General features: G+C 41.2%; 29 protein-coding genes. 17 read left to right on the top strand and 12 right to left on the bottom strand.

Annotated elements, in window-relative coordinates:
- Nucleotides 1–105 precede the first annotated feature (105 nt).
- Nucleotides 106–615 carry a 2-amino-4-hydroxy-6-hydroxymethyldihydropteridine diphosphokinase gene (gene folK / locus G500_RS0119995; protein ID WP_027003829.1) on the bottom strand — a complete coding sequence of 170 codons (510 nt, stop codon included), beginning with the start codon at nucleotides 613–615 and terminating at the stop codon, nucleotides 106–108.
- A 194-nt stretch (nucleotides 616–809) separates the two neighbouring features.
- On the opposite strand from folK, the gene G500_RS25355 reads away from it, so the two are divergent.
- From G500_RS25355 to G500_RS0119980, 3 genes are all read left to right on the top strand, one after another.
- Nucleotides 810–5,459, top strand: a complete 4,650-nt coding sequence (locus G500_RS25355; protein ID WP_051203950.1) for a Calx-beta domain-containing protein — start codon at nucleotides 810–812, stop codon at nucleotides 5,457–5,459.
- Between the two features lie 196 nt (nucleotides 5,460–5,655).
- Nucleotides 5,656–6,558, top strand: a complete 903-nt coding sequence (locus G500_RS0119985; protein ID WP_161626168.1) for a hypothetical protein — start codon at nucleotides 5,656–5,658, stop codon at nucleotides 6,556–6,558.
- A 26-nt stretch (nucleotides 6,559–6,584) separates the two neighbouring features.
- Nucleotides 6,585–7,469, top strand: a complete 885-nt coding sequence (locus tag G500_RS0119980) for a hypothetical protein (protein ID WP_027003827.1) — start codon at nucleotides 6,585–6,587, stop codon at nucleotides 7,467–7,469.
- A 145-nt stretch (nucleotides 7,470–7,614) separates the two neighbouring features.
- Here the strand turns inward: G500_RS0119980 and ileS are convergent, their stop codons facing one another.
- From ileS to ligA, 3 genes are all read right to left on the bottom strand, one after another.
- The gene (gene ileS, locus G500_RS0119975; RefSeq protein ID WP_027003826.1) at nucleotides 7,615–11,058 is read right to left on the bottom strand and encodes an isoleucine--tRNA ligase; all 3,444 of its coding nucleotides are present in this window, start codon (nucleotides 11,056–11,058) and stop codon (nucleotides 7,615–7,617) included.
- A gap of 136 nt (nucleotides 11,059–11,194) precedes the next feature.
- A complete protein-coding gene (locus tag G500_RS0119970) occupies nucleotides 11,195–12,748 on the bottom strand; it encodes an ATP-binding protein (RefSeq protein WP_027003825.1) in 1,554 nt (517 codons plus the stop codon).
- A gap of 304 nt (nucleotides 12,749–13,052) precedes the next feature.
- Nucleotides 13,053–15,110 (bottom strand): NAD-dependent DNA ligase LigA, encoded by a 2,058-nt coding sequence (gene ligA / locus G500_RS0119965; RefSeq protein WP_027003824.1) that lies wholly within the window; start codon nucleotides 15,108–15,110, stop codon nucleotides 13,053–13,055.
- Between the two features lie 474 nt (nucleotides 15,111–15,584).
- Here ligA and G500_RS0119960 point away from each other — a divergent pair, with 474 nt between their 5' ends.
- From G500_RS0119960 to nusA, 3 genes are all read left to right on the top strand, one after another.
- A complete protein-coding gene (locus tag G500_RS0119960) occupies nucleotides 15,585–16,172 on the top strand; it encodes a nitroreductase family protein (protein ID WP_027003823.1) in 588 nt (195 codons plus the stop codon).
- A 260-nt stretch (nucleotides 16,173–16,432) separates the two neighbouring features.
- The gene (locus G500_RS24390) at nucleotides 16,433–16,957 is read left to right on the top strand and encodes a ribosome assembly cofactor RimP (protein WP_051203948.1); all 525 of its coding nucleotides are present in this window, start codon (nucleotides 16,433–16,435) and stop codon (nucleotides 16,955–16,957) included.
- A 77-nt stretch (nucleotides 16,958–17,034) separates the two neighbouring features.
- Nucleotides 17,035–18,282 (top strand): transcription termination factor NusA, encoded by a 1,248-nt coding sequence (gene nusA, locus G500_RS0119945; RefSeq protein WP_027003822.1) that lies wholly within the window; start codon nucleotides 17,035–17,037, stop codon nucleotides 18,280–18,282.
- 270 nt (nucleotides 18,283–18,552) lie between these two features.
- Here nusA and G500_RS25825 read toward each other — a convergent pair whose 3' ends face one another.
- Nucleotides 18,553–18,699: a hypothetical protein gene (locus tag G500_RS25825; protein WP_154657244.1), complete on the bottom strand. Its 147-nt coding sequence runs from the start codon at nucleotides 18,697–18,699 to the stop codon at nucleotides 18,553–18,555.
- Nucleotides 18,700–18,717: 18 nt separating this feature from the next.
- Here G500_RS25825 and G500_RS0119935 point away from each other — a divergent pair, with 18 nt between their 5' ends.
- The 4 genes from G500_RS0119935 (at nucleotide 18,718) to G500_RS0119920 (ending at nucleotide 22,365) form a co-directional block, all read left to right on the top strand.
- Entirely contained in the window at nucleotides 18,718–20,688 is a 1,971-nt protein-coding gene (locus G500_RS0119935) for a PAS domain-containing protein (RefSeq protein WP_027003821.1), read from the top strand.
- Nucleotides 20,689–20,850: 162 nt separating this feature from the next.
- Nucleotides 20,851–21,561 (top strand): hypothetical protein, encoded by a 711-nt coding sequence (locus tag G500_RS0119930; RefSeq protein WP_027003820.1) that lies wholly within the window; start codon nucleotides 20,851–20,853, stop codon nucleotides 21,559–21,561.
- Nucleotides 21,562–21,648: 87 nt separating this feature from the next.
- Nucleotides 21,649–22,050 carry a hypothetical protein gene (locus G500_RS0119925; protein WP_027003819.1) on the top strand — a complete coding sequence of 134 codons (402 nt, stop codon included), beginning with the start codon at nucleotides 21,649–21,651 and terminating at the stop codon, nucleotides 22,048–22,050.
- 63 nt (nucleotides 22,051–22,113) lie between these two features.
- A complete protein-coding gene (locus G500_RS0119920; RefSeq protein WP_161626167.1) occupies nucleotides 22,114–22,365 on the top strand; it encodes a hypothetical protein in 252 nt (83 codons plus the stop codon).
- 171 nt (nucleotides 22,366–22,536) lie between these two features.
- Here the strand turns inward: G500_RS0119920 and G500_RS0119915 are convergent, their stop codons facing one another.
- Nucleotides 22,537–23,445: a helix-turn-helix domain-containing protein gene (locus G500_RS0119915; protein ID WP_027003817.1), complete on the bottom strand. Its 909-nt coding sequence runs from the start codon at nucleotides 23,443–23,445 to the stop codon at nucleotides 22,537–22,539.
- A gap of 971 nt (nucleotides 23,446–24,416) precedes the next feature.
- Between G500_RS0119915 and G500_RS0119905 the strand changes: the two genes are divergently transcribed.
- Entirely contained in the window at nucleotides 24,417–25,568 is a 1,152-nt protein-coding gene (locus tag G500_RS0119905) for an acyl-CoA dehydrogenase family protein (protein ID WP_027003816.1), read from the top strand.
- 146 nt (nucleotides 25,569–25,714) lie between these two features.
- Entirely contained in the window at nucleotides 25,715–27,136 is a 1,422-nt protein-coding gene (gene rlmD, locus G500_RS0119900) for a 23S rRNA (uracil(1939)-C(5))-methyltransferase RlmD (protein WP_027003815.1), read from the top strand.
- 344 nt (nucleotides 27,137–27,480) lie between these two features.
- Here the strand turns inward: rlmD and aspS are convergent, their stop codons facing one another.
- A complete protein-coding gene (gene aspS / locus G500_RS24385; protein WP_086047984.1) occupies nucleotides 27,481–29,484 on the bottom strand; it encodes an aspartate--tRNA ligase in 2,004 nt (667 codons plus the stop codon).
- 147 nt (nucleotides 29,485–29,631) lie between these two features.
- A complete protein-coding gene (locus tag G500_RS0119885; protein ID WP_027003814.1) occupies nucleotides 29,632–29,826 on the bottom strand; it encodes a hypothetical protein in 195 nt (64 codons plus the stop codon).
- 96 nt (nucleotides 29,827–29,922) lie between these two features.
- On the opposite strand from G500_RS0119885, the gene G500_RS0119880 reads away from it, so the two are divergent.
- A complete protein-coding gene (locus tag G500_RS0119880; protein ID WP_027003813.1) occupies nucleotides 29,923–31,902 on the top strand; it encodes a PP2C family protein-serine/threonine phosphatase in 1,980 nt (659 codons plus the stop codon).
- 272 nt (nucleotides 31,903–32,174) lie between these two features.
- Here the strand turns inward: G500_RS0119880 and G500_RS0119875 are convergent, their stop codons facing one another.
- From G500_RS0119875 to G500_RS0119860, 3 genes are all read right to left on the bottom strand, one after another.
- Nucleotides 32,175–34,601 carry a TonB-dependent receptor gene (locus G500_RS0119875; RefSeq protein ID WP_027003812.1) on the bottom strand — a complete coding sequence of 809 codons (2,427 nt, stop codon included), beginning with the start codon at nucleotides 34,599–34,601 and terminating at the stop codon, nucleotides 32,175–32,177.
- Between the two features lie 317 nt (nucleotides 34,602–34,918).
- Entirely contained in the window at nucleotides 34,919–35,944 is a 1,026-nt protein-coding gene (locus G500_RS0119870) for a glycosyltransferase family 2 protein (protein WP_035758248.1), read from the bottom strand.
- Nucleotides 35,945–36,367: 423 nt separating this feature from the next.
- Nucleotides 36,368–36,682: an SCP2 sterol-binding domain-containing protein gene (locus G500_RS0119860; RefSeq protein WP_027003810.1), complete on the bottom strand. Its 315-nt coding sequence runs from the start codon at nucleotides 36,680–36,682 to the stop codon at nucleotides 36,368–36,370.
- Between the two features lie 223 nt (nucleotides 36,683–36,905).
- Between G500_RS0119860 and G500_RS0119855 the strand changes: the two genes are divergently transcribed.
- Complete coding sequence (locus tag G500_RS0119855) at nucleotides 36,906–37,973, top strand: hypothetical protein (RefSeq protein WP_027003809.1); 1,068 nt, start codon at nucleotides 36,906–36,908, stop codon at nucleotides 37,971–37,973.
- Nucleotides 37,974–38,075: 102 nt separating this feature from the next.
- On the opposite strand, the gene G500_RS0119850 is transcribed toward G500_RS0119855, so the two are convergent.
- The gene (locus G500_RS0119850) at nucleotides 38,076–39,059 is read right to left on the bottom strand and encodes a coiled-coil domain-containing protein (protein ID WP_154657243.1); all 984 of its coding nucleotides are present in this window, start codon (nucleotides 39,057–39,059) and stop codon (nucleotides 38,076–38,078) included.
- 576 nt (nucleotides 39,060–39,635) lie between these two features.
- Between G500_RS0119850 and G500_RS0119835 the strand changes: the two genes are divergently transcribed.
- The 3 genes from G500_RS0119835 to G500_RS26100 form a co-directional block, all read left to right on the top strand.
- Nucleotides 39,636–40,721 carry an ATP-binding protein gene (locus G500_RS0119835; protein ID WP_027003807.1) on the top strand — a complete coding sequence of 362 codons (1,086 nt, stop codon included), beginning with the start codon at nucleotides 39,636–39,638 and terminating at the stop codon, nucleotides 40,719–40,721.
- A complete protein-coding gene (locus G500_RS0119830) occupies nucleotides 40,718–41,443 on the top strand; it encodes a hypothetical protein (protein ID WP_027003806.1) in 726 nt (241 codons plus the stop codon). The genes G500_RS0119835 and G500_RS0119830 overlap by 4 nt, the downstream gene beginning before the upstream one ends.
- A gap of 50 nt (nucleotides 41,444–41,493) precedes the next feature.
- Nucleotides 41,494–42,497 (top strand): hypothetical protein (locus tag G500_RS26100; RefSeq protein ID WP_027003805.1); only part of this gene is annotated, 1,004 nt, incomplete at its 3' end.

Here is a 42,497-nt window from a genome sequence, read left to right as displayed (position 1 = left end):
ACATGGGAAATGGCTTTAAAAAATGCGAAAAAAAGGCTTCGAGTTAGGCTTGCAAGTTAGTAAATTTTTGGTGTTTTTTTAGATAAAAGAAAGGAAATTTTCCTATTATAGGTCTTCTATGATTTCCAAGATAGGGCGCAGCGGAAGTTTGTCGGTGCAAAGGGCAAGAAGCTCTTGCTGGCTAACGCGAAAGATAGGGTGCTGAAAATCAGGAGCTAACGCCACCATAGGGACTAAAGCAAAGCGTCTTTGGTGCAGTAAGGGGTGCGGAATTTGCAAATTTGGCTCGGATATTACATGGCTACCGAAATAGAGAATGTCGATGTCGATGGTGCGCCTATCCCATTTTCGGACGCGCTCTCTGCCAATTTTTGCCTCTATTTTCAACACGCTTTCGAGCAGGTTTTGCGGACTTAGTTCGGTTTGTAATACTAAAAGTTGATTGTAAAAAAGGGGCTGTTCTTCTAATCCCCAAGGTGCGGTTTCGTAAATGGCAGATTGGGCTTCTAAAAAGCCTACTTCCTTTTGCAAGAAAAAGCGTGCCGCTTCCAAATTTTGGCGTTTATCACCCAAATTGCTCCCTAAGAGCAAATAAACACGTGTTTTTGCAGTCATAAAGGGTAGAATTAACATAGACTTCTTTTCAAACCTACCTGATTTGAAGGGAAAGTCTTGTATTTTTGAAGTGCAAAGATGCAATATAGCCGCCAATAAATCCGCTATCTCACGCCTTTTTGTCAAACAAAATCCATTCAAGCGAGTATCCTAAGCGCGGAACGTCCTTCTTTTTTACTTCAAAAAATTGAATTATGAAAAAAAACTTACTTATCTTTTTGGCTTGCTTTTTCGCACTTGCTTGGCAGCAGGTTTGGGGGCAAGCAATTTTTGAAAATCCTATCACAGGCACAAATCCGAATACAAGTAACCCCTACACCACAGGGCAGACCGTCAATGCAAATCTAACCGTTTCGGGAATCGGCAGAGGTTCGGGCATCAGTGGAACTGGGGCAACTAACCGATACAATGCAAACGGTTGGGAGAGTGGCTCTTTGGCTACCGCTATTGCAAATAACGACTATTTCGAATTTACCCTTACGCCTAATGCAGGTTTTCAAATCAATTTCACAAGTTTTGTATATACAGCGCAAAGAAGTAATACCAACATTGCTAATTTTAGTTTCCGTTCAAGTCTTGATGGATTTGCAAGCAATATAGGGAGTCCTACTTTTAGTGGCACAACGATTGACCTATCAGCGGCACAATTTCAAGGCATTACCTCAGCCGTAACCTTTCGCCTGTATGCTTGGGGTACAAACAACGGTACTGGCACTTTTAGCATCAACGATTTTACTTTCAATGGTACTGTAACTTCGGCAGCCCCTTTGGATACAGAAGTGCGTTTTTCGGCTACTTCGAGCAGTGCGCTCGAAAATGCAGGGAGTTTTAATATTCCTGTTCAGATAAGCAATCCAAGTGCCTCTACCGCAACCAGCGTGCAGGTGGTTTTATTGAGTGGTGATGCAGCGCGTTTGAACAACTACACAACCCAAACGCTCACCTTCCCCGCAGGCTCTTCTGCCGTTCAGAATCTGACCCTAAGCCTAACGAATGACAATGCCTGTTTGGGCAATGAAAACTACCTTTTCGAGCTACAAAATGTCAGCGGCGGCACAAATGCAAGCGCGGTAAATCCTACCCAACACCAATTTACGCTGATAGAAGACGAAAATACCGCAACAACGCTCTTTTGGCAGGGCTTTGAAGGGGGCGGCACTTGGAACATCACCGCAGGGGCAGGCAACCTTTCCAACAACACAGGGGCGGCAGATGCCTTCCTACCCAATGCGCGTATTCGCACAGGAAAAGGCTCTTGGCAGGTGAGCAATGCCAATGCGAGTTTGGTTTTAGAAAACCTCAACACAACCGCTTATAGCGATATGCAAGTGGAGATTTTCCTTTCCAGCACCGCCACCAACGCCGCCAATGGTGCAGACGGCACAGATGAAGTTCGCGCCTTTGTTGCCCTCGACGGAGCGGCTTTTTCGGCTACCCCTGATATTAGACTGACAGGCTTTAACAACGGCAAATGGGATTATAGCCAAGCCACAGCCACTACCAGCGCAGGCACGCCTTTGGTACAAAACACCAACACGACCAAATACTCGAAATTGGTTATCCAAATTCCAAATGGCACTACTTCGCTTAGTTTGCGCATAGAAGCCCAAAACGACAACAACGACGAAATTTGGAACATAGATGACATCAGCCTACGCGGAAGTCTTTGCGCCCTGCCCGACGTTTTAAACCCTACCGCTACCGCCTTTTGTACCGACAATCTCGACCTTAGCTGGACGCTCCCTGCCGACTATGATGCCACTACCGACGAAGTTTTGGTATTTTTAAAAGCCGACGCGCCAATTCTTTTGGGTACAAATACACAGGATTATAGCGGCTACACCCCAAACCCCAACTTTACAGATGCCTCGCCTTTGGCAGCTACGCCCTACCCTTTCGACAATGCCGCCAAACTTGTCTATCGCGGAGATGGTACAAATGTCAATGTTTTTAATTTGATGGAAAACCGTTTTTATTATGCTCAAATTTTTCATGTCCGAAATAGCAACCAATATTCCTACGGTCTGCATCAAATTGCAAAAACGGCTGCCAATCCTGCTCCCATCAATAGCCTTAGCGCACAAGCCCAAAATGCAAGCGCAAGCCTTACTTGGCTCAATCCCGATGCCTGCTATGATGAAATTATGGCAGTAGTGGGCGTGAGCGGATTTAGCGCAACGCCCGTAGGTGATGGTGCAGGCTATACTGCCTCCGCCACTTATGGCAGCGGAACGGCAATCGGAGGCGGCTTTGTAGCCTTCAAATCGCCGACAGGAAACCGTTTAGACCTAAGCGGACTTAGCAATGGCACTACCTACTGCGCTAAGTTTTTTGTTCGAAAAGGCAGCACTTGGTCGCAAGAAAGGGAAGTTTGCTTTACACCCAACACAGGCAAAATTTTGTACCCCGGCGATATGGCTATTATCGGTTGGGACGCGCAAACATCAGGCGCAGACGACGAAATTCATTTGGTTACTTTGGTAGAACTCACGCCACAGACGCAATTTATTTGGTGCAATGCCACTTTTGAAAATGGAAACGCCGCCTTTTCGCGCAATATAGACTGGGAAACCAATACTTCTTTCGGTTGGGACGACATTCAAGTCCGTCAATTTACGTGGAATGGCGCAAGTAGCATACCCGCAGGAACGGTGATTTCTTTCGAATCGGTAGGCATCGGTTCAGGGATTGCCAATATTAGGCTCAATGGCGTGGCTACGGCTGCTTTTACTGTGGTAGGAAGTGGCAGCGGTGGCGCAAATATCAGCACCAGCAACGCAGACCAAATGTTTGTCATGCAAGGCACTTTCGACATTCCAAATGGTAGCTTTCAGGGTAATGTTCTTTTTGGCATGAGCAATGACGCTACTTGGGTCAATTTAAACCAAAACGCAGGCACTTCGCGCACTTCGCGCCTACACCCGCATATTCTTTGTTTGAATGTGGCTTATGGTAGCAATAGAGAAGTCGCCTTTTACAATACCACCGCCCTGCATACAGGCTCGCAATCAGAACTTTTGGCAAATATCGTCAATACAGGCAATTGGACAGCCACAGGCACTACCGTTGCGCCTACCTTGCAAAGCACAAATTTCAACGTAAGTGCAGCCGCCTCGCTTGGCACTTGGGTAGGAAATGGAGGAACAGCCTCGCGCGAAAACTGGTTTGAGTGTCAAAATTGGGAACATCGTTTTGTACCCGACCGAAGAATAGATGTAAGCATAAACAATCTGACCAACGACAACGCCGACATCGACGCTGCCTCTACTGCTGCACGCGAGTACGACCGCATCGCACGTTGTAAAAATCTGACCCTAAGCCAAAATCAGGTGATTTTAGATGCCAACGGCGGCAATGATTTGCTCCGCATCTATGGCAATTTCAACCTTTCAGGCGCAGGGCTGCTCAATATGAGCGACGGCAACAACGCCACCGAAGACGGCAAAATCCAACTCTTTGGAAATTGGACAAATGCAGTAGGAAAAACCGCCTTCGCAAAAGGAAACGGCAGCGTGGAGCTTATTGGGGCAAATCATCAAAACTTTACCACCGTTGCGGCTAACGCCGAAGAGGATTTTTATCGCCTTATTCTAAACAAAAACCCCCAAGCGCATCTCTTTTTGGCTTCCCAAATGCGCCTACAAATAGACCATGAGCTGGTTCTCACGCAGGGCGTTATCTTTACGGATAGCCTTTTTTGGGTTGTCTTTGATGAAAATGCCGTAGCCATCGGCGGTAGCAAACAAAGTTTTATCCATGGCGAGGCTCTTAAATTGACCAATAGCACCGATATTTTTCTGATGCCTTTGGGCAAGCTCATAGGCACAAGAGGGCGATACAATCCGCTCGAAATCGAGCCGCAAGGGGCAGCCGCCGCCAGTTTTGCAGGCGAATATTTCCCAAGTGCTTACTCTTTTCTTACGCCTGTGGAAAATCCGCCCCTCGACCGCGTTAGCCACTTAGAACATTGGTCTTTGGATAGACGTAGCGGCACAACGCCTGCCAAAGTTACGCTGCACTATACCGTAGAAGCCGATGGAGGCTATGATATGAGCGGCATGGTTGTGGCGCGTTGGGAAAAAACAGGGGCTGCCTTAGCGCAGGGCATTTGGCGCGACCAAGGGCAAGATGTAGGGCGCACCTATGGCTCTGTGTCGGAAGGTTATGTTACAAGTGCCGTTTTTGTCAATACCTTCGAGCCTTTTGCTACGCATAGCACGTTCTTTACCTTAGGCACTTTCACCGACCTCAATCCGCTGCCCGTAACGTGGCTTTCTTTCGAGGCGACACTCGAAGCGCAGGGCGTTTGGTTGGAATGGAAAACCGCACAAGAACTAAATGCCGACTATTTTGAAATAGAGAAAAGCCTTGAAAATGAAGCGACAAGCGGCGAAAGGCAGGAAAAAGAGCCAACAACTACTTTCCAAAAAATAGGCAGCCTCAAAGCAAAAGGCAGCACCAACGCCATTCAAAAGTATCGCTTTTTAGACCCCGAAACGCATTTGGGCAAGGTCTATTATCGCCTCAAACAAGTTGATTTTGATGGCACTGTGCATTATTCGCCTATCATATCTGTTAGCCAAAAGCAAAACGATTTGATACAACTTTATAGTGCAGATAAAAAAGTATTCCTAAAATCAAACTTAAAGGAAGCACAGACCCTATCCCTTCTTTTTTACGATACAAAGGGTAGTCTGCTTGCTTCCTATCAGGTGCAAGTACCCGCAGGAAGTCAGCTTGTATCGCTCCCAACATTGCCCAAAGGTTTGCTTCTTTTCCAAATTTTGCCACAAAAAAACCTCGCCTCGCCTGCCAATCTAAGCGGCAAAGTTTGGATTGACTAAAACGAAGGGCATTTCTTTACAAAACCAAAGACGAAAGGCACAAACTGTCTTTCGTCTTTTTTATCTATTTTCTACAATTTTTTAGCCTTGTTTTTGGGTAAAAATGCCAAAAAAGACTATTTTTGCCTGTCCTAATTTTTGCCAAACCTACCTCTTTTTAAAAATTGTTTTCTTTTGTAATGGTAATCTTTTTCTGATGCACACCCACCTGATAGAAACCGAAAAGCACAGCGATTTTTTAGCCCAAAATCGCCAAGACCCTATTACGGGCGATAGCATCAAGGCAGGCGATAAGGTCGTTTTTTGTGCCGCCTGCAAATCCGTTTTTTTGGTAGAAACTTGGCAGTATTTGGGTGAGCAGCACTGTGGGCAGAGCCAGACTTTGGAAGCGATACCGATTAGAAGAAATTTGAATATTAAATCAGATAAATTTGATTTACGCACCTATAAACTGGCTTTGACTGCCAATGTAAACACACTTGACACCAGAAATTGGATTGAGGGTGACTTGCCGATTGAATATAAGAATTTTACTAATGTTTCTACTAAAGAAATAGTTGTAGTTTTTATTATTTCATTATTTGTTTTTTTTGGAATAATGTTTATTTTTACAATTTTTAATTTTATACTTCTTTTTATTCTTATTGTAGCAAGTATTTATCTTTTTATTTTTTTTAATAACACTACTAAAAAACTAACAAGAACAGATAAAAAAATTGAAACATTATTTGATTTTTTTATTAAAGATAATTCTATTTTAATAATAAAAGAAAGTACAATGTTCTATATATTAAATTCAGCTATCTCCGAAATATATATTTCAGGCGACGACCAATATGAGGACGAGGGCTTTTCCACAGGTCATTTTCACGTCCTTATTACAGAAAAAAGCGGTGTAGAGTCTTATTTTACAATAACCTTGAACTATGAAAGTGCCAAACTCTTTTTTAACGAGTTTGCGGTTTGGAGTCGGAATGTGGAGGTTTATATCAAACGCTACGGACTTCCTACCTATGGTTTTAAAAAGCGAATTAGCTATCTTATGTCGCACATCAATTATTTAATCAATTATCGTGAAGCTAAATTTAAAATTTGGTAATTTTTAAACTATAAAAAATATACTGTATGCACACTCACCTGATAGAAACTGAAAAGCACAGCGATTTTTTAGCCCAAAATCGCCAAGACCCTATTACGGGCGATAGCATCAAGGCAGGCGATAAAGTCGTTTTTTGTGCTGCCTGCAAATCCGTTTTTTTGGTAGAAACTTGGCAGTATTTGGGAGAGCAGCACTGTGGGCAGAGCCAGACTTTGGACAAAATTCCGCAAGCGACTGTCCTTACGCTGCGCCAAAAAATCTTTGATTTGGATAATTATCCTTTTCAAGTACAAGCTAATATCAGCCTTGCCCCTACGGAAATTTGGAGCGTCAGGCTTCGCCAAAAGACAAAAAACGGCAATTTCAAAAGGATTGCGCTTTCTATGGCAGCCATCTTGATAGGTTTTTTGCTGCCCCTTCTAAGTTTTATTGGCACAGAGGCAAATTTATTGATACCCTTCCTACTTGCTACTTTTTTGGCTGCCACGCTTACTTTTATGATAAATAAGTTTTCTATTCTTCCTTATTTGAAGGAAAATAGAAAAAATAATTTGTTTTTAAATAAAACTTCTTTAGCATTGAGGCAAAAAAAGGGAATCCTGCACGTTTCTATCGATAAAATAGAAGCCCTCACTATTTCGGGTTTTGATGAAAATTTGACCGAACAAATAGGGCGTTTCAATCTATATCTGCGCCTGCAAGACGGCACAGACCACGAAATTTCCCTTTTATTGGACTTTACCCAAGCCAAAGCACTTTTCTACCAACTTAGCCTTTGGAGCGAAAAGGTTAGCATTTATATCAGAAAAAACAAACTTCCCACCTACGGAATGGGCGAAGAAACCAGCCTTTTGCTTTCACATCTATACTTTCTTTTTAACTATCGTGATGCTAAGTTTGAGTTTATTTGAGAGAGAATAAATTTCAATACTTATGTTATTTTTCATATAAAAAGCGTTAATTTTAAGTAGTTTTTTATTTTGTAGGGACAAAGCTCACCTTGTCCCTACAAAACTTGTCATTTTTTATTATTTTATAGCCAAAAGATAGCAGCGTCTATTTAGAAACCGCCATTTCTAACACAAACTTGCCTTCTTCTACCTCTACCTCTTCGCCGTTTTCCACATTTTCTACCAAATCTAAGGCTAAGGCTTGGACTTCTTGGCAGATATAGGCTTGATGATTTTGTAGAGCCTGATTGAGGAAAGTACCCGAAAGTTGTACTTTTAGTTTGATTTTATCTTGTACTTCCAAACCTTTTTCTTTGCGTAGGTTTTGAATACGATTGACAAAATCACGTGCCACACCTTCCTCTTTGAGCGTTTCGGAAATGGTTACGTCGAGGGCAACGGTAATGCCTGCTTCGGCAGCCACAAGCCAGCCTTCTACATCTTGGGAGGCAATTTCTACCTCTTCGAGAGTCAAGATGATAGGTTCGCCGCTGTCGGTTTTTATCAAGACTACCCCTGTTTGTTCGGCGGTACGGATTTGGGCAGGAGTCATTTTATTGATAAAAGCGGCAATCTGTGGCATCTGTTTGCCATACTGTCCGCCTAATTTTCGGAAGTTGGGCTTGATTTTCTTAACTAAAAGTTCAGAATTTTCAGGTATAAATTCTAAACTTTTTACATTCACTTCTGAAAGGATAATGGGAGCTGCCTTTTGTACCAAGACCTTTGTAGCCTCGTCGGGTGCTGCCACCATGATTTTTTCCAAAGGCTGACGGACGCGAATTTGCTTGCGCTTTCTTAGGGCGTGTGTCATAGACGAAATCTGCTGTGAGAGTTCTACCTGACGCTCTAAGTCCTTGTCTATCAGACTTTTATCCACATTCTGCCAATAGCTCAAATGGATAGACGGGTGTCCGAAGATAGAACGGTTGTTTTGTTTTGCTACTAAAATCTGAACGTCTTTTTCTGATAAAGTTTCGGTTAGATTTTGATATAACCAATCGGCAAAGAAAGGCGCGATAGGGGACATAAGCTGCGAAACGGCAAGCAAACATTCATAAAGCGTTTCATAAGCCATGTGCTTATCCTGCGTCATTTCACCTACCCAATAGCGTTTTCTGCAAAGGCGCACATACCAATTTGAAAGTTGGTCGCAAACGAAATCTTGGATAGCACGCGCTACCTTAGTAGGCTCATAGTCAGCATAATAGCCATCTACTTCGGCAATAAGGCTATTGAGTTTGGAGCTAATCCAGCGGTCGAGTTCGGTGCGGCTCTGCACAGAAGTTTGCTTTTCTGCCGAATAAGTCCAATTATCTAAATTCGCATAAATGGCAAAGAAATTATACGTATTTTGAAGCGTTCCAAAAAACTTGCGCTGCACTTCCGTAACCCCATCAAGATTGAAACGAAGGTTATCCCAAGGGTTTGCATTTTCTACCATATACCAGCGCGTTGGGTCTGCGCCATACTGCGAAAGGGTTTGGAAAGGGTCGACGGCATTGCCCAAACGCTTAGACATTTTGTTGCCATTTTTATCTAAAACCAAACCATTTGAAATTACATTTTTAAAGGCAATTCCTCCAAAAAGCGACTTGTTTTCTTCTGTTTCGCCCAGCATCACAGCAAGGGCATGCAGGGTGAAGAACCAGCCGCGCGTTTGGTCTACGCCTTCGGCAATGAAATCGGCGGGGTAATTTTTTTCAAAAATGCCCTGATTTTCAAAAGGATAGTGCCACTGCGCATAAGGCATCGCACCCGAATCGAACCAAACGTCGATAAGGTCGGTTTCGCGATATAGCTTTTCGCCTTCCCTAACCAGCGTAATCCTATCGGCATAAGGGCGGTGCAGGTCAAAACCGTCTTGTTTTTGGTATTTTTCTAAAATTTCGGCGTTTTGCTGCTTTTCCACTTCGGAAAGCAAAGACGAAGTTTGGGCTGCCTGCATTTCGGTAATGAGCTGCTCTACCGAACCGATACAAATTTCCTGCGTGCCTGTTTCGTTGCGCCAAATGGGAAGGGGCGTTCCCCAATAGCGGCTGCGGCTCAAATTCCAATCTACCAAGTTTTCAAGCCAATTTCCGAACCTGCCTGTGCCTGTACTTTCGGGCTTCCAGTTGATGGTTTTATTAAGCACGATAAGTTTTTCTTTTACCTTTGTAGTAGCGATAAACCAAGAAGCCAAAGGATAGTACAAGATGGGCTTATCGGTGCGCCAACAGTGGGGATAATTGTGTTCGTACTTCTCGATTTTGAAGGCGCGATTTTCGGCTTTTAGTTTCAAAGCAATTTTCAAATCGGTGCTTTCATAGCCTTCCGCACTCGTAACCTCGTCGGGTTCGTATTCTGATTTGACGGCTCTGCCTGCAAAATCGGTAACTTCTTTTACAAATCTGCCACTTTTATCGACCAAAGGCATGGGCTGTCCATTTTCGTCTAAGACCAAAAGCGGCGGCACGTCATTTTCACGCGCCACACGAAAGTCGTCTGCGCCAAAAGTAGGGGCAATATGCACAATGCCTGTACCATCTTCGGTGCTTACAAAATCGCCTGCAATGACCTGAAAGGCATTTTGGGCATTTTCCAAAGGCTGCACATAAGGCAGAAGTTGCTCATATTTTAGCCCCAAAAGATGACTACCCTTAAACTGTTCTACGATAATATAAGGGTGCTTATTTTTGTGCTTCTCCTCGTCGTATTCGTTGTGAGGCACGTACCTATCAGGAGTCAAGACCTTGTTTATCAGGGCTTTAGCAAAGATAATAGAAATCGGCTGTTTGGTATATTGGTTATGCGTTTCAACCTTAATATATTCAATATCTTTTCCTACGGCAAGGGCAGTATTGGAAGGCAGCGTCCAAGGGGTCGTTGTCCAAGCCAAGAGAAATTCATTGTCTTTGCCCTTGACCTTAAATTGTGCCATCATCGAAAGGTCTTTTACTTCGCGATAACAACCGGGCTGATTTAGCTCGTGCGAAGAAAGCCCTGTGCCTGCGGCAGGCGAATAAGGCTGAATGGTGTAGCCTTTGTATAGAAAGCCTTTGTCATACAGACGCTTTAAAAGATGCCAAAGCGTTTCAATGTATTTATTATCAAAGGTAATATAAGGGTCTTGCAAATCTACCCAATAGCCCATTTTTTGGGTGAGGTCTTCCCATTCTGTTTTGAAACGCATGACGGTTTCTCTACATTTCTGGTTGTATGCCTCGATGGAAATTTTCTTACCGATGTCTTCTTTTGTAATACCTAATTCCTTTTCTACTTGCAATTCGATAGGCAGCCCATGCGTATCCCAACCGCCTTTACGCGCGACCTGCTTGCCTTTTAGGGTCTGATAGCGGCAAAAAATGTCTTTAATAGTACGCGCCATAACGTGATGAATCCCCGGCGCACCATTCGCCGAAGGAGGACCTTCATAGAAAGTAAAGGTAGGCTCGCCTTCTCTTTGGGTAATAGATTTTTCAAAAATGCCCTCATTTTGCCAAAATGACAAGACCTCTTGGGCGATAGCTGCATAGTGCAGGTTCTTAACTTCGGTATATTTTTTCATCGGTTTTAGATTTTACAAAGAAAATTCTGCATATCAGGCAGAAGCTCTCCCAAATAAGGTTTTGGGTTAGCCAAAAAAGCGCGTCTTTTCTGAAAACTCCGCAAGTTCGGAAAAAAAATTGAAACGCCAAAAAAAATTAGCCCACGCCCTCGAAGCGCAATTCGGCTACGCTTTTAGTCTGACTCGAAAAGTTTATGCCAATCAGATAAATTTTCTTATCCTGCCCCATAAACTGCTTGTAATAGCCACGCTCGTGAATTTGCCTAAGTGCAATTTCGGCAGATTCATTTAATTTAAATTCAAAAATATAAACTTTATCATCAACCTCTAATAGGGCATCAATCCTACCCAAAGATGTAGATACTTCGCTATAAAGGTGAAAACCACACAATTTAAAAGTTAGAAAGACTATCGCATAAAAATATTTTTCTTGGTTTTGGTCAAATATTTGGTAGGGAATAGAAGCAAAAAGCGTATTAAAAACTGTTTTCATCAACTCGAAATTAGAAGTTTCTACTGCCTCAATCAAGTCAAAAGCAGCCAACGCCTGACGCGGACTCTCGACATAGGCTTCCAAAATACACTCCAACATAGACTTTTCTACCTCTTTATTTGGATAGCCTAAGAGATAACGCCCCAAGCGGTCTATCTTTTTTATCGTTAGGTAGCCTGTTTGAAAAAGTATAGTTTCTAAATTCAAGTTATTTATATCTACGTTTTCTATATAATTAGAAGTAACCCTAACGCCCGATACATCATACATGACCTCTTTTTTCAGAAGTTCCACCAGAAATTTAGGTGTTCCGCTATCAAACCAATAATTATTAAATTTTTTAGCAAAAAGAAAGCGTAAAATAGAGTAAGGATTGTAAAGTTTATCTGTCCCATTCCAAGAAAAGCCATTGTACCAACCCTTTATCTCTGTCAATAAAACTTCAAGCGGCATATTTTTCTTTTCTGCAATATAATTTAGGTGCGCAGAAAAATAACTTTCTAATTCTTTTTGTGTATAACCTAAAAGGTTGTGATAATCATCTACCTGCGATAAATCCGTAAGATTATTCAAGTCCGAAAAAAGTGAAATTTTGGAAAATCGTGCAATTCCTGTCATAAAAAATAGGCGAATGTGTGCAGAGCTGCCTTTCACGACACTATAAAAAGTTCGCAAAATGTCGCGGTGCAGTTGAGCTTTTTTATTCTCCCCGATTTCTAATACATCTGTAATTGGCTTATCGTATTCATCTATTAAAATGACAACTTTTTTATTTGTTTTTTCGTGTAAAGTTTCTATTAGTTCGGAAAATTTTAAAGCAATTCCCTTTTTTGTAAGACTCACTTCGTATTCTGCCGCCATCTCTTCCAAACGTAGCTCAATCGCTTGGTACAAGCCTATATCGTTAAATCCGATTCTACTAAAATCAAAATGCAGGACAGGATTGCTTTCCCAAGTGATTTTATCTTCGATATAAAGCCCTGCAAAGAGTTCCTTTTTGCCTAAAAAAAGAGCTTTTAAGGTGCTGATTAACAAGGACTTACCAAACCTGCGCGGACGAGGAAGGAAAATAAATTTTTGCTGTTCTATAAATAAAAGTTGGACAAGGAAGGCTGTTTTGTCTACATAAATGCAGCCTTTTGTTCGCAACTCCTCAAAAGACTGCTCACCTATGGAAAGTAAAGGTAGTTGTGTCATTTTTTAGTTATATTGATAAAATAATTTCAATAATTTTTTTTGTAGTGAAAGATATTACACTATGAAGTAAGTTAATTTTGAAAACTGAAAATAGCTTTTTATTCCAACCCAACTTAGGAAAAGACAGTATCCTACTCCTACCAAGATAGCGTAAAGTTCCAACTTCACAATGCAAACTCACTTGCAACGAAGATGGAACTTCGTACTACTATTTTCAAATTTGACATGAAATATAATTTGACAAATAACATTTTAGAACTTAATTACTAAAAAAGGTCATTAAGTCCCTCGAAGCGCAATTCGGCTACGCTTCTGTGGCATTGAGTAGTGCGATAAAGTCGGTTTCACTTAAAATGGTAACTTTCAATTCTTGCGCCTTTTTGAGCTTCGAATCGCCTGCCTTATCGCCTGCCAAAAGAAAATCTACTTTTGCAGAAACACCACTCACTACTTTTCCACCATTATTTTTAATGACTTCTTTAATCTCTTCGCGGTCATATTGGGTGAAAGTTCCCGAAACAACAAACGATTTGCCTGCCAAAATATCGCTACTCAAAACCTTTTGTTGCCCCGCCATCTGCAAGCCTGCTTGCGCCAAACGCGATATAAGCCTCTGATTTTCAGCATTTTGAAAAAAATCGTACAGACTTTCTGCTACCTTTTCGCCTATGCCATAAATGCTGGCAATTTCCTCTTTCGAAGCCTGTTCTATCTTTTGCATCGAGCCAAAATAGTCGGCTAAAATATCGGCGGTAGTCTTGCCAATGTAGCGAATCCCTAAGGCAAAGAGCAAATTTTTAAAGGGTTGTTGTTTGGATTTTTCTAATCCTTCTATGATATTTTGAACTGATTTTTCCTTAAAATTAGGCAAAGTTAGGATTTTTTCGGGGTCTAAATCGTACAAATCGGCTACATTTTGCAGCCAACCCTGTGCGTAGAAAGCCTGTATCGTTTTTTCACCCAAACTCTCTATGTTCATCGCCTTTCTATGCGTAAAATGGACAATTTTACCACAAACCTGTGGCGGACAGGCAGTTTCATTCGGACAGTAAAACGCAACTTGGTCTATTTCCTTAACCAAAGTAGTATTACATTCAGGACAAAGTGTAGGAAAAGCAATCGGCTGCACCGCAAGCGGACGGCGGCTTTTGTCTATGCCTGTGATTTTGGGTATAATTTCGCCACTTTTTTCTATCCAAACGCTATCGCCTATGTGTAAATCTAAGCGTTGGATTTCGTCGGCATTGTGCAAAGTAGCGCGTTTGACGGTTGTGCCTGCCAATTTGACGGGTTTTAAATTTGCAACGGGCGTAACTGCGCCTGTCCTACCTACCTGAAAATCAACACTTTGTAGGATAGTTAGGGCATTTTGGGGCTTGTATTTGTAGGCGATTGCCCAGCGCGGACTTTTGGCGGTAAGCCCCAAACTTTCGCGCTGCGCCAAAAGATTTACTTTCACAACCATACCATCTGTATCGAGGGGTAGTGAAAAGCGTTTCTGCTCCCAACTTTGGATAAAAGCTATCGCCTCTTCCATTTTTTGCACCTTTTTCCAATGGGGCGAAACTTCAAATTTCCAACTTTCTAAGGCTTTCAAACCCTGCTCATGACTAACAAAAGGCAATTTTTCACCATAAATTTCATAGACATAACAGCGCAAACCGCGCTTGGCTACCTGCGCCGAATCCTGCATCTTGATAGCACCCGAAGCCGCATTGCGCGGATTGGCAAGCAGACGCAATGCCGCAATTCCTTTTTGAGTGCGTATCTTATTTTCCTCCTCTATTTCCAAATTGAGCTGCTCAAATTGCTCTTTGGGCATAAAAATTTCGCCCCGTACCTCGAAAATAGGCGGCACGTCGGCTGCCTCCAAACGCAAGGGCAAATTGCGGATAGTGCGTACATTAGCCGTAACCTCGTCGCCCTGCACGCCATCACCGCGCGTAACGGCACGTGTGAGTATGCCATTTTCATATAAAATTGAAATCGCAACACCATCAAATTTTAATTCACAAATGTATTCTAAATTTTCTAAATCATTTACATCGCGCAAGCCTTTTTCTACGCGCTCGCCAAATTGAGTCAGTTCTTCCTCGTTGTAGGTATTTGAAAGGGAAAGCATAGGATAGCGATGCACCACCGTATCAAAATTTTTGGTAATGCCGCCCCCTACGCGCTGCGAAGGTGAATCGGTTTTCTTTAAAGTAGGATATTGATTTTCTAATAAAATTAAATCTTGTAGCATCTTATCAAACTCATAATCGGAGATAAGCGATTCATGGTGCAAATAATAGCGTTCATTGTAATAATTGATTTTTTGAGAAAGTTCTTGTATCGTTTTTTCAGCCTCTTGCAGGGTCATGACTTTTAGGGTTTAGGGTAAAAAAGGTCGGTAAAGATACAAAAAAGGCAGCAAAAAGGTTCGGCACAAGGGAGTAAAAAGGGGAAGGAAGGCAGGAATGTTAAGGTCTGTAAAAAGCCTTGTTTTATCAAAATTTTGTCAAATTGGAAACGAAATAAAATTTGGACTTAAACCCTAAGGGTCTTGAAGACCCTTAGGGTTTGGGGCATAGGACAAGGCAGTGCCTTGTCCCTACATTTGCACCTCATTTTTAGAACTTAACGCCGCTAAACAGAAGGACAAGAAAATTACACTTTGAGAAGCAGAGAGTTTTGAGCTATTAAAAAGTCATTTTAGACCACAAGCGCAACCCCTTTGGCTCATTTTCTGAAAAAATAGAACGCTTCGCCGCTATTTTCGTACCTTAGCGGTATCCTTTTGTAGCGAAAATGCAATTGGGATATTTTCTCTTTTTTTCATACACGCATTGAAATAATGATAAAAAAACTCACGACCCAAACCCCCGTTCTTGACCTGATTCGCAACCGTTGGAGTCCGCGTGCCTTCGCCGAGCGCGACCTTAGCCAAGAAGTAGTCGCAAGCCTTATCGAGGCGGCAGGCTGTGCGCCCAGTGCCATGAATGAACAACCTTGGCGGTTTGTAGTGGCACTGCGCCAAGAAGAAGCGGCTTTCCAGACCCTCTGCGATTTGCTTTTAGAAGGCAATAAAAAATGGGCAAAAAATGCCGCTGCCTTAGTTGTGGTTTTGGGCAAACAGACCTATTCGCTTAACGGCAAGCCCAACGGCAATGCCGCCCATGATGCAGGCATGGCAACCCAAAACTTACTCCTGCAAGCCCTTAGTCTGGAAGTCTATGGACACGTTATGGAAGGTTTTGAGAAAGAAAAAGCAACGGCGGTATTGGGCTTATCGCCTGATTTTAAGCCTGTTACTATGTTGGCATTGGGCTATTTGGGGCAGGCAGATAGCTTGGAAGAACCCTATTACACGCGCGAAACTACGCCGCGCAGCCGAAAGGCAGTAGAGGAGATTTGTTTTTCGGTAGGAAAAACCATTCAATAAATAGCCGTTGGAAAAAATAGCCGTTGGAAAGCCGCTGTCAGGGCTATCTCAAAGGCAGACTTGAAAAAAAACGCCTGAAAAATCAAAAAAGATAGCCTTAGATTTGTTTTTGGCTCAAAAACGCCTTACCTTCGCAGCAGAATTAGAAAAAACTTCCTGCCAAACAAAAAAGGAGTGCCAAAGGCTCTCCTTTTTTGTTTTCAATCCGTTTTAAAGCCTCTTTTTTATAGAAAGGGGAACTTCATTCTTAGCTTTTCTCTATGGCACTTGCACTTTCAGAAACTCTTACTTCGCTTTTCAATCAAGCCCTTGCCGATTTAGGCAGGGAAGGCGAACTTTTTTTGCTTGATGTAGCAATCTCAGGACGTGGAATCCAAAAGGTAGTCTTTACCGTCGATGGCGACAAAGGCGTAACTATCGGGCAGTGCGCCGACCTAAGCAGGAAATTGGGCGACCTTATCGAGCAGGCAGCTCTCTTTGCCGACGACCAGCCCTACGAATTAGAAGTAGGCTCGGCAGGTGCAGACCAGCCCCTACGCTTGCTACGCCAATACCCGCAACATATCGGGCGCAAACTTGTCTTCACCCTCAAAGACGAAACGGTAAAAAAAGGCAAGCTACTCGACATCAGAGAAGAAGCGGGCAAAATCCTACTCGATTTCACACAAGAATACGAAGTAAAGGAAGAAAAACAAGGCAAGACCAAGCTCAAAATCAAGTATCAGCCCGCCACCCTTGATTTTGATTCCATCAAAGAGGCGCAGGTAGAAATTTCTTTTAAATAGCCTTTTTGCCCCTTTGAACACAGCGAACGTACCAATTTTGAAAATATCTCACTTTCTATATCATTTTCTCTCTCAATATGGAAACGAACGAACTGATTGAATCCTTTGCAGATTTTGCAAGCAAGAAAAGAATCGACCGCGCAACGATTATCCGCATCTTAGAAGATGTCTTTCGCACCCTGATTCGCAAAAAGTTTAACTCTGATGAAAACTTCGACGTTATCATCAACCCCGACAAAGGGGATTTAGAGATTTGGCGTTATCTCAAAATTGTAGATGACAACGACCCCGAATTTAACGAAGATTTACACATCAAATTGAACCAAGCCCGCAAGATTGAAGCCGACTTCGAAGTAGGCGAAGACTTTGCACAAGCTATCAAGATAGAAGATTTTGGGCGTAGAATGGTGCAGACGGCACGCCAAACGCTTATCCAAAAGGTGCGCGATTTGGAAAAAGACCTTTTGTACCAAAAGTATAAAGATATGGTAGGCGAGATGGTAACCTGTGAGGTCTATCAAGCCCTAAGAAGGGAGTTGGTCTTGCATGATGCCGAAGGAAAGGAACTTGTGCTGCCCAGAGGCGAGCAAATTCCGAAAGACCATTTCTACAAAGGCGATACGGTTCGGGCGGTTGTCCATAAAGTAGATATGCAGAATGGCAATCCTAAGATTATCCTTTCGCGCACCTCGCCAAAATTTTTGGAAAGGCTCTTCGAAAAAGAAATTCCCGAAGTGTATGATGGCGTGATTTCCATTCGCCGCATTGTGCGCGAACCCGGTGAGCGTGCCAAAGTTGCCGTAGAATCTTACGACGACCGCATCGACCCCGTTGGCTCTTGTGTGGGCATGCGTGGCTCGCGCATCTACCCCATTGTGCGCGAACTCAACAACGAAAACATCGATGTCATCAACTTCACCGACAACTTAGAACTTTTCGTAGCACGCGCCTTAGCACCTGCTAAGGTTACGACCATGACCATCGATAACGAAAGCAACCGCATTTCGGCTTATCTCAAACGCGACCAAATTTCGCTCGCCATTGGTAAGAATGGGCAAAATATTCGCTTGGCAGGCAAATTAGTAGGCATGGAAATTGACGTTTTCAGAGAGGAATCGCTCAATAACGAAGACGAAGAAGACGTAGATTTGTCAGAATTTAAAGATGCCGTAGATGATTGGATTATCGAGGAGTTTCACAAAGTGGGCTTCGATACTGCCAAAAGCGTCTTGGAATGTCCGCGTGAAGACTTAGTGCGCCGCGTAGATTTGGAGGAGGAAACGATAGATTTCGTCTTAGAAATTTTGCGCAAAGAATTTGAATAGCCTTTTGATTATAGAAAAACCAAAAAGACCCTATTGGCGGCTTGCGCCCGATAGGGTCTTTTTTATGCCCTGCTGCTGGTGCAGGATTGGGTTCGAAAAAACTCACATTTTCAAATTTAGAACCAAATAAAATTTGGCATGAACACTGTTTTTGGGTCTGAAAACCCTTTTTATTTCAATCTCACTGCGGAAAAGGCAGTGTCTTGTCCCTACCTTTGCACCTAATTTTTAGAACTTTCTCCTGCCGCTACTACACTTTTTTGAAACCTATTAGAAGGCATTTTTTGCTAAATCGAAGGCAGAGGCAGACTTATCGAGCCTATGGGGGTTTTGGTCTAAAAGGGTTTGTTTTTGGGCTTTTTCTTGCGTTTGTTGGGATAAAAACGGCTTCGAGTCGCTACTATTCCTAAAACACATCTCTTATCCAATATCGCCATGACACCTTCTGCCCAACACGCCGAACATCTCGAAGACTTTGTCGTTGCGCCCGAAGTCATAGAGTCGCATTTGCGAAAAATTTACCTCAAAGCGGATAGCATTGTAGAAATTTTTATCCTTTTATCGTTTTTGTTTGGCTTTTTGCTGATGCTCCTTTCAGACAACCCCATTTCGCCCTACTTGGCAGTGGCGGCGGTGCTAAATTTGGGCATTGCAGTTTGGGCAAGGCAGAAAAAGCGTGGTACAACTTGGAGCAGAGGGCTTTATGCCTTCGTGTTGATGAATTTTTTGGTGCAATTTGTAGCCCAAATGGAGGGTTTGAGCGAGCTTTATTTTCTCTATTTTGTCTATCTGACCCTACTTATTTTGTATGAAGATTGGCTGCCTTCGCTGATTTTCAATTTGTACGCCTTTGCGCATCATGGGGTCTATTTTTACTTAGATTTTCAAGATATTAGTTGGAAGATTTATTTTCTGAATTTTATCAATCAAGAAAATACCTACTTAGTTACGGGGCTACACTTAGGGCTGACGGCATTACAAGCCGTTATCTGCGCTTGGTGGGCTTTATACCTTCGCAAAAATACGATTCAGAGTATTCGCATGAAGCTATTTTTCGAAAACCGCTTGCAGAGCCGTATGCGCAACATTGCTTTTGCCGAGGAGATAGCCAAAGAAAATTTTGAAGTAGAAGCCAATTTTGAAGCAGGCGACTCTTTGGGGCAGGCACTTTTAAAGATGCGCGACAATTTGCGAAAAGCGGCGCAATTAGAGTCGGAAGAGCAGTTTTTTAATGTAGGTTTTGCCAAAGCCAGCGAAATTTTAGCGCAAAATGCAGACGATAGAATAGATTTGCTCGAAAAGATGCTTAGTTTTTTGGTTTCCTACACACAGGGGCAGGTAGGCGCGATTTATCTGACGCATTACAGAGAGGCTACAAACCCAGAAAATCTAACCCCAGAACAGCAGGGAGGTGAAAAAGAGCCTTACCTTGTCCTCAATAATCTCTACGCCTATCATAAAAAACAGTACGAACAGTTTGAAAACGGACTAACCATTGCTTGGGGCGAGGGCATTGTAGGCGAGGCAGCCTTGCGCCTCAAACCGCTGCATTTTAATAATTTGCCACAAAATTTTCATACCGTAGAGTCGGCATTGGGCAAAACCAGCGTCCGCAATTTGCTTTTGCTACCCCTGCTTACGGCACAAAACGAATGTTTGGGCGTTTTAGAAATTGGTTATTTTCAAAATATCCCTTCCCATTACATCAACTTTGCCGAGCGAAGTGCGCACAATTTGGCAGAGGTATTGAAAAATATTATCGCCAACGAAGAAAACAAACGCCTTTTAGAAGAAACCCAAGCCGTTACGCTCAAACTTAAAAATGCACAAGAGGAAGCCTATCGTAGCAATAAAGCCCTGCACAAATTTAGGGATACGATGGATACTTATACGATTGTGGTAGAAATTAGCGCACAGGCGCGTATTGTGTATGTGAATGAAAAATTTTGTCAGGTTACGGGCTACGACTACGATGAAGCCGTCGGGCAGTTGCACACTTTCTACGTACCCGACGATGTACAGAAAGAGGGTTCGTATGAAAAGTTGCGCCAGAAGTTAGACCAAGCCCGCTATTTTGAGCAAGATGTCAGGCGCAAGAAAAAAGACGGTTCGGTGCTTTGGCTACGCGCCTATTATTTTCCCGAATTTGACGAAAACGGAAACTTAGAAAAAACCGTTTGCCTCTGTTCGGATATTACCGAAGAAAAGCAGCAGTACCAGCAAATGGCGACCCTTTTGTACCAATACGAAACCACACGCGAGCAACTCATGGCACAAAGCGAAGCCCTGCAAATCATTCAAACCCAACAAGAAGTCAAGATTATCGAACTCGAAACCCGCCTACAAGAAAAGGAGCGAAACCTAAGAGAGCTAAAACTGCGCTTGGGCGATAGAAAGCAAGCCTAAGTTTGATTGTTAGGTTTTGTTTTCTATTGCACTTTTTTTTGCTATTTTTGTAGTATCTTGCGACGCAAATCCAAGATTTGCCTTATTGATAGGGTATAGTCAAAGATTACACACAATAAGGATAAAATATAACCCAAAACGAAGTTAATTCTTTACAAGAAAATGGATATACTCAAATTATTTAATAATAAAAAAATAAATCTTTTTTTTGCTATGTTTTTTTTATCGTTTTATTGTTTTAGTCAGAATGAAAGTCATAGTAAAAATGACACGCCTGTCAATAAAAAAACCGATAGACGTATCATAATTACAGATGACTCCTTAGGATATAGACAATCCAAGTATTATAGTTCATTGGCAATGTTTAAAAAAGAATATGTCAAATATGCTCAAAGTTTAGATACGATAGGGGAGGGACATGATTATACTAAAAGTACAATCCTATTTTACTATTCATTTGAGATAACAGACTCTATAATTTCAAAATGTGAGAATATAATCAAAAAACAAAAGATAAAAAATATATACTATATAACATTTTATACATTACTAAAATATAAACCTTATGCAGTATATCCAGAAAATATTGATAATTGGACAACTCCATCAAAATTTTATTTTAATCACACTACCAAAACTTTCAAAAGAAACGAAAGTAACAAAAGTATAAAAAAGAGGATAATTGGCTTTTTACGAAGAGCAAAAAAATCAGTTAGAGTATATTATGGCTATATAGACGAAGAGGGGCAAAAGTACGTTCTTGTACATATAGTAGCTCTTAAAGTATTCCGCAAAAGACCTAAAACAAGTAGCCTGTTTTATTCACCTTTTACTAGAAAAGAACCATTAGAGTATATGTTGATTAAGATATAACACAGTACAGTAATGGCACACAACAACATTTTCTTGGAGCAATGCAATAAACACATTTTTAACAAAACTAACTCAAAAACACATAAAATGAAAAAAATATATACAAAAACAATAATTTATTTAGTTTTATTTTTTAACTATTTAAATTGTTTTTCTCAAAATGAAAGTCAAATTAAAAATAGTATACATATAGATAAATTAATTAATAATAATATCGTAATCACAACTGATTCTTTAAATTATAGAATACTTGAACTTATTAGCCCTGATAAATTTCAAAAAAAGTATATAAAATACGCTCAAAAATTAGACACTACATACAGCATACTTTTAAGAGAAAATCCAAAAGTAGATACAGTAATATTTTTATTAACACAACATTATTATTATTCTAATGTTTTAAATAGAGATATATTAAAATGTGAAAACATAATTAATGAAAAGAAAATAATGGAAACTCATTGGATGTTATTTTATTTAGAAAAATAAAAAGAGTATCTTGAATATAAAAAAAATGAAAACTTAATGTTGTATAATTTTAATACTGATGATTTGTACATTAATTATCTTGAAAAAAAAGATAAAATAAATAACAAAGCTCTTTTATTTTTTGAAAGGGCTAAGAAATCAAATAGAGTATATTCAGGATTCTTGGATAAAGAGGGACAAAAGTATATTCTTATACACGTTGTTTCGCGTAAACAATTTCGCAGAAATTCGCAAACAGGTAATATGTTTCCATCAGCAACCCCCATCCCCCGTAAAAAAAGAGAAAGAATAGAATTTATAATAATTAAAATATAAAAACATTAATAAGTTATAATACTAAGTGTAGACATTTACTGTACCCCTTATTAGTCTTATTCTACGCCTTATCCATTCCAATATAGTGCATACAGAAAGGTGTAGAAAAATTTGGTCGTCTGCGAAAAACTTTCTAAGTTTATTTTCGCTTCCCCACAAATAAGAGGCTATTTAGGCTTTTGGGTCTTTGTCTGTTTTTTGATAAAACTGCTTTTGAAACTGTTTGGGCGTGATGCCTTCGTATTTTTTGAAGACGCGGATAAAATAAGTCATGTGATTGTAGCCTAATTCGTAACAAATATCGGTTACAGATTTTGAAAAATCTATAAGTTGCTGTTTGGCAAAATTGACGCGCTCGCGGTTGATATAGTCTATGGGCGACATATTCAAATACTCTTTAAAGGCGCGAAAAAAAGCTGCCTGACTCATGCAGGCAATTTGGCTAAGTTGTTCTACGCTAATGGGTTCGTGAATATTCTGACGGATATACTGCAATACTTTTTCTATCGCCTCTGTGCCGCTTTCTTGTATTTCTTGGCGTTTTTGTTGTGCCAAATCGCGTGCATCTGATTGTAAAATTCTTAAAAATAATTCTTTAATTGCCAAATCTATAAATACTTCTTGGGCATAACTTTCTTCTAAAAAGTAGTCTTGCAATCTTTGTAGTGCTTGCTTTACCTTGCTATCATTCGAGATATGAATGGGCTGTTTGCCAAATTGCCATTTTTTGTTTCTTTGTATCGGAAAAGGGCAGTATTGATTAAATTGAAATAAAATATCATTTACAATTTCTATCGGTACTTCCAGCGCAAGCACTTTGCTCTCCTCCTGCGGCGCATACCTAAACGTGAAATTTTGAGTAGGCGGCATCACGATAGACTCGCCTGCACACAAGACCATCTCCTCGTAAGGCGAATCGCCACAAGAAATTTTGCCCGACAGCACACTCACAAGCTGCGCCTGCGAACTTTTCAAATCGTGCTGACGCGCATAGCCCTGCTGCCCCACACCCACACTAAGCGCGATTTCGCCCACACGATAACGCTGCCCCATCGATACTTTTTCTACCTGCCTTTTCATTTTTTCCTCGTTTTTAGCTCTGCCCTGCCCCTACAAGGCAGAAAATAGAGAATTGTATCATTTTTTTTTGCCCTACGCTGCAAATTGATAGTTTTGTATAATTTTTTCCTACTTAGCCGCCGTAACTTTGTATTGTAGAATTTCGCACAACAGAAAAAAGTTTTGGGCTTAGAAATTAGCTTGACAAGTAATATTTGACTCAAGTAATATTTGACTTTGAAACGCCTTTTAAGCCACAAACACACATCTGTATCAAAACGGCAAAAGATTCGAGGATACAAATAAGATGCAATCGCACAACCTTTTGTAGAACCTCACCTGCCAAGCAGTTCTTCGCTAAGTCCTATGAAAGTAGCTCTTTTGTAGCCGCTACGCATAAAGTTGAAATAACACTTAGTAGAAGATTCGGCAAAGATAGGTAAAACCTTGAAAGTAAGCAAGAAACTTGGATAAATCTCCACCTGCTCCGCTTTTGAGAAAGCCTTTCTAACTAGGTTTTTCTTTTTACGAAAAAGAAGCCCTAACCGTTTGAAAGAATCCCTACAAGTAGGGAAAAACTTTTAAGTCGGAAACCTGCCCTGCTTTCAAATTCTACACTCCATTTGAGTTGAATTTAGTTTTAGGTTGATATTTGTTTTGAAATCCCAAATCCAAGAAGTGAAGTATTTGCTATTTGAAGTCCATAAAAATGCCAATACTTTGCTTATCCGAAAGTGCTTTTGAAAATCCAGATTCAATACCTTTCGACCCACCCAACACACAACACACACAAATAAGAGCAAAAGCATTTCTGGGTAGTTTAGCCACTACTAAGAAATGCTTTGCTTTTTTAAGGCTTCGGGTCTATTTTTTTGATGTCTGCCCCTATTTTTAGGTATCTTCGGGGTGCATTTTTTCGAAATCCGCAAAGTTTTCATAACTTTATCGCTCACAAAAGGCTTTATACAATAGAGAACACAACCCATAAAACTATGGCAGTAATCGCACCCAACACGACCGCCGAAACGCAGGCTATGATTGCGCAAATGGTACGCGACTTTGGCGAAAAACACATCACTCCACATCGCAATAAGTGGGATGACGAGCAGTATTTTCCTATCGAGGTCATGAAAGAGCTGGGCAATTTAGGGCTTCTGGGCGTACTTGTGCCAAATGAGTACAACGGCAGCGGCTTTGGCTATCACGAATACGTTACGGCAATAGCAGAATTAGCCGTTATCGACCCCTCGATAGCCCTTTCTATGGCGGCACACAACTCCCTTTGCACAGGACATATCCTACAATTTGGCAATGAGGAGCAAAAAAGGCGTTGGCTTCCCAAATTAGCCACAGGCGAATGGATTGGAGCTTGGGGACTCACCGAAGCCAATACAGGCTCTGACGCAGGCAATATGCGCACCACCGCCGTACAAGATGGCGACTATTGGGTCATCAATGGCGCAAAAAACTTTATTACGCATGGCAAAAGTGGCAATATCGCCGTAGTCATTGTTCGCACAGGCGAGGTAGGCGATTCGCGCGGCATGACGGCTTTTGTGATAGAAAAAGGCACAGCGGGCTTTTCAGCAGGTAGGAAAGAAGACAAGTTGGGCATGCGCCTTTCGGAAACTACCGAGCTTATTTTCCAAGACTGCCGCGTGCATAAAGACAACATCTTGGGCAAAGTAGGCGATGGCTTTGTGCAGGCTCTCAAAGTTTTAGATGGAGGCAGAATTTCTATCGCCGCCCTTAGTTTGGGAATTGCTATGGGCGCGTATCAGCATGCCCTTCAATACTCGAAAGAGCGTCAGCAATTTAATCAGCCTATTTCTAATTTTCAGGCAATTAGCTTTAAATTAGCAGAAATGGCTACCGACATCGAGGCTGCCAAACTTCTCACGTATCAGGCAGCGGATATGAAAAATCGTGGTTTGAATGTCAATAAAGAATCGGCGATGGCAAAATATTACGCTTCCGAAATTTCAGTGAAAGTAGCCAATGAAGCTGTCCAGATTTTTGGCGGTTATGGTTATACGAAAGATTTTCCCGTAGAAAAATATTATCGTGATGCCAAACTCTGCACTATCGGCGAGGGGACAAGCGAAATTCAGAAATTAGTTATCTCGCGTGCCATTTTAAAATAAAGCAACTTGTGTTAAGTTTTCTGTTCCGAAGCCCACGATTTTGTCGTGGGTTTTTTTATGCTTCTCAAAAAATGGCAGAGGCAACCGAAATTTTCTAAAATTGCTATCTTTGCCTCCTTGTATTCATTCCTCAAACCCGATTTGCTGTGGCACGCAGAAAAAAAGACAAGCACCCGATATTAGAAAAAGTCCGCATAGAAGATGCAGGGGCAGAAGGCAAATGCGTCGCTCGCCCCGAAGCGGCAAAGGGCAAGGTAGTTTTTGCCAATTTTGTCGTCCCCGACGATGTCGTTGATTTGCAAGTAACCAAAGAGCGTCGTAGCTACATGGAGGCACGTCCGCTTACGATACACGCGTTTTCGCCCAAACGCGACACACCTTTTTGTGAGCATTTTGGCGTGTGTGGCGGCTGCAAATGGCAAAATATGCAATATGAGTGGCAGCTTTTTTACAAACAAAAGCAGGTGCATGATAGCCTTACGCGCCTTGCCAAAATAGAATTGCCGCCCTTTGAAACCATTTTGTCTGCCCCTGCTACCTCGCACTATCGCAACAAGATGGATTTCACCTTTTCCGACCGCCGTTGGCTCACCGAGGCGCAAATTCGTTCAGGTGAAACCTTCGATAGTTTAGCCTTAGGCTTTCACATCATCGGACGCTTCGATAAAGTAGTGGATATTGAAAATTGCTACCTCCAACCTGAACCCTCCAACACCATTCGCAAGGCGGTTAGGGCTTTTTCGGCAGCCGAAAAGATAGACTACTACAATCTTTTTTCGCACGAGGGCTACCTACGAAATTTGATGATTCGTACCTCTGCCACTACGCCCGATGTCATGGTTTTGGTACAATTTGCCAAGCCCGACAAAGTCATCATAGAAAAGATGATGCAATTTTTGGCAAAAGAATTTCCACAAATTAGCAGCCTTTTGTATGTAGTAAATCCCAAACTCAATGATACCTTTCACGATTTGGAGGTCAAGACCTATCGCGGGCTGCCCTACATTCGCGAGGTAATGGAAGGCTTAGAATTTCGCATACAAGCCAAATCTTTCTACCAAACCAATTCTATCCAAGCCTACCAACTCTACAAGGTAGCACGCCAGATGGCTGATTTAAAAGGCGACGAAATTGTCTATGACCTTTATACAGGCACAGGCACAATCGCCAATTTTGTAGCCAAAAAAGCCAAAAAAGTAGTCGGCATAGAGTACATAGAGGCAGCCATTGCTGATGCCAAAGTCAATTCGCAAGTCAATGGCATTGAAAATACGGTCTTCTTTGCAGGCGATATGAAAGATTTACTCAAAGCCGAACTTTTCGAAAAAGAAGGCAGACCCGATGTCATCATCACCGACCCCCCACGTGCAGGCATGCATGAAAGCGTTATTCACACCCTTTTAGAAGTGGCGGCAAAACGAATTGTCTATGTGAGTTGTAATCCTGCTACCCAAGCACGCGATTTACAACTTTTAGATGCTCGCTATCGCGTTACGGCAGTGCAGCCCGTAGATATGTTTCCGCAAACGCACCATGTAGAAAATGTAGTCTGTTTAGAGCTTAAGTAAAATTTTTTAGATAATATTTTAAAACAAAAAAACTAACAGTTTTTTGAAAACTGTTAGTTTTTGCGCGTTGTTGCAACGATAGAAATATCGTTTTATCAAGTTAGAAACGAAATAAAATTTGGCTTAAACCCTATTTTGGACTTGAACACCTCTTTTTATTTCAATCTCACTGCGGACAAGGCAGTGCCTTGTCCCTACACTTACATCTAATTTTTAGAATTTAACATCATTGGGGCGAAGTGGGGTTTAGGAGGTTTGTGCAAAGCACAAAATCCCCTTTTGACCTTCTGACCACTACAACAACGCCAATTTTTGGTGTTATTTTAGGAAATTTGAAGCAAACTTTATATATACTTCCTCTCAAGTTCCCCAAAAATCTTTTTATCCTTAACCACTAAACATCTTGAAACAAAACGTTTTTTGTAAACCTTTCGGACGTTTGTGACCCCAAGAAATTCATTGATATTATCCGAGTTTAGAGATTCGTATTTTTGTAGAGCCTTATCTGGTTCAGGATAAAAAGCTACTTGTTCTGCCACCTCAGACACTTTTTTAATTTCCCCGTCTTCATCTTCAATCTCGTAACAAGCCACAACATAGTGGGCTGTGCGTAAAGCCAACTCTTCCAACTGCTTTACTTCAATCGGAGCGGGTGCATCAATCATGACATCTCTGCCTGCGTTGTTTTTGGGGAAAGCGATAAAATCGCGGATAGATTCTTCGCCGCCAAAAAGCGAACAAAGCCTATCAAAGCCCAACGCCAAACCGCCATGAGGAGGTGCGCCATACTCAAAAGCGTCCATCAAAAAGCCAAATTGGGCGCGTGCCTGCTCATCAGAGAAGCCTAAAAAGGCGAGCATCTGCTCTTGCAATTTTCTATCGTAAATACGAATAGAACCGCCGCCAATTTCTACGCCATTTAGCACCAAATCGTAAGCGTCGGCGCGTACATCAGCAGGATTTGTGCTTAGCTTTTCTAAATCTTGTTTTTTGGGAGAGGTAAAAGGGTGGTGCATGGCAAACCATCTTTGGTCTTCTTCGCCCCATTCCAAGAGCGGAAAATCTACAACCCAAAGCGGTTTGTAGTCGTCTGCCTTGCGAAGTCCGAGCTGATTGCCCATCTCTAACCTTAAATTATTGAGGGCTTTTCGCGTTTTTTCGGCTTTTCCTGCCAAAATCAAAATCAAATCGCCTGCCTTTGCTTCAAAACGGGTTGCCCATTTTTCCAATGCTGCACCATCAAAAAACTTATCAACAGAAGATTTAAAACTGCCATCTTCTTTGCACTGTAAATAGACCAAACCGCTTGCACCGATTTGCGGCTTCTTTACAAATTCAGTTAGGGCATCTAACTGTTTTCTTGTATAATTTGCTGCACCTTCTGCCTTGATGCCCACTACCAATTCTGCCTCATCAAAAACTTTAAAGCCTTGATTTTGAACCAAATCTGTTAGCTCGACAAACTCCATTCCGAAGCGAATATCGGGCTTATCGCTGCCGTATCGCTGCATGGCTTCATCATAGGTTAGACGCGGAAAATCATAACTTATATCAAGCCCTTTTATTTCTTTGAAAAGATATTTAAGCAATCCTTCAAACATATTTAAAATATCTTCTTGTGAAATAAAGGACATTTCGCAGTCTATTTGTGTAAATTCAGGCTGCCTATCTGCCCTTAAATCTTCATCTCTAAAACACTTCACAATTTGAAAATAACGGTCGTAACCTGCTACCATCAAAATCTGTTTGAAGGTTTGAGGCGATTGTGGCAAGGCATAAAATTCGCCTGTGTGCATACGGCTTGGCACAACAAAATCTCGCGCCCCTTCGGGGGTAGATTTGATAAGGAAGGGCGTTTCTATCTCTAAAAATTGTTGGTTATCTAAATAGCGACGTACTGCCTGTGCCATTTGATGACGCAGGATAAGATTTTTTTGGAGCGCACCACGTCTTAAATCTAAGTAGCGATACTTCATTCTAAGGTCGTCGCCGCCGTCAGTTTGGTCTTCAATCAGAAAAGGCGGCACTTTGGCAGGGTTTAAAATTTCAAGTTCTGAAACGCGAATTTCTATATCGCCTGTCGGGATTTCGGAATTTTTAGAAGTGCGCTCAATTACCTGCCCTTTTGCTCTGACGACAAACTCTCTGCCCAAAGAACGCGCCTTTGTTAAAAGTTCGGCACTGGCATTTGCCTCTTCAAAAAAGAGTTGGGTAATGCCGTATCGGTCGCGCAGGTCTATCCAAAGCAAACTGCCTTTATCTCTGACCCTACGTACCCAGCCAGCTACTTCTACCTGCTGACCTACATTTTCTATTCTTAACTCTCCACAATGGTGTGTTCGTAACATAAATGGTGAAATAAATAAAATGATTTTCTGACCCTTGCCACAAGGCGACGCAAAGGCGTGCCAAAGGTAGTAACTTTTTTAGAGATTTTCAAAATCGAGAAAAGCTCACCCTCAAAGGGACTGCACACCCTTTCCCTACCCTGCAAGCTACAATAAAAATGACTTAGGGCAAGAGAGGCGCGAAAGCAAATTTTCGCCTTTGAAGGGCGGTTGAACGATTTTTTTTGCCAAATTATCGTTTGGGAGTAGCGGCGTTTTGTTTTTTTTAATAAATTTGCAGAGGTTTATTCCATGTGCAGCAAGGGCTTCAAAATTGGGTAGCTCATTTCTTTTGTTTGGCACATTTTTTATTTTTACGCATCATTAGCTTATGGCTTTGTATTCCACACGCTCTTTTCTCTGCCTTATTTTGGCGTTCTGTGTATCTTTCCTACCATCATGAAACTGCTACAAACAAGTGTTTTTTCGCGTACCATTTGGCTCTTTTTGGGGCTTTTGGGCGTACTCTTTATCGGACTCACGACGGCTGCTTTGCAGGCACAAAACCTCTACAAAGGGCAAGTAGTAGATGAGCAAAACGCGCCTCTCAAAGGTGTGAAGGTTGATTTTAAAAAAGGCGGCTTAGTAGCTACTTCCGATGGCGCGGGAAATTTCACCTTCAATATTGCCGCTACCAATCAGCCTACCAGCAGCGATTTTTCCGCACAAAAGGAAGGCTATACTTTCTTCAATGCCTTGCTCACCGACAAGCGTATCCGTATTACGATGCGCAATGCCGACAAAAAACTCAAAGGACAACTCTTTTCGGATAAAAACGTACCCTTTGCCAGCGCGACGGTAGTTCTGAAAGGTGCAAATGATGGTAGCCCCATCACAACCGACGCAATGGGCAATTTTTCTATCGCCTTGCCCGCAGGTTTTGTCTTTGATGCCAATCGCGAATTTATCATAAACGGAAAAAAAGCAAATAAACGCTACTTTAAGTACAATAGCAGTAAAGAATTTGTAGAATTATACTCACAACCTATAGAAGTTTTGGAAGCCAATCGCAACCAAAACAAAACAGACGATAAAAAAATCGCCTTTGCCGAAGAAAACAACATCAGCAGCGATTTAGACGTGATTATGAACGAGCTGGAGGCTGAAAAACAAGCCCTTGCCGAGCGCGGCGCAAAGATAAAAGTAGAGATGGAGCGCATTGCACAAGAATTGAACACAAAACCCAACCTGCGCCCCACCCTCAAAGATAGCTTGATGCTACGTTTGGAAAAGCTAAGTAGTGCCTTGATTCAGAACGAAACCGCCTTCGAGCAAGTTCAAGCCGAAACGCGCTCTTTGCTTTCTACCATAGGCGCACTTCTCAATGAAAAGGACTCCCTCAAAAGCACTTTCGATAAACAGTATCACGACTTAGAAGAAGAAAAGAAACGCGCCGAAGCCGAATCGCGCCAACGGATTTATATCCTTTTAGGCGTTACGGGTGCAGTGGTGCTAATTGCCGTTATTATTGCCGTTTTCTTACAGCTCAATAGAAAGCAAAAAAATCAGCTCCGCCGCATCAACGAAGAACTAACCCAAACCCAAAGCGAACTCGAAGCCCAAAAGCAGGAATTGGAAAGTCAGAACAAGAAAATCACCGACAGCATGCGCTATGCCCAAACGATACAGCATACTATCCTACCCAATAGAGGCGAGCTATTGCGCAATTTCGAGGAGGTGATGGAAATTTTCCTACCCAAAGACATCGTTTCGGGCGATTTCTATTGGTATGCCGAAGTAGAAAAAGCCGACTTTACAAAAAGCCACGTCTTAGCCGTTGTGGATTGCACTGGACACGGTGTGCCGGGTGCTTTTATGTCTATGATAGGAAATACGCTACTCAATGAAATTGTCAATCAGAAAAAAATCCTAAACCCTGCTGAAATTTTAGAAAACCTCCATCTGGGCGTAAAAAAATCCCTCCGACAAGGCGGCGAAAAGACCAACGACGACGGCATGGACATCTGCCTCTGTGTCATCGAGCGCGGCTATGACGCACGAGAGGTGCGCGTACTTTTTACAGGGGCAAAACGACCGCTCTACTACCTTAAAAAAGATGAGCCTTCACTCCAAATCCTGCGCGGCGACAACAAATCAATCGGCGGACGCGACAAAGATAAGCCCTTCACTGTCCAAGAGTTAAGCCTGCAAAGTGGCGATTTGCTCTACCTTTCCACCGACGGACTTTGCGACCAAAACGGACTCGATGAAAACCAAAAAGCAGGCAAATTTGGCTCACAGCGTTTCACCAAAATCCTGACCGAAAACTATGCGCAGAATATGACCATGCAAGAAATTTTGTTGATGTCTGCCTTCAACGAATTTAAGGGGGACAAAGAGCAGCGCGACGACATTACACTTTTAGGCGTGAGGCTTTAAAAAGACACAAGAAAAAAAGGGACAAGGCATTGACTTGCCCTATGCCCCAAACCCTAAGGGTCTTGAAGACCCTTAGGGTTTAAGTCCGAATTTCATTTCGTGTCAAATTTGAAAAAACTGCAATAAAACAAGACTTTTTACAGAACTTAACATCACTGGGGTTTGGGGTGGGGTGCATTTAAGACTTTTATCGTTGCAACAACGCCGCGAAATAGCCTACTTTTCATTCCCTATTTTTCATTCCCTATTTTTCATTCCCTATTTTTCTGTGCCTATTTTTCTATGCGATTGGTTTCATCTTCTGCTCCAATTTTACGTCGGGCAGCCGACTTTACCTGCGCATTGCCAAAATTATAGGTGAGGTTGAAACGCAACTGACGGCTTTCCCAACCGCCATTTCCCCTGATGATAACGTTGTCAAATTCAGTATCGCCACGCCAAGGGGAGGTAAAGAAAACATCACTAAGAGCCAAACGCGCCGAGAGCTTGTTTTCCAAAAAACTCTTTTGCACCGCCAAATCCAAAGAGCCTAAACTTTTAGTGCGATAAGTGCCACCCCAAATAGAAGGCGAATTATACCAACCAGATACTTCAATTTTGAAATTTTTGGGTAAAGAAAACGTATTCTGACCATACACATTCAAAGTCGTTTGCTCGATGGCAACGAAAGCCTCTGTTTTGCCTTTGTAGGCGGCATGGTAGGCATTGACGTTGAGGAAGGCTTCCCACCCTTTTACTACTTCAAAAGGATAACTAATATTCAAACTCCACGTCTGTTGAGTCGCAATGTTTTGGGTCTGAATAAATCCTCTGCGCTCATCTAAGGCTTGTGTAACTTGTGCAAAGAAATCATTTACAAAGCTATAACTAATAGCAGTAGTAAGTGCATATTTATAAGTGTGTGAAATTTTAAAATTGTCGGTGTATTGTGGCTGCAAAAAGGCATTTCCCTTGCGCAAGGTGAGTTCGTCTAATTGCATCTCAAAAGGATTAAGGTGCTGATAATTAGGGCGTTCTATCCTTCGGCTGTAAGTGAGGGCGAAACTGTTATGAGGGTTCGCTTGGTAGGTAAGACCGCCGCTGGGAAAAAGATTCGTATAATTTCTACGCACACGCGCATTATTTTGAGTCTGGTTGCTATTGAGTTTGCCGTCAGAAACTGTGTTTTCCACGCGCAATCCCATTTGCAGATTGACTTTTTTCCACCTGCGATTGTAATTTAGATAAGCGGCATGAATTTGCTCATCATAGAAAAAACGGTTGCTTTTGTCCTGATTCAAAACCTTTGTCCCTTGTTCATTTACGTCATAAAAATCGAAGGTGTTGTCCGTTTTTACGCTTGAAGTTTTGATACCTACGCCCAATTTCCCTTTGAGAAAATTTTGTTCATAGTCTGCTTTGAAACTTAGCAGGTCTATGCGTGTGGGTGTAATCATTTCAAAAATAGATTGACTTATCAAAGTAGTACCTGTGGCATCATAGTAAAAATTAGGCTGATAGTTGGTTCTATCCGAATCATAACGCCCCAAGTCAAAATCTACGTTGAAACTGCGCCCCGTTGTGTCTTCGTATCGATAGTTGAGATTGCCTAAAAGGTTTGAAAAGCGTCTATCGTCGGTGTTATCGGCTTTCAAAATCTGCAAAATTTCTTTCGTATTTTGCACCAAAATCGGCGTTTCTGCCTGATTATCAAAGCCTCTATCGCTAAAATTGGCGTTTAGAAGGACTCCAAAAGTGCTTCTTTTGCTGGCAAAAACATCTGTACCTAAGCGCAAGTTGTGGCTATTTTCTCTGTCTATGGCAGTAGATTGTGCATCAAAAATAAAATTACTTTGTAGGCGATATAAGTTGGTAAAATGCCCCGTTTCGCCTACGCGGTTGCTATAATTTAGATAACTATTTCGCTTTCTGGTGCGATTGTTTATCGACAAGGACGCATTGCCACGCTGATTATCCCAAACCGAATATCCCAAACCTACTGTACCATTTGTACCTAAATTTTTATCTTTTTTCAGTTTGATATTGAGAATACCTGCGCTGCCTGCCGCATCATATTTCGAAGAAGGCTGTGTAATAATTTCAATCGCTTCTATGTCGGCAGCCTGCAACGTGTTGAGGTAGTTGGTCAGGGCATCTCCTTGCAAGGGCGAAGGTTTGCCGTCGATATAGACCTGCACGCCCGTTTTTCCTTCTACAATTAAATTACTATTGTTATCCAACATCACACCGGGGGCTTTCCGCAACACTTCCAATCCCGAAGTGCCTGCCGCTGCTATCGTGCCATTGATATTAAAAACGGTCTTATCAGCCAACACTTCTACCAAAGGTTTGCTCGCCTTGACTTCAACTTCTTGCAAGATATTTTCACCTTTCAGCACAAAGGTTTCAAGCCTAAGGTCTTGATTTTCAAGCAAAAAATCGGTAGAACGAAAAGGCGCGTACCCCACACTTGTCAGCACAATAAAATAACGCCCCTTGGCAATCCCTATCAGACGGAAGTCGCCATTCTCATCTGCCGCCACCGCCTTGACCAAAGAAGAGTCTGCCGTTTGCATCAGTCCGACGGCAGCAAAAGAAATAGCCTCGCCCGTATCGGATTGGGCTTTCCCAAAGATAGAATAATTTTGGGCATAAGCCGAAAAAGTGGTACAAAAAAAAGAAAAAATAAACAGAAAGTAATAAAGTGTAATATTTTTCATAAAACTAACGGTAATAATAGAAAAAGATAGAATAAGTTTCAGGTATTGGAAAGTCCGCACTTGTAAGCAACGCCTCACAAGCGCGGTAAAACTTGCCCTAACAAGGCTTCAACTATATTGCCACCTTCTTGCCTTTTTCTAACTACCTGATTATCAAGACCTTAATTTTCATTTTCATAAAAAAGCACAAAAGAATTGTCCGTATTCGTACAGCTATCCGACAAAAGCGGACATTTAAGTCCTCTAAGCAAGGGAAAAAGTAGGGAAAAGGCAGTGGCTTGTCCCTACCAAGTCTAATAATTTTTAAAAGCCATTGTCTAAAAATTTAGCTTAGAAAACGTTTTCTTACCCTTTACAAAAAAAGCCCATACGATACTTTTGGGATAAATCGTTTCGAGTTTTCGTGCAGGTGCAATTTTTTGGGTAGTCTTTCTTTTTTCTAAAATTTTTCTAAAATTTTGATACAAATAAAAATGGGCTTTTATGATTTGAAAAACATGTTGGAATTTGAACTGAAAGCCAAAATGAATACCTGCAATTCCATCTAAAACCATTCGGAAAAAGATTTTAAAGAATAAGTTTTTGGCAGGCAGATTTTTGATGAGCATCAATAAATTATTGCGAAAATTGAGGTAGGTCTTGCGCGGATTTTGATACGCCAAAGTGCCGCCTCCTACATGAAAAACACAACTTTGTGGCACGTACCCTATCTGAAACCCTGCATTTTGTAGCCGCCAACAGAGGTCTATCTCTTCCATGTGCGCGAAAAAATCGCCGTCAAAGCCGCCCAATCGATGAAAAAGCTCGCTGCGGATTGCCATAGCTGCCCCACTTGCCCAAAAAAGTGGGCGCGTGTCGTCGTACTGCTGCTGGTCTTTTTCTACCGTTTCGAAAATCCTACCCCTACAAAAGGGAAACCCCCAAGTATCGATAAAACCACCTGCCGCCCCCGCATGCTCGAAGGTATCGGGCTGATGATAGGCTAAAATTTTGGGTTGTAAGGCGGCATAATTTTTGTTTTGGTCTAATTTTTCAAGTATGGGAACTAACCAGTTGGGCGACACTTCTACGTCTGAATTAAGAAGCAAATAATATTCAAAATTGCCTTTTATCTTTTCGAGGGCTTGGTTGTATCCTTCTGCAAAGCCATAATTTTTTTCCAATGCAATAAGCACGACTTTTTGAAAGTTTTTCCTGACAAAATCCAAAGAAGCATCAGTAGAAGCATTATCTGCGACAACTACTTCGGCTTGGGGGCTATGCAGGCAGACGGAAGGAAGGAATTTTTCTAACCACTTCTCACCATTGAAATTTAGAATCACGACAGCAATTTTTTTTTGCATCACCTTTTGGCTTTATAGGTTTGGTCTTGGCTCTTTCAAAACGTTTGGATAGGCGAAAGTCCTACTAAGGAGTCAGGTTAAGTTCTGTGAAAAACCTTGTTTTATCAAATTTGACACAAAATAAAATTTGGGCAGAACCCTTTTTTAGGTCTGAAAGCCCTTTTTTATTTCAATCTTGCTTCGGACAAGGCAATGCCTTGTCCCTACATTTGCACCTGATTTTTAGAATTTAACATCACTGGGGCAGGGTCGGGTTCATTCCCTTTTTATTTCAATCTCACAGCAGACAAGGCAGCGGACAAAGCAGTGCCTTGTCCCTACCTTCGCGCTCCTTGTAGTAAGAGGACAAAAATACTAAAATAGAACGACAAAAAAAGGCTGCCCATCTTTTTTGGACAGCCTCTCGCGTTTAGAACGCGAAACTTAGATTTGCTCCTCTTTGGTGCGGCGTGCAATCAGTTGGACTACCTTCATTGCCGTTTCCATGTCGCCATTGACTTTGACCTTGCCCGTCATGTAGGCAGCCATTAGGTTTAAGTCGCCGTCTATCATCTTATTGGCATCAGCAAGTGAAATCTTGACCGTACAATCAGCATCAGCATCATTTTGAGAAACAACACTATCAGCCCCTACAAAGACAACTCCCTCGCCTTTGAGGTCGAATTTTACGCTTTTGCCTAAGCCACTATCAGTGCCTACAATTTTTTTAACGCGATTTTCAAATGCTTCTAAGCTCATAAAAAAAAGAGTTTAAGGTGGGAAATTAAGAATCACAGGGCAAGATACGAAAAAATAGTATGCAAGCCGTATATTAAGGCTAAAAAAAAGCCTCTCTATGCCGTCTTACTTCGCAAAAAGCGATAAGGCTTAATTTTTATTTGCAGAAACGGCAAAATGGGCTTATATTGTCCGAAAATTAGCACTTTCAAGACCCATTCTTTCACTCAAATCACTTTTCTACATGGAAGATTCTAAAAACCGCGTGCCGCTTCGCAGCAAAGAAGGGCGGACTTTTATCCTTGTCGTTATTCTGCTCTCTTTGGTTCTCTTTGCGGGAGCTATCTGGGCTATCAACAACTTCACACAGCGCGATAAACAAAACCTAACCCAACTTCAAAGCGATTTTGAACGCTTAGAAAAAGCCTACAATACGGAAATTTCTAACATCGATGCCGAGATTTTTCCTTATCCGAAGCCCGACTCTATTCGCGAGGTCTTGATGGTGGGGCGCAACGACTTGCGGGCGCAGCGCGAACTTATCCTCAATCAGCCCAATGAGGCGATTCAAAATATAGACGCTTTACAAGCTAAAAAACTTAATTATACCAAACAACTAAGCGAAATTTATACTTTCAAAGATGAATTTGCTATCAAAGAAATTTCCGACCTCAAAAAGGAATTAGAGAATTTCCGCCGACAGGCTCTCGAATTGGAAAAGAAAAACAAGTCGCTTTCAGCACAATTAGGCAGCATGATTAAGAAATTTAAAGGTTCGGAAACCGAACTAAACAAGCTCAAAGCGGAAAAAGAACGCCTCGATAAACTCTTAGCCAGTCAGCAAATCACACGTGAGCAGCTCGATAGTTTGGTCAGTGAGCGCAATAGCCTCAAAGAACTCCTCCAACGCAGTGAAGACCTCATTGCAGAGCAGCAGCGCGAATTAGAACGCCTCAAAGGGCTTACACGCCGCATCTACAACTTTACGGCACAATATGATTTCCAAAAACGTCGCGTCGTTTTAGACGAAACAGGCAAGCACTTGGGCAAAGTAGGCAAAGAAATTCACATAGAATTTGAAACAGGAGAGGGCGTTTTTGAAAACCCCAACGAGCCGCGTCTTATCTACCTTTCTTTGTACCGAAATGGAAAACCCTATAAAATCACCAAAAAGGAGATTCCTGTCCTGCCACAGGGCAAAACGGGCGCAACCATCTACATAGACAAAAACTTGGAAAGCGGTGATTACTACTTCGACATCACCTACAAGGAAGAGTCCATCATGCAACCTTATAAGTTTAAGGTGCGCTAAAAGATGTACTAAAAGATGCGATAAAAAAAGGTAAAAAAGGAAAACTTGCACCAGAAAAAGAAAGCGTAGTGAGGGAAAAGAGAAAATTTCACCCTTGCTGCGCTATTCTTGTGTTGGGTCGTTTTTAAAAAATTGGCGTAACAAATCATCTTTCGGATTCGTTTTTGGCTCTTTTTTGGGGTCGGTTTCTTTGAAGAAATCGGCTATCAGGTCTTTTTTTTCAGGGGGCGGAGGCGCGTTTTCTTGGAAAAAGTTTTGGAGAAGCGTCTCTTTTTCTGTTTGTTTTTTTTGTGTCTGATTTTCATTTTCAGAAGGCTTAGGGCTATTTTGCGCCTTAAATTGTGCCAAAAGTTTTTCCTTTTCTGCTACTAATTTTTGCTTATTTTGGGTATTTTCTGTATTGCTACCCAAAAGAAGATGAACACGCTTTTCCTGCTGCGCCTGCGTTTGGGCAGCACGCTTCTGCATTTCCTCCTCTAAAAGGGCATCGAGATTTTGCTCCTGATGCTCCAAACGCTGCAATTCGGCACTAACCGAAAGGATATTATCACTAAGTTCTAATTCTACCTGCGCCCTTACAACCTGCGCCTCAAATTGGTCAAAACTGTGTGCCACATCTAAATTTTGAAGGTATTTTTGCAAATCGCTCTGCGTCTGTAAGCTCTGTATTTGGGCGGTAAAGACGACTTCTTTTGTCGCAATTTCTTCTTTTTGTTTGTTTAAATTGCGTACCTGTGCCGTAATTTGGGCAATGGTTTCGAGTAGGCTTCGATACAATAGCTCAAAATCTTGTTTTTGTTGGTTTTGGGTTTGTTTCTGCAAAAGCAGTTCCTGCGCCTTCCACTTTTGCTGCTGACGAATAGCCGCTTGAAGTTCGGACTCAATGCGCCTTTGCTCGAACTCTGCCTTCTGTATTTGCGCCTGCAAATGTTGTTGATTTTGCGTTAAATGGGCTAAAAGTTGCTCATTTTTTTCTATGGCAAGGTTAATTTCCAAGACGGCACGTTTCAAAATATCTTCGGGCGGCGTATCTTGCTGCTCTTTTTCTTGAAGCGTTTGCAACCAATTACTGATTCTTTTCCACATAAACACCATCAAAATTTAAAACTTGGGAAGGCAAAGCTGCTTACCTCTGCGGCTAAGATACGAATTTTTGCCAAAAAGGAAAAGCAATAGCGCAAATAAGGGCGATAGTTCGGAAAAATACCTTTTTCCAAAACAGCGAAAAAGGCGGTGGGTCTTGGTTAGAAGTCCTTAATTTAGGTATATTTTCTTTGGAAATTTGTTTCGTCTTGTGTATTTTGCAGCGTCTAAGGGCGTTTGTGGCTTAATTGGCATGCCGCTTTGTGTTTTAGCGAGGGGAAAAAGCATTGTTTTGAAAGTCATAACGTTAGAAAGCATAATTTTGTGCTTCCTACAAACCTTTTGCTTATATTCAGTTGTGTTAAATTCGAAAGAAAATTTGGATTGAACCCGATTTGGGTTTGAAAGAAGGTTTTTATTTCAAGCCAACTTCAGAAAAGGGTTACTACTCCCTGTATTATCAAATGACTCCATAGAACTTAACACTACTGAAATTTTAGGTGAAACATGTTTTTAATTGTTATTACTACAACACTATCAAAAAAATTATACTTTCATTTCAAAAATAATTCAATAAAAATGAAACTTACAAACTTATCTTATATTGACCCTTATTGGGAACTATCTAATTTGCAACTTAGCAATTTGAATTTAATCGTAGCCAAAAATGCTACAGGCAAATCCAAAACTTTATTAACGATTGATTTATTAGTAAAAATGATTACCCAAAGAAAAAACTTAAATTGGGGTAGCAGATGGTCTATTTCGTTTGTCGACAATCGAAATCAGGAGATTATCTTCGAATTTGCCACTAAATATCAAAACGAGGGAATTGTAACGGCTGAAAAAATAAGTATAGACGGTATAGAGGTATTATTTCGACACCATCAAGAAGGTGTGGTACAATTAAAAAATTGCGTAACGAACAAATACGATAAAATTTATCCACCCAACAACAAACTTACATTGCACGTAAATCGAGATGTACGCAAATACCCTTATTTAGAACAAATAAGTAATTGGGCAGAACAATCTTATGGCTTTAAGTTTGGAAACATTAGCCCTTACTCTAAACTAAATGAACAAGAGTATGACTTACTTACTGCGGTGGAAGACATACCGAATCTCTTTAAATCTTTGAAGAAGGAAAATGTTTTAAAAATAGTTGAAGATTTTAATTCATTAGGATACCAAATTAGTGATATTAGTTTGCAAGATAAAGTAGAATATGCTATTTTATATGTGAAAGAACAAAATCTAACGAAAGCCTTACCGCACTATAAACTCTCACAAGGTATGTTTCGAGCGTTGGCGATTTTAGTCTATGTAGAGTATCTAATTAGTCGTAAAAAACCCGCCCTGATTACGATTGACGATTTTTGTGAGGGTTTAGATTATGAAAGAGCTAAAAAGTTAGGTTCTCTTGTTTTTAGTAAATGTGAAAATACGGACATTCAATTAGTCGTTACTTCTAATGATAGTTTTCTTATGAACGAAATAGACATAAAATATTGGAATATTTTAAAAAGAAATGGAAAAAAAATTACTTGTTTGAATCAAAAAAATAGTCCTCATATTTTTAGAAAGTTTCGCCTAACAGGTCTATCGAATTTTGACTTATTTTCATCTGATTTTCTTTTACAAACACCAAATAAAACAAAATGAAGACAGCCATCTTTGTAGAGGGTCAGACAGAACTTGTTTTTGTCCGAGAATATCTGCTCAAAAGGTTTGATTATCAGGATATTACCCTTGACTGTTATACACTTTTTACCGACAGCAACTTTCACCCCACAGAATATGCCCTTCCAAACGAAAATGCCACCCATCACTTTCAAATCATTAATGTTGGAAATGATAATGCTGTTATAACAAGGATTTTACGTAGAGAAAAATACCTTTGGAACAGTGGGTTTAATCGCATTATTGGTCTGCGTGATATGTACTCAAAATCCTATCGGGAGTTAGTGAAAGAGGTGGGTATAATAGACTTGAATTTAAATGAAGAGTTTAAACAAAGTACAAAGGAACTAATTTCAAAAAAATCTGAAAAACCAAATCAAATTGATTTTGCTTTTGCAATTATGGAAGCAGAGAGTTGGATTTTAGGCTTTCGCAACTGTTTTGAAAAAATAAGTCCCTTGTTATCAGTTAAATACATAGAGGAACAATTGGGCTTTAACCTTGAAACAATAGACCCTGAAACGACTTTTTTTCACCCTGCCAAAACTATGGAACAAATTTATAGTTTAGCAGATAAAACTTACAAAAAAAGCAAGGGCAATATAGAGGCAATCATGGCATCTTTGCAAAAAGTAGATTTTGAAAATCTTAAAAATAGTACCAAATGCAGCTCTTTCAAAGAATTTGCAAAGTTAATTCCCTAAAACTATTTCTTATATCTTTTTCAAATTAAACAAAAAATCACAAAAATCAAATGAAATACCAAAATATCAGAGAAGAAGAACTCAAAAACCAAATTGCGGCAGATTATTTTTGGCTCTACGATTGTAAAAAAATCATAGGCAACGTTGATTTTTGTGTGGCAATGCACCAAAGCCAAAAAGAAATTTTCGACCAAGAGTCCCTTCTTTGGGCAGAGGCGAAAAAAGGAACTTCGGACATCTATAAGTCCATTGTGCAGCTCATTCTCACTATCGGAAAGGCAAAGACTTTTGATAAATATCTGCCCCCTGCTTTTTTAGGCGCGTTTGATGGCGAAAAGATTGCCTTTGTTCCCTACAATGAAATTCAAGATGTGTTTTATATCAATGACTTTAATTGGAATGTTGCCCCTTCAAATTACGATACAAAAGAATTTAAACTACTTTTAGAAAAAGTAAAGACCACTATTGAGCAAAAAACCTTACTCTTTTTTTACGAAAAAGATGACAAAGAGCTACATAATTTTATCAAAGAAAACTTTATAGTAGGCAGATTTGGTCTGACAAAAACGCGCATCGATAAAAATAATTTTATTACAATTTACAATAAATGGTTGGAAACTGTCAAGCCAACGATTATCATGAATTGGGAAATTGCCAAGAAAAATGGCATTATTGATGGCGATTTTTACCTTGCAGACTTGCTTTCTGATGAAAACAAAACACTAAAAGAAAAACTATTTGTTATCCTACAAGACGACCGCTATCTTTTGGATAGGAAAATAGATGAAATGGGCATGTTCCAAAATAGAACGGCTACTTTTCAAGACAAGCAAGTGGCGCACACGCAATTTTGGAACAAATATGAGCGTCCGCCCAAAGAAGAATATTGGGATTACATTGTGGAGCGAAGAGATTTGCTTGTGCCGCAGGACGTTAGGGAACGAAAGGGCAGTTTTTTCACCCCTCAAATCTGGGTCGAGCTTTCACAAAAGTACCTCACCGAAGTTTTGGGTCAGGATTGGCAAGACGAGTATTACGTGTGGGATTGTGCCGC

It is taken from the genome of Hugenholtzia roseola DSM 9546 (genome assembly GCF_000422585.1).
Lineage (GTDB): Bacteria > Bacteroidota > Bacteroidia > Cytophagales > Bernardetiaceae > Hugenholtzia > Hugenholtzia roseola.
Note: the sequence above shows the minus strand (reverse complement) of the source record. Positions and strands in the feature narration are given on the sequence as shown.

Excerpts from the sequence above, each read along its gene's own strand:
- G500_RS25355 (WP_051203950.1), top strand. The coding sequence starts at position 810 with ATGAAAAAAAACTTACTTATCTTTTTGGCTTGCTTTTTCGCACTTGCT.
- G500_RS0119935 (WP_027003821.1), top strand. The coding sequence starts at position 18,718 with ATGACACCTTCTGCCCAACACGCCGAACATCTCGAAGACTTTGTCGTT.
- nusA (WP_027003822.1), top strand. The coding sequence starts at position 17,035 with ATGGAAACGAACGAACTGATTGAATCCTTTGCAGATTTTGCAAGCAAG.
- G500_RS0119985 (WP_161626168.1), top strand. The coding sequence starts at position 5,656 with ATGCACACCCACCTGATAGAAACCGAAAAGCACAGCGATTTTTTAGCC.
- G500_RS0119980 (WP_027003827.1), top strand. The coding sequence starts at position 6,585 with ATGCACACTCACCTGATAGAAACTGAAAAGCACAGCGATTTTTTAGCC.
- ligA (WP_027003824.1), bottom strand. The coding sequence starts at position 15,110 with ATGACCCTGCAAGAGGCTGAAAAAACGATACAAGAACTTTCTCAAAAA.
- G500_RS0119855 (WP_027003809.1), top strand. The coding sequence starts at position 36,906 with ATGGAAGATTCTAAAAACCGCGTGCCGCTTCGCAGCAAAGAAGGGCGG.
- ileS (WP_027003826.1), bottom strand. The coding sequence starts at position 11,058 with ATGAAAAAATATACCGAAGTTAAGAACCTGCACTATGCAGCTATCGCC.
- G500_RS0119905 (WP_027003816.1), top strand. The coding sequence starts at position 24,417 with ATGGCAGTAATCGCACCCAACACGACCGCCGAAACGCAGGCTATGATT.
- G500_RS0119875 (WP_027003812.1), bottom strand. The coding sequence starts at position 34,601 with ATGAAAAATATTACACTTTATTACTTTCTGTTTATTTTTTCTTTTTTT.
- G500_RS24390 (WP_051203948.1), top strand. The coding sequence starts at position 16,433 with ATGGCACTTGCACTTTCAGAAACTCTTACTTCGCTTTTCAATCAAGCC.
- G500_RS0119930 (WP_027003820.1), top strand. The coding sequence starts at position 20,851 with ATGGATATACTCAAATTATTTAATAATAAAAAAATAAATCTTTTTTTT.
- G500_RS0119880 (WP_027003813.1), top strand. The coding sequence starts at position 29,923 with ATGAAACTGCTACAAACAAGTGTTTTTTCGCGTACCATTTGGCTCTTT.
- G500_RS0119960 (WP_027003823.1), top strand. The coding sequence starts at position 15,585 with ATGATAAAAAAACTCACGACCCAAACCCCCGTTCTTGACCTGATTCGC.
- G500_RS0119835 (WP_027003807.1), top strand. The coding sequence starts at position 39,636 with ATGAAACTTACAAACTTATCTTATATTGACCCTTATTGGGAACTATCT.
- G500_RS0119860 (WP_027003810.1), bottom strand. The coding sequence starts at position 36,682 with ATGAGCTTAGAAGCATTTGAAAATCGCGTTAAAAAAATTGTAGGCACT.
- G500_RS0119915 (WP_027003817.1), bottom strand. The coding sequence starts at position 23,445 with ATGAAAAGGCAGGTAGAAAAAGTATCGATGGGGCAGCGTTATCGTGTG.
- G500_RS0119850 (WP_154657243.1), bottom strand. The coding sequence starts at position 39,059 with ATGTGGAAAAGAATCAGTAATTGGTTGCAAACGCTTCAAGAAAAAGAG.
- G500_RS0119970 (WP_027003825.1), bottom strand. The coding sequence starts at position 12,748 with ATGACACAACTACCTTTACTTTCCATAGGTGAGCAGTCTTTTGAGGAG.
- G500_RS25825 (WP_154657244.1), bottom strand. The coding sequence starts at position 18,699 with ATGTGTTTTAGGAATAGTAGCGACTCGAAGCCGTTTTTATCCCAACAA.
- G500_RS0119870 (WP_035758248.1), bottom strand. The coding sequence starts at position 35,944 with ATGCAAAAAAAAATTGCTGTCGTGATTCTAAATTTCAATGGTGAGAAG.
- aspS (WP_086047984.1), bottom strand. The coding sequence starts at position 29,484 with ATGTTACGAACACACCATTGTGGAGAGTTAAGAATAGAAAATGTAGGT.
- G500_RS0119830 (WP_027003806.1), top strand. The coding sequence starts at position 40,718 with ATGAAGACAGCCATCTTTGTAGAGGGTCAGACAGAACTTGTTTTTGTC.
- folK (WP_027003829.1), bottom strand. The coding sequence starts at position 615 with ATGACTGCAAAAACACGTGTTTATTTGCTCTTAGGGAGCAATTTGGGT.
- G500_RS0119925 (WP_027003819.1), top strand. The coding sequence starts at position 21,649 with ATGAAAAAAATATATACAAAAACAATAATTTATTTAGTTTTATTTTTT.